Source organism: Albidovulum denitrificans (assembly GCF_002973535.1).
GTDB classification, from domain to species: Bacteria; Pseudomonadota; Alphaproteobacteria; order Rhodobacterales; family Rhodobacteraceae; genus Albidovulum; species Albidovulum denitrificans.
This window is the reverse complement of sequence record NZ_PVEP01000003.1, coordinates 1-55,298: the sequence shown is the minus strand read 5'-3', so window position 1 is coordinate 55,298 and position 55,298 is coordinate 1. Positions and strand designations below refer to the sequence as shown.

Annotated in this window: 57 protein-coding genes and 2 pseudogenes (1 of these 59 running past the window's edge); 34 read left to right on the top strand and 25 right to left on the bottom strand. The window is 65.4% G+C overall.

Going from position 1 to position 55,298, the window contains the following annotated elements:
* From LX70_RS09010 to LX70_RS09000, 3 genes are all read left to right on the top strand, one after another.
* Positions 1–146 carry the 3' portion of a F0F1 ATP synthase subunit B' gene (locus LX70_RS09010; RefSeq protein ID WP_105514292.1) on the top strand. It extends 430 nt beyond the left edge of the window, so 146 of the gene's 576 nt are visible here — the last part of the coding sequence; its start codon lies off the left edge, out of view; the stop codon is at positions 144–146.
* Positions 147–150: 4 nt separating this feature from the next.
* On the top strand, positions 151–714 hold the full coding sequence (locus LX70_RS09005; protein WP_105514291.1) for a F0F1 ATP synthase subunit B: 564 nt from the start codon (positions 151–153) through the stop codon (positions 712–714).
* 201 nt (positions 715–915) lie between these two features.
* Complete coding sequence (locus LX70_RS09000) at positions 916–1,578, top strand: YiaD family glycine zipper/OmpA-like lipoprotein (protein ID WP_105514290.1); 663 nt, start codon at positions 916–918, stop codon at positions 1,576–1,578.
* Between the two features lie 67 nt (positions 1,579–1,645).
* Here the strand turns inward: LX70_RS09000 and LX70_RS08995 are convergent, their stop codons facing one another.
* The 3 genes from LX70_RS08995 to LX70_RS08985 are packed head-to-tail and all read right to left on the bottom strand — an operon-like array spanning position 1,646 to position 3,297.
* Entirely contained in the window at positions 1,646–2,128 is a 483-nt protein-coding gene (locus LX70_RS08995) for a VOC family protein (RefSeq protein WP_105514288.1), read from the bottom strand.
* Between the two features lie 9 nt (positions 2,129–2,137).
* The gene (locus LX70_RS08990) at positions 2,138–2,941 is read right to left on the bottom strand and encodes a VOC family protein (protein ID WP_105514286.1); all 804 of its coding nucleotides are present in this window, start codon (positions 2,939–2,941) and stop codon (positions 2,138–2,140) included.
* Positions 2,938–3,297 (bottom strand): DUF1428 domain-containing protein, encoded by a 360-nt coding sequence (locus LX70_RS08985; protein WP_105514284.1) that lies wholly within the window; start codon positions 3,295–3,297, stop codon positions 2,938–2,940. The genes LX70_RS08990 and LX70_RS08985 overlap by 4 nt, the downstream gene beginning before the upstream one ends.
* Positions 3,298–3,375: 78 nt before the next feature.
* On the opposite strand from LX70_RS08985, the gene LX70_RS08980 reads away from it, so the two are divergent.
* From LX70_RS08980 to LX70_RS08970, 3 genes are all read left to right on the top strand, one after another.
* Positions 3,376–4,044 (top strand): winged helix-turn-helix transcriptional regulator, encoded by a 669-nt coding sequence (locus LX70_RS08980; RefSeq protein ID WP_105514282.1) that lies wholly within the window; start codon positions 3,376–3,378, stop codon positions 4,042–4,044.
* A 63-nt stretch (positions 4,045–4,107) separates the two neighbouring features.
* Positions 4,108–4,878: an FCD domain-containing protein gene (locus LX70_RS08975; protein ID WP_105514280.1), complete on the top strand. Its 771-nt coding sequence runs from the start codon at positions 4,108–4,110 to the stop codon at positions 4,876–4,878.
* 112 nt (positions 4,879–4,990) lie between these two features.
* A complete protein-coding gene (locus tag LX70_RS08970) occupies positions 4,991–5,254 on the top strand; it encodes a hypothetical protein (RefSeq protein WP_105514278.1) in 264 nt (87 codons plus the stop codon).
* A gap of 19 nt (positions 5,255–5,273) precedes the next feature.
* Here LX70_RS08970 and LX70_RS08965 read toward each other — a convergent pair whose 3' ends face one another.
* Together LX70_RS08965 and LX70_RS08960 are read right to left on the bottom strand one after the other, a co-directional pair.
* Positions 5,274–6,113, bottom strand: coding sequence for a methylated-DNA--[protein]-cysteine S-methyltransferase (locus tag LX70_RS08965; RefSeq protein WP_105514700.1), 840 nt, complete (start codon positions 6,111–6,113; stop codon positions 5,274–5,276).
* A 38-nt stretch (positions 6,114–6,151) separates the two neighbouring features.
* Positions 6,152–6,655 carry a Hint domain-containing protein gene (locus LX70_RS08960; protein WP_105514277.1) on the bottom strand — a complete coding sequence of 168 codons (504 nt, stop codon included), beginning with the start codon at positions 6,653–6,655 and terminating at the stop codon, positions 6,152–6,154.
* Positions 6,656–6,785: 130 nt separating this feature from the next.
* On the opposite strand from LX70_RS08960, the gene nth reads away from it, so the two are divergent.
* Both nth and LX70_RS08950 read left to right on the top strand, forming a co-directional pair.
* The gene (nth, locus tag LX70_RS08955; protein WP_105514275.1) at positions 6,786–7,430 is read left to right on the top strand and encodes an endonuclease III; all 645 of its coding nucleotides are present in this window, start codon (positions 6,786–6,788) and stop codon (positions 7,428–7,430) included.
* Complete coding sequence (locus tag LX70_RS08950; protein WP_245885018.1) at positions 7,427–8,413, top strand: adenosine kinase; 987 nt, start codon at positions 7,427–7,429, stop codon at positions 8,411–8,413. The genes nth and LX70_RS08950 overlap by 4 nt, the downstream gene beginning before the upstream one ends.
* Here LX70_RS08950 and LX70_RS08945 read toward each other — a convergent pair whose 3' ends face one another.
* Both LX70_RS08945 and LX70_RS08940 read right to left on the bottom strand, forming a co-directional pair.
* Positions 8,414–9,127: a phosphatase PAP2 family protein gene (locus LX70_RS08945; RefSeq protein ID WP_245885016.1), complete on the bottom strand. Its 714-nt coding sequence runs from the start codon at positions 9,125–9,127 to the stop codon at positions 8,414–8,416.
* A 33-nt stretch (positions 9,128–9,160) separates the two neighbouring features.
* Positions 9,161–9,976 carry a sulfotransferase family protein gene (locus tag LX70_RS08940; RefSeq protein WP_105514272.1) on the bottom strand — a complete coding sequence of 272 codons (816 nt, stop codon included), beginning with the start codon at positions 9,974–9,976 and terminating at the stop codon, positions 9,161–9,163.
* Positions 9,977–10,128: 152 nt separating this feature from the next.
* Here LX70_RS08940 and LX70_RS08935 point away from each other — a divergent pair, with 152 nt between their 5' ends.
* From LX70_RS08935 to LX70_RS08925, 3 genes are all read left to right on the top strand, one after another.
* Positions 10,129–11,706, top strand: coding sequence for a DUF5928 domain-containing protein (locus LX70_RS08935; protein WP_105514270.1), 1,578 nt, complete (start codon positions 10,129–10,131; stop codon positions 11,704–11,706).
* 8 nt (positions 11,707–11,714) lie between these two features.
* Positions 11,715–12,098: a histidine triad nucleotide-binding protein gene (locus LX70_RS08930; protein ID WP_105514269.1), complete on the top strand. Its 384-nt coding sequence runs from the start codon at positions 11,715–11,717 to the stop codon at positions 12,096–12,098.
* Between the two features lie 127 nt (positions 12,099–12,225).
* The gene (locus LX70_RS08925) at positions 12,226–12,411 is read left to right on the top strand and encodes a zinc-finger domain-containing protein (protein WP_105514267.1); all 186 of its coding nucleotides are present in this window, start codon (positions 12,226–12,228) and stop codon (positions 12,409–12,411) included.
* A 27-nt stretch (positions 12,412–12,438) separates the two neighbouring features.
* On the opposite strand, the gene dnaJ is transcribed toward LX70_RS08925, so the two are convergent.
* Together dnaJ and dnaK are read right to left on the bottom strand one after the other, a co-directional pair.
* On the bottom strand, positions 12,439–13,590 hold the full coding sequence (gene dnaJ / locus LX70_RS08920; RefSeq protein ID WP_105514265.1) for a molecular chaperone DnaJ: 1,152 nt from the start codon (positions 13,588–13,590) through the stop codon (positions 12,439–12,441).
* Between the two features lie 71 nt (positions 13,591–13,661).
* Positions 13,662–15,584 (bottom strand): molecular chaperone DnaK, encoded by a 1,923-nt coding sequence (dnaK, locus tag LX70_RS08915; protein WP_105514263.1) that lies wholly within the window; start codon positions 15,582–15,584, stop codon positions 13,662–13,664.
* 234 nt (positions 15,585–15,818) lie between these two features.
* Here dnaK and LX70_RS08910 point away from each other — a divergent pair, with 234 nt between their 5' ends.
* A complete protein-coding gene (locus LX70_RS08910) occupies positions 15,819–16,406 on the top strand; it encodes an alpha-ketoglutarate-dependent dioxygenase AlkB family protein (protein ID WP_105514698.1) in 588 nt (195 codons plus the stop codon).
* 6 nt (positions 16,407–16,412) lie between these two features.
* Here LX70_RS08910 and LX70_RS08905 read toward each other — a convergent pair whose 3' ends face one another.
* The gene (locus LX70_RS08905) at positions 16,413–17,234 is read right to left on the bottom strand and encodes an ABC transporter permease (protein ID WP_105514697.1); all 822 of its coding nucleotides are present in this window, start codon (positions 17,232–17,234) and stop codon (positions 16,413–16,415) included.
* Positions 17,235–17,367: 133 nt separating this feature from the next.
* Between LX70_RS08905 and cysQ the strand changes: the two genes are divergently transcribed.
* The 9 genes from cysQ to LX70_RS08860 all read left to right on the top strand — a co-directional run bounded on the left by cysQ (position 17,368) and on the right by LX70_RS08860 (position 26,629).
* The gene (gene cysQ, locus LX70_RS08900) at positions 17,368–18,165 is read left to right on the top strand and encodes a 3'(2'),5'-bisphosphate nucleotidase CysQ (protein ID WP_105514261.1); all 798 of its coding nucleotides are present in this window, start codon (positions 17,368–17,370) and stop codon (positions 18,163–18,165) included.
* Positions 18,162–18,962 carry a 3-deoxy-manno-octulosonate cytidylyltransferase gene (locus LX70_RS08895; RefSeq protein ID WP_105514260.1) on the top strand — a complete coding sequence of 267 codons (801 nt, stop codon included), beginning with the start codon at positions 18,162–18,164 and terminating at the stop codon, positions 18,960–18,962. The genes cysQ and LX70_RS08895 overlap by 4 nt, the downstream gene beginning before the upstream one ends.
* Before the next feature lie 248 nt (positions 18,963–19,210).
* The gene (gene galU / locus LX70_RS08890) at positions 19,211–20,104 is read left to right on the top strand and encodes a UTP--glucose-1-phosphate uridylyltransferase GalU (RefSeq protein WP_105514258.1); all 894 of its coding nucleotides are present in this window, start codon (positions 19,211–19,213) and stop codon (positions 20,102–20,104) included.
* 7 nt (positions 20,105–20,111) lie between these two features.
* The gene (galE, locus tag LX70_RS08885; protein ID WP_105514256.1) at positions 20,112–21,098 is read left to right on the top strand and encodes a UDP-glucose 4-epimerase GalE; all 987 of its coding nucleotides are present in this window, start codon (positions 20,112–20,114) and stop codon (positions 21,096–21,098) included.
* A 79-nt stretch (positions 21,099–21,177) separates the two neighbouring features.
* Positions 21,178–24,000, top strand: coding sequence for a DNA polymerase I (gene polA / locus LX70_RS08880; RefSeq protein ID WP_105514254.1), 2,823 nt, complete (start codon positions 21,178–21,180; stop codon positions 23,998–24,000).
* Positions 24,001–24,258: 258 nt separating this feature from the next.
* The gene (locus LX70_RS08875; RefSeq protein WP_105514252.1) at positions 24,259–24,657 is read left to right on the top strand and encodes a hypothetical protein; all 399 of its coding nucleotides are present in this window, start codon (positions 24,259–24,261) and stop codon (positions 24,655–24,657) included.
* Between the two features lie 92 nt (positions 24,658–24,749).
* On the top strand, positions 24,750–25,118 hold the full coding sequence (locus LX70_RS08870; protein ID WP_105514250.1) for a PepSY domain-containing protein: 369 nt from the start codon (positions 24,750–24,752) through the stop codon (positions 25,116–25,118).
* A complete protein-coding gene (locus LX70_RS08865; RefSeq protein ID WP_105514248.1) occupies positions 25,093–25,653 on the top strand; it encodes a helix-turn-helix transcriptional regulator in 561 nt (186 codons plus the stop codon). Before LX70_RS08870 ends, LX70_RS08865 begins: the two co-directional genes overlap by 26 nt.
* 64 nt (positions 25,654–25,717) lie before the next feature.
* Complete coding sequence (locus tag LX70_RS08860) at positions 25,718–26,629, top strand: cation diffusion facilitator family transporter (RefSeq protein ID WP_105514246.1); 912 nt, start codon at positions 25,718–25,720, stop codon at positions 26,627–26,629.
* An 8-nt stretch (positions 26,630–26,637) separates the two neighbouring features.
* Here LX70_RS08860 and LX70_RS08855 read toward each other — a convergent pair whose 3' ends face one another.
* Positions 26,638–27,237: a DUF1285 domain-containing protein gene (locus LX70_RS08855; RefSeq protein ID WP_105514244.1), complete on the bottom strand. Its 600-nt coding sequence runs from the start codon at positions 27,235–27,237 to the stop codon at positions 26,638–26,640.
* Between the two features lie 61 nt (positions 27,238–27,298).
* On the opposite strand from LX70_RS08855, the gene LX70_RS08850 reads away from it, so the two are divergent.
* From LX70_RS08850 to LX70_RS08835, 4 genes are read left to right on the top strand one after another with little or no spacing between them, the layout of a single operon-like run.
* The gene (locus LX70_RS08850) at positions 27,299–28,303 is read left to right on the top strand and encodes an AAA family ATPase (RefSeq protein WP_105514242.1); all 1,005 of its coding nucleotides are present in this window, start codon (positions 27,299–27,301) and stop codon (positions 28,301–28,303) included.
* Positions 28,300–29,205, top strand: coding sequence for a DUF58 domain-containing protein (locus LX70_RS08845; protein ID WP_105514240.1), 906 nt, complete (start codon positions 28,300–28,302; stop codon positions 29,203–29,205). The genes LX70_RS08850 and LX70_RS08845 overlap by 4 nt, the downstream gene beginning before the upstream one ends.
* Positions 29,205–31,970: a DUF4159 domain-containing protein gene (locus tag LX70_RS08840; protein ID WP_105514238.1), complete on the top strand. Its 2,766-nt coding sequence runs from the start codon at positions 29,205–29,207 to the stop codon at positions 31,968–31,970. The genes LX70_RS08845 and LX70_RS08840 overlap by 1 nt, the downstream gene beginning before the upstream one ends.
* Positions 31,967–34,054 carry a hypothetical protein gene (locus LX70_RS08835; protein ID WP_105514237.1) on the top strand — a complete coding sequence of 696 codons (2,088 nt, stop codon included), beginning with the start codon at positions 31,967–31,969 and terminating at the stop codon, positions 34,052–34,054. The genes LX70_RS08840 and LX70_RS08835 overlap by 4 nt, the downstream gene beginning before the upstream one ends.
* Before the next feature lie 24 nt (positions 34,055–34,078).
* On the opposite strand, the gene LX70_RS08830 is transcribed toward LX70_RS08835, so the two are convergent.
* Complete coding sequence (locus tag LX70_RS08830; RefSeq protein ID WP_105514235.1) at positions 34,079–34,273, bottom strand: hypothetical protein; 195 nt, start codon at positions 34,271–34,273, stop codon at positions 34,079–34,081.
* 127 nt (positions 34,274–34,400) lie between these two features.
* Positions 34,401–34,772, bottom strand: coding sequence for a hypothetical protein (locus tag LX70_RS08825; protein WP_105514234.1), 372 nt, complete (start codon positions 34,770–34,772; stop codon positions 34,401–34,403).
* Positions 34,773–34,908: 136 nt separating this feature from the next.
* Here LX70_RS08825 and LX70_RS08820 point away from each other — a divergent pair, with 136 nt between their 5' ends.
* The 6 genes from LX70_RS08820 to LX70_RS08795 all read left to right on the top strand — a co-directional run bounded on the left by LX70_RS08820 (position 34,909) and on the right by LX70_RS08795 (position 41,163).
* A complete protein-coding gene (locus LX70_RS08820; RefSeq protein ID WP_105514232.1) occupies positions 34,909–36,342 on the top strand; it encodes an FAD-linked oxidase C-terminal domain-containing protein in 1,434 nt (477 codons plus the stop codon).
* A 63-nt stretch (positions 36,343–36,405) separates the two neighbouring features.
* Positions 36,406–37,542, top strand: coding sequence for an FAD-binding protein (locus LX70_RS08815; protein ID WP_105514230.1), 1,137 nt, complete (start codon positions 36,406–36,408; stop codon positions 37,540–37,542).
* The gene (gene glcF / locus LX70_RS08810; protein WP_105514228.1) at positions 37,542–38,855 is read left to right on the top strand and encodes a glycolate oxidase subunit GlcF; all 1,314 of its coding nucleotides are present in this window, start codon (positions 37,542–37,544) and stop codon (positions 38,853–38,855) included. The genes LX70_RS08815 and glcF overlap by 1 nt, the downstream gene beginning before the upstream one ends.
* Positions 38,856–38,904: 49 nt before the next feature.
* The gene (locus tag LX70_RS08805) at positions 38,905–39,714 is read left to right on the top strand and encodes a trypsin-like serine peptidase (RefSeq protein ID WP_105514226.1); all 810 of its coding nucleotides are present in this window, start codon (positions 38,905–38,907) and stop codon (positions 39,712–39,714) included.
* Complete coding sequence (locus LX70_RS08800) at positions 39,711–40,556, top strand: trypsin-like serine peptidase (RefSeq protein WP_105514224.1); 846 nt, start codon at positions 39,711–39,713, stop codon at positions 40,554–40,556. Before LX70_RS08805 ends, LX70_RS08800 begins: the two co-directional genes overlap by 4 nt.
* Positions 40,557–40,698: 142 nt before the next feature.
* Positions 40,699–41,163 carry an Hsp20 family protein gene (locus LX70_RS08795; RefSeq protein ID WP_105514222.1) on the top strand — a complete coding sequence of 155 codons (465 nt, stop codon included), beginning with the start codon at positions 40,699–40,701 and terminating at the stop codon, positions 41,161–41,163.
* A 289-nt stretch (positions 41,164–41,452) separates the two neighbouring features.
* Here the strand turns inward: LX70_RS08795 and LX70_RS08790 are convergent, their stop codons facing one another.
* From LX70_RS08790 to LX70_RS08755, 8 genes are read right to left on the bottom strand one after another with little or no spacing between them, the layout of a single operon-like run.
* Complete coding sequence (locus LX70_RS08790; RefSeq protein ID WP_105514221.1) at positions 41,453–42,481, bottom strand: histone deacetylase family protein; 1,029 nt, start codon at positions 42,479–42,481, stop codon at positions 41,453–41,455.
* A complete protein-coding gene (locus LX70_RS08785) occupies positions 42,478–42,963 on the bottom strand; it encodes a GNAT family N-acetyltransferase (RefSeq protein WP_105514220.1) in 486 nt (161 codons plus the stop codon). Before LX70_RS08785 ends, LX70_RS08790 begins: the two co-directional genes overlap by 4 nt.
* Complete coding sequence (gene kce, locus LX70_RS08780; protein ID WP_105514219.1) at positions 42,964–43,890, bottom strand: 3,5-dioxohexanoate:acetyl-CoA acetone transferase; 927 nt, start codon at positions 43,888–43,890, stop codon at positions 42,964–42,966.
* 9 nt (positions 43,891–43,899) lie between these two features.
* Positions 43,900–45,249 carry an aminotransferase family protein gene (locus LX70_RS08775; RefSeq protein WP_211301689.1) on the bottom strand — a complete coding sequence of 450 codons (1,350 nt, stop codon included), beginning with the start codon at positions 45,247–45,249 and terminating at the stop codon, positions 43,900–43,902.
* On the bottom strand, positions 45,246–46,331 hold the full coding sequence (locus LX70_RS08770) for an ABC transporter ATP-binding protein (protein ID WP_105514215.1): 1,086 nt from the start codon (positions 46,329–46,331) through the stop codon (positions 45,246–45,248). The genes LX70_RS08775 and LX70_RS08770 overlap by 4 nt, the downstream gene beginning before the upstream one ends.
* A gap of 59 nt (positions 46,332–46,390) precedes the next feature.
* Entirely contained in the window at positions 46,391–47,533 is a 1,143-nt protein-coding gene (locus LX70_RS08765) for an ABC transporter substrate-binding protein (RefSeq protein WP_105514213.1), read from the bottom strand.
* A 37-nt stretch (positions 47,534–47,570) separates the two neighbouring features.
* Positions 47,571–48,374 carry an ABC transporter permease gene (locus tag LX70_RS08760; protein ID WP_105514212.1) on the bottom strand — a complete coding sequence of 268 codons (804 nt, stop codon included), beginning with the start codon at positions 48,372–48,374 and terminating at the stop codon, positions 47,571–47,573.
* On the bottom strand, positions 48,374–49,240 hold the full coding sequence (locus LX70_RS08755) for an ABC transporter permease (protein ID WP_105514210.1): 867 nt from the start codon (positions 49,238–49,240) through the stop codon (positions 48,374–48,376). The genes LX70_RS08760 and LX70_RS08755 overlap by 1 nt, the downstream gene beginning before the upstream one ends.
* Before the next feature lie 105 nt (positions 49,241–49,345).
* On the opposite strand from LX70_RS08755, the gene LX70_RS08750 reads away from it, so the two are divergent.
* Positions 49,346–50,305, top strand: a complete 960-nt coding sequence (locus LX70_RS08750; RefSeq protein WP_105514208.1) for a LysR family transcriptional regulator — start codon at positions 49,346–49,348, stop codon at positions 50,303–50,305.
* Here the strand turns inward: LX70_RS08750 and LX70_RS08745 are convergent.
* Positions 50,296–50,541 (bottom strand): annotated as a pseudogene (locus tag LX70_RS08745) (transposase); the annotation flags it as partial. The gene LX70_RS08750 and the pseudogene LX70_RS08745 sit on opposite strands and share 10 nt — an antisense overlap.
* Before the next feature lie 160 nt (positions 50,542–50,701).
* A pseudogene (locus LX70_RS21125) lies at positions 50,702–50,884 on the bottom strand (3-keto-5-aminohexanoate cleavage protein); the annotation flags it as partial.
* Between the two features lie 331 nt (positions 50,885–51,215).
* Between LX70_RS21125 and LX70_RS08735 the strand changes: the two are divergent.
* Together LX70_RS08735 and LX70_RS08730 are read left to right on the top strand one after the other, a co-directional pair.
* Positions 51,216–51,692, top strand: a complete 477-nt coding sequence (locus LX70_RS08735; RefSeq protein WP_245885014.1) for a hypothetical protein — start codon at positions 51,216–51,218, stop codon at positions 51,690–51,692.
* Between the two features lies 1 nt (position 51,693).
* Positions 51,694–52,539, top strand: a complete 846-nt coding sequence (locus tag LX70_RS08730; protein ID WP_105514206.1) for a relaxase/mobilization nuclease domain-containing protein — start codon at positions 51,694–51,696, stop codon at positions 52,537–52,539.
* A 169-nt stretch (positions 52,540–52,708) separates the two neighbouring features.
* Here LX70_RS08730 and istB read toward each other — a convergent pair whose 3' ends face one another.
* Together istB and istA are read right to left on the bottom strand one after the other, a co-directional pair.
* Positions 52,709–53,602, bottom strand: a complete 894-nt coding sequence (gene istB / locus LX70_RS08725; protein WP_105514204.1) for an IS21-like element helper ATPase IstB — start codon at positions 53,600–53,602, stop codon at positions 52,709–52,711.
* On the bottom strand, positions 53,599–55,116 hold the full coding sequence (gene istA / locus LX70_RS08720) for an IS21 family transposase (RefSeq protein ID WP_105514202.1): 1,518 nt from the start codon (positions 55,114–55,116) through the stop codon (positions 53,599–53,601). Before istA ends, istB begins: the two co-directional genes overlap by 4 nt.
* Between the last annotated feature and the right edge of the window lie 182 nt (positions 55,117–55,298).

Genomic DNA, 55,298 nt, shown 5'->3' with positions numbered 1-55,298 from the left:
AGCGGATCGAAGAGATCCGGGCCGGGGCCGCGAAGAACGTCGAAGAGGTCGCGCGCGATGCCGCGGCGGCGATCGTCGACACGATGGGCGTCAAGGCGGATGCCAAGACCGTTGCAGGCGCCGTCACCGCACGGCTGAAGGGGTGAGGCCATGAACCGTATCCTGACCGCAACCGCAGCCCTCATGCTGGCCACCCCCGCCTTCGCGGCGGGAGGGGAAGCGTTCTTCTCGCTCCGCAGCACGGAATTCGTCGTCACCGTCGCATTCCTTCTGTTCATCGGCGTCCTGATCTATTTCAAGGTGCCGGGCCTGATCGGCGCGCAGCTCGACAAGCGCGCCGCCGGGATCAAGAAGGACCTCGACGATGCCCGCGCGCTGCACGATGAGGCACGCTCGATCCTGTCTTCCTATGAGCGCAAGCAGAAGGAAGTGCAGGAGCAGGCCGCCAAGATCGTGGAGACCGCCAAGCGCGAGGCGATGGCCGCCGCCGATCAGGCGAAGGCCGATCTGAAAGCCTCGATCACGCGGCGTCTGGCCGCGGCCGAGGATCAGATCGCGTCGGCCGAGGCCGCCGCCGTGCGCGAAGTGCGCGACCGCGCGGTGAACATCGCCGTGGCCGCTGCGGGTGAGCTGATCGCCGAGAAGATGTCGAAGGCCGACAAGAACGGCCTGATCGACGCCGCCATCGGCGAGGTGGAGACCAAGCTGCACTGATCGCGGCCGTCCGAACGGACCCCGAAAACCCGGCCCGCGCGGCCGGGTTTTTCTTTTGCGCGCCGGGGCATTGCGGCGGCGAAGAAATATTCGCCGATGCGCGGAAACCCGCCGGAACCGAGCAGCGTTCACGGCGTTATTGCTTAACAGCGCCTAAAATCCGAGATATCGGCGAAAGAAAATCATGCGGAGCAGTTACACATGCGCATCAAAGCCCTTCTCATCGCCGGCTCGGTTTCGGCGATTGCCCTGACGGCCTGTACCCCGGTCGATCAGTATTCGGCCAACCCGAACCAGCGGACCAAGGAAGGCGCGCTGACCGGCGCGGCCATTGGTGCGGGCCTTGGCATCCTGACGGGCAAGGGTGGCAAGGACAAGCTTGACCGGGCGGTCGTCGGCGGCGCCATCGGCGCGGCGGCGGGCGGTCTCATCGGCCACAACCTGGACCGGCAGGCGGCGGAGCTTCAGGCGCAACTGAACGACAGCCGCATCCGGGTCGTGAACGAAGGCAACCAACTGCGCGTCGTGATGCCGAACGGCATCCTCTTCGCCACCGACAGCGCCGCGGTCCAAGGGTCGATCCAGAACGATCTTTACACCGTCGCCGACAACCTCAACCGCTACCCGAACACGCGGGTTGAGGTCGTGGGTCACACCGACAACACCGGCTCTGCCACCTATAATCAGGACCTGTCCGAACGTCGTGCCGCGGCGGTTGCGTCGATCCTGCGCAGCGCCGGTGTCTCGGGCGGGCGGATCGCGTCCTACGGGCGCGGCGAAAGCGCGCCGGTTGCGTCGAACCTGACGGCGGACGGTCAGGCGCAGAACCGCCGCGTGGAAATCCTTATCATTCCGACCGGCTGATCCCTCGCCGCCGGATGACAGGAAGGCCGGACCCCTGGGGGTCCGGCCTTTTTCGTTGGCGGGCGGGTCAGCCGCGCCGCGCGGCCTCGATCGCGGCGATGTCGATCTTCTTCATCGTCATCATCGCCTCCATCGCCCGTTTCGCCGCCGCCCGGTCGGGGTCGTTCATCGCGGCGATCAGGGCGCGGGGAACGATCTGCCAGAAAAGGCCGAACCGGTCGCGGCACCAACTGCACGCATTTTCCGCGCCGCCATTGGCGACAAGCGCGTTCCAGTAGCGGTCGGTTTCCTCCTGCGTGTCGGTCATCACCTGAAACGACACGGCCTGATCGAACTTGAACTGCGGCCCGCCGTTCAGGCCGACGAAGGGCTGGCCAAGCACGGTGAACTCCACCGTGATCTCCTGCCCCGCAGGCGTCGAGGGGTTGTCGGCGGGGGAGGCCAGCGCGCGCCCGACATGGCTGTCGGGGAAGGTGGCGGCGTAGAATTCCGCCGCCTCCCGCGCGTTGCCGTCGAACCAGAGACAGGTGACGATGCGATCCCGTGTCATGGCGCGCCCCTATTTCGGACCGACGACGGCGAAGCTGGCGCCCTGCGGATCGTCGGCGATGGCGATCCAGGCGCCGCCCGGCACCTCGGACGGGCCATGCCTGACCGTCCCGCCCGCCGCCGTGATCCGCCCCATCGCCGCCTCGGTGCCATCGACGCCGAAATAGGGCAGCCAGAAGCCGCTGCCCTGACCCGTCTCTGGGCGCAGCCGCTGCATCCCGCCGATGTCGGTGCCGTCGCGGGAGAAGAGGTCGTAAGAGCCGAGATCGCCCATATCCATGCTGGTCGAGGGGGTCCAGCCGAACTGATCGCCGTAGAACTTCATCGCGGCCCTGGGGTCGGGGCTGTTCAGCTCATGCCAGTTGCCGTGGCCCGCTTTCTTCTGGTTGAAGGCGGTGCCGGTTTGCCCGTCCAGCGGCTCCAGGATGCCAAAGCCGCTGCCCATCGGGTCGCCGAGAATGGCAAAGCGTCCGGTATTGGGGATCGGCGTCACCGGCACATGGACGCGCGCGCCCGCCTTCTTCATCCGCGCCACCGCCTTGTCGGCATCCTCGACGGCGAAATAGACCATCCACATCGGCGGCATCCCCTTCGCCTCATCCGGCATGACCATCATGCCCGCGACCATGTCATCGCCGCGTTTCGCCAGCCGGTAGTCGAAGCCGGGCATCCCGGAATCGGCGACGGACCAGCCAAGGACCTTGCCATAGAACGCCTCGGCGGCGGGAAGGGCGCCGGGGGCGGTCGAAAGCTCATACCAGCAGGGGCTGCCGTGCTGCGCGGCGAGGGTCGAGGTCTTGCGGGGGGCGGTCATGCGCCTTCTCCTTCCATCAGGATCGGTTCGAAGCCGCCATAGATCATGCGCTTGCCGTCGAAGGGCATCTCCACCCCCTCCATGTTCGGGTCCTCCATCATCTTCTTGTAGGCGGCGTCGCGGGTGGCCTTGTCGGGCCAGATCATCCAGGCGAAGACGACCGTCTCATCCGGCGTCGCGGCGACGGCGCGCAGGAAATCGGTCTGCTTTCCGGGCGGAACCTCATCCCCCCAGCCGACGACGAGCGTCTGCGCGCCCATCCCGCGGAAGGTCGGCCACCACTTCGCCTCATGCGCGCGATAGTCCTCGCGCCGGGCGGTGGGGACGGGGATCACAAATCCGTCGATATAGCTCATGGCGAATCCTCCTGTTGCAAGGGGCAGGGTGAGGCGATAAGTTGTAAAAAGCAACTATCAGTTGGAAAAAGCTACTAAATGAGCGAGATCAGGCCGGAGACCCCGCGCAGCGTCTATAATGAAGGGTGCCTTGCCGCCCATGCGCTCGACCTTCTGGGGGAGCGGTGGTCGTTCCTCGTGATCCGCGAACTGATCTTCGGGCCGAAGCGCTTCGGCCTGTTGCGCGCGGGCCTGCCGGGGATCAGCGCCTCGGTCCTGACGCAGCGGCTTCAGGGGCTTGAGGCGGGCGGGATCGTGCGGCGGCGGATGCTGCCCGACCCGGCGGAGGTGCAGGTCTACGAACTGACAGAGGCCGGTCAGGCGGCGCTGCCGCTGCTTGAGGCGATGTGCCAATGGGCGGTGCAGGTGCCGGGCCACGACCCGACGAAATTCATCAGCCCCTCGGCCCTGATGATCTCCATGGGCGCAATGATAGATGGCGCGAAGGCGGCGGGGATGACCGTCCGCGCGGGCTTTGACCTTGGGCGTGAAACCTTCATCGGCGGCATCGAGGCGGGGCGCTGGCAGGCGCGGCGCGGGGCGGCGGAGGGCGACATCGCCTTTACCGGCAGCGCCAATGCGCTGGCGCCGGTGATCTACGGCCCCGCCCCGCTGCGTCACTGGATCGACAGCGGCGCGATTGCCTTCACCGGCGACCCGGCCCTTGGCCAGCGCTTCGTCGATCTCTTCAGCCTCCGGCCGCGCTGACACGGCTTTTCGGTTGTGCCAACCCCGATGCGGTCATAAGACTTGACCAATCCAAGGTGGACCATGCCCTATCAGGAAATCGCGCCCGAGAAGCTGTCCCATGCCGTCGTCCGCCAGATCGAGCGGCTGATCCTGCAAGGCATCCTGCGTCCGGGCGAACGCCTTCCGGCCGAACGCGAACTGTCCGAGCGGCTTGGCGTCTCGCGCCCCTCGCTGCGCGAGGCAGTGTCTGAATTGCAGGCGGCGGGGCTTTTGACCGCGCGCCCCGGTGCCGGGATCTATGTGGCCGAGGTTCTGGGCTCTGCTTTCGCGCCTGCGCTGATCCGGCTTTTCGGAAGCCATGACGAGGCGGTCTTTGACTACCTCGATTTCCGCAGCGACATGGAGGGGCTGGCCGCCGAGCGCGCCGCGCGTCTGGGCAGCGACACCGACCTCGCCGTTATCGCCGCGATCTTTGCCAAGATGGAGGCCGCGCATCAGAAGCGGAACCCCGAGGATGAGGCGGCGCTGGACGCGCAGTTCCACATGGCCATCATCGAGGCCAGCCACAACGTCATCATGCTGCACATGATGCGGTCGATGTACGAGTTGCTGCGCGAAGGCGTGTTCTACAACCGTCAGATCATGTTCCGGCAAAAGAACACCCGCGACCTTCTCCTCGACCAGCACCGGGCGATCAACACCGCCCTTCAGCAGCGCGACCCCGAAGCGGCGCGGGCGGCCGTCGCGGCGCATATGGGCTTTGTCAGGACCGCGCTGAGCGAGGATCGCCGCGCCCGGTCGAATGAGAAACTGGCCCGCCTGCGCCTGGCGCAAGAGGCGGAGCGCGGCTGAACCGCCCATGCTGACGTAGGGGCAGGCAGGCCCCCTGCGGCTTGACATGCGGCAGGATGTCGCAGGAGGCTGGTCGCATGGCGCTTTGCCATGGACCAGGGGGACAATCGGAATGGAACAGATCATTGCGCAGGTGATCGGCGGGGCCTTGGGTGGCGTCGGCGGCGGCAAGGCCGTGAAGGGCGCCGATATGGGCAATATCGGTAACCTCATCGCCGGGGCCGTCGGCGGGCTTGGCGGGGGTCAGCTTCTGGGCGGGATGCTGGGCGATGCCGGCGGGATCGCGGCTATGGCGGGCAACCTTGTCGGCGGCGGTGTCGCGGGACTGATCGTGCAGGTCGTCGTCGGGCTGATCGTCAAGAAGATGCGCGGCTGAGGCGGCCCGCGCTTCGGGGTCAGCCCGCGTCGCTGCGGGCTGCCTCCCACGCGAGAAGGGCGCGCTTGATCGGCAGGCCCCAGTGATAGCCGCCAAGCTCCCCCGTCTTGCGCAGCGCGCGGTGGCAGGGGATCAGCCAGCTGACCGGGTTGCGCCCGACGGCGGTGCCGACGGCGCGGACGGCGCGCGGGTTGCCGATCGCGGTGGCAAGGTCGGTATAGGTCGTCACATGGCCCGACGGGATCGCCAGAAGCGCCTCCCACACCTTGATCTGGAACGGCGCGCCGATGGCGAAGACCGGCGCGGGATCGGCGCTGGCGCCGAAGGCGGACAGGGCCAGCGGGCGCAGCATCATCGGGTCCTCGACGAAATCGGCCTTGGGCCAGCGACCAAGAAGGTCGGCCATCGTCGCCTCGGCCCCGGTCTCGGCCGCGAAACCGATGCCGCAGATGCCGCGATCCGTCGCCATCAGAAGCGCGGGGCCGAAGGGGCTGTCGCTCCACCCCCAATGGATCCTCAACCCCTCGCCCGCGCGGGCGAATTCACCGGGGCTCATCGCCTCCCAGCGGATGAAAAGGTCGTGCAGCCGCCCGCCACCGGACAGCCCCGCGCCATCGGCGGCGTCAAGGACCGTGTGCCGTTCCTCCAGAAGCCGCTTGGCGAGGTCGAGCGTCAGGTATTGCTGATAGCGCTTCGGGCTGACGCCGACCCAGCGGGTGAAGACACGCTGAAAATGCGCGGGGCTCATGTTCAGGGCGCGGGCGAGGTCGTCAAGCGGCATCGCGGTGCCGCCCTCGGCGTCGATCAGGCGAAGCGCGCGGGCGATGACGGCGTAGTGATAGCCCTCGGGTTCGGTCATTTCGGTCATGGCGCGTCTCTCCTTCGTCCTGGGAAAGACTAGGCGAGCCTGCGCACCGCCGCGACCCGGATTTTGCGGTTTTGCGGGAAGACGTCCACCGGCCCGGCCCCGCCGATGCGCCGCCGCGCCGGCAGGCCGGGGGCGGGGGCGCTTTCGGTCCACTGACCGTCCGCCAGAAGGATCTCATGCCGGTCGAACCGCAGCGCGAAGACAAGGCGCCGCGTCAGGGGCGGGGCGCCGGTGGCAAGGTGGTGGGCGGGGATCAGCACCTCCTCACCCTCGGGGCCGCGGTCGAGAAGGCCCTGTCCGGGGCGAAGCCAGAGGCCCGCCACCTGAAGGCAGGGCAGCGGCCCGAGCGGGCAGAGCGCGCGCAGCGGGCGGTAGCCGCTGTCCCGCGTCAGGACAAGGTCCCCCGGCCTGAGCGTCGCGACGGGCAGAAGGCCGCGGCGGGTGGCGATGCGCACCGTTGCGGCAAGGCCGCCGGTCCGGGTCCCCTGACCGCTGCCGTCCCAAAATGCGATGTCACGGATCGGCCGTCCCATGCGCGGTTCCCTGCAAGCCTGCGCGGCCAGACTGCATCAAATGCGCGAAAACACCGTTAACGCCGATGCGCGCCGCATTCGTTCCCCGAAGGGCTTGCCGTCCGGCAGCGCGCCCGCTATCGCCGTTCCCATGGCCAAGCAACTCGACTACCTGACGATGAAGGAGATCTTCCGCCGCTTTCACGAGGCGGAGGCAGAGCCGAAGGGTGAGTTGGAGCATGTGAACGCCTTCACCCTTGTCGTCGCCGTGGCGCTGTCGGCGCAGGCGACCGATGCCGGGGTGAACAAGGCGACCCGGTCGCTGTTCAAGGTGGCCGATACCCCGGAAAAGATGCTCGCCCTCGGCGAAGAGGGGCTGACCGGGCATATCAAGACCATCGGCCTTTTCCGCCAGAAGGCGAAGAACGTCATCAAGCTGAGCCGTATCCTTGTCGAAGAATATGGCGGCGAAGTCCCGTCCTCGCGCGCCGCACTCCAATCGCTGCCGGGCGTCGGGCGCAAGACGGCGAATGTGGTGCTGAACATGTGGTTTCATCAGCCGGCGCAGGCGGTCGATACCCATATCTTCCGCGTCGGCAACCGCAGCGGCATCGCACCGGGCAAAGACGTGGAAACAGTCGAGCGCGCGATCGAGGATAACGTGCCGGCCGAATACCAGCAGCATGCCCATCATTGGCTGATCCTGCACGGCCGCTATATCTGCGTGGCGCGCAAGCCCAAATGCGGGGCCTGCCTGATCCGCGATCTGTGTTCCTATGAGGAGAAGACCCTGTGAAGAGCTATGACGTTGTCGGCATCGGGAATGCCATGGTCGACGTGCTGACCCAATGCGACGACAAGTTCCTCGACTGGATGGGGATCGAAAAGGGCATCATGCAGCTTGTCGACCGCGAGCGGGGCGAGATGCTTTATGCCGCGATGAAGGAACGGACCGAGGCGCCGGGCGGGTCGGTCGGCAACACCATGGCGGGGCTGGGCAACATGGGGCTGCGCACGGCCTTTATCGGCCGGGTCAAGGACGATGCGCTGGGCCGCTTCTACGCCAAGTCGCTTGAGGTGGAGGGGACGGATTTCCCCAACCCGCCGGTGGCTTCGGCGGACCATCCGACCTCACGCTCGATGATCTTCGTGACGCCGGATGGCGAAAGGTCGATGAACACCTATCTTGGCGCGGGCGCCGATTTCGGCCCCGACGATCTGGACGAAGAGGTGGTGAAGAACAGCGCCTACCTGTTCCTTGAGGGCTATCTTTTCGACAAGGATCAGGGCAAGGCCGCCTTCCGCAAGGCCGCCGCCGCGGCCCATGCCGGGGGTGGCAAGGCGGGGATCGCGCTGTCCGACCCGTTCTGTGTCGACCGCCACCGCGCCGACTTCCGTCGGCTGGTGAAGGACGAGATGGACTATGTCATCGGCAACCAGCACGAATGGGAATCGCTCTACCAGACCGATCTTGACGGCGCGCTGGCGCAGGCGCGGGAAGAATGCGGCGTGGTGGTCTGCACCCGGTCGGGCGCCGATGTGGTGATCCTGCGCGGGGACGAGCGGGTGGAGGTGCCGGTGCATCGCGTGGTGCCGGTGGATGCGACGGGCGCGGGCGATCAGTTCGCCGCAGGCTTCCTCTATGGCCTTGCGACCGGCCAGTCGCTGGCCGTGTCGGGCCGCATGGGCTGTGTCGCGGCGGCCGAGGTCATCAGCCATTTCGGCGCGCGGCCCGAAACCGACGTCAAGGCGCTGTTCCGCGATCACGACCTGATCTGATCAGTCCTCATCCTCGATCGCGCCCCGGCGCGACAGGTAACGCGCAAGCGCCGCACAGCCAAGCGCCCAGCCGCCGCCTGCCGCCCAACCGGCCAGAACGTCGGTCGGCCAGTGAACACCAAGATAGACGCGGCTGACGCCGACCGACAGGGTGACGGCGGCGGCAAGGGTGACGACATAGATCTTCAGCCGCCGGTCGGGCAGGGTCCGGGCGACCAGCAAGGCCAGCGTCAGGTAGACGATGGCCGACATCATCGAATGGCCCGAGGGGAAGGACGCCGTGTAGACATGCGATCCGTGCGGGACAAGGTCCGGGCGCGGCCGGTCGAACAGCGCCTTGGCGGCGGAGCTGAGCGTAAGGCCCCCGCCCACCGCCGCCACCAGAAACAGCGCCGTCAGCCGCCGCCGCTGAAGCCAGAGAAGGCCGAAGACGGCCACCGTCAGGAAGGCCAGGACGGCGGTCCCGCCAAGTGCGGTCATGTCGCGCGCCAGTTCCTCCACCCAGGGCGGTCCCAGCGGGTCGGCCGGGTTGCCGGGCGCGCGCAGCGACAGCAGCACCGCTTCGTCGAAGGCATGGGTTTCGCCCTCGGCCACCTCATCCGCGATCAGGGCAAAGGCCCAGCCCCCCGCCGCCGCCAGCGCCAGAAGCGCGGCCAGCCCAAGCTCCATGTGACCGGACAGCCATCGCAGAAAGCGGGCGGGCGGGGCGGTCATGGCGCGTCTCTCCTCGGCCATAGGCGGGGTGGGTTACCCAAGCTTGGCGTGGATTTCATCCAGATCGACTTCGCCCAGCGGCATCTTGTTCGACGGATCGTCGAAGTCATAGCGGAAGAGCTGGAAGTCCTTGTGATAGATTTCCCAGATCAGGTGCCGGGACAGGTCGTCGAAATAATCCTCGACCGGATGGGCGCGCTTCGGCCCATGCCCTTCGCTTTCATTGAAGCGCGGGATCGTGGCAAGGTCCACCTTGTGCGGCGTCTCGATATGATCCAGCACGACCTGCATGCCGTCGTTGAATGTCTCGGTAAAGAAGATCTGGTCGTAGCGCCCGCCATTCGCGATGAAGGTCGAGATATGGCCCGACATCGCCGACCAGTGGATGTCCGGCTCCATCGGCTTTTTCCAGCGGATCGTGTCGCGCGCGAACAGAAGGAAGCGCCGGAATGAGGCGATCTGATCGAAGTCGAACCCGTCCTCGGGGCTGCCGACTTCGATCCCGTATTTCTGGATCAGCGTCGGCACCAGGTTGCCGCGATAGCGCTGGCCGTTGCGCTGAATCCCGGCGATCTTGTCGAAGAAGGACGACAGGATGCGGGTATAGGGGTTGCGCACGCAGGTATAGGTATAGGCCTGCCGTTCCTTCACGGCCTTTTCAATGATCGGCTGGCTGTCCTCACGCGCCCATTTGTGCAGGCCTTCGGCCGCGTCATGGATATCGCCGTCGAAGAAACGCCCGTGATCGGAATAGAACATGATCTGACCGATGGTCGAACAGGCGCATTTCGGCACCACGCGGTAGACCATGCTGCCGCTCTCGGTCATCCAGGTTCCGGGAAATCCCATCTATGTCCATTCCTAAAATACCGGAGGGCCGGTCCGGTCGTGACATTAGGCAACAATTACGGCCTAAAGAGCAAAAAGACTCTGTCTTTTCAACGGCCGATATAGCTATCTGGCCCAACAATAGCCACAAAGGCGCGTGGTCGGTATCCCGTATGGCAAAAATCGCTTTCATCCTGCTCTGTCACAAGGACCCCGAAGGGGTTATCGCCCAGGCGCGGCGGTTGACGGCGGTGGGCGATTTCATGGCGATTCACTTCGATGCCCGCGCCAACCCGGCGGACTACGCGAGGATCCGCACCGCCCTGAAGGACAATCCGGGCGTGGTCTTCGTCAAGCGCCGCGTCAAATGCGGCTGGGGCGAATGGAGCCTTGTCGCCGCCACGCTCCGCGCGGTCGAGGCCGCCGAGGCCGCCTTTCCCAGCGCCAGCCATTTCTACATGCTGTCGGGCGACTGCATGCCGATCAAGTCGGCCGAATACGTCCACGAATTCCTTGACCGCGACGATGTGGATTATATCGAAAGCTTCGATTTCTTCCGCTCTGACTGGATCAAGACCGGGATGCGCGAAGATCGCCTGATCTATCGTCACTATTTCAACGAACGCCTGCGCAAGGGCCTGTTCTACGGGGCCTATAACCTGCAAAAACGGCTTGGCCTGAAGCGCGACATCCCCGCCGACCTGCGCATCATGATCGGCAGCCAGTGGTGGTGCCTGCGCCGCCGGACGGTCGAATGGGTGCTTGAGCTGATCGCGCGCCGCCGCGACATCGTGCGCTTCTTCCGCACGACCTGGATCCCCGATGAGACCTTCTTTCAGACCCTCGTCCGCCATGTTGTGCCAGAGGGGGAAATCCGGTCCCGCACGCTGACCTTCCTGATGTTTTCCGATTACGGGATGCCGGTGACCTTCTATAACGATCACCACGACATGCTTTTGGGGCAGGACGCGCTTTTCGCCCGCAAGATCAGCACCGAGGCGGCGGAACTGAAGGCGCGGCTGGGCGATCTTTACGCCGAGACGGGCGTCGATTTCCGTATCTCCAACGAAGGCCGTAACCTGTACCGCTTCCTCACCGGACGGGGCCGGATCGGCCGCCGCTTCGCCCGTCGCTTCTGGGAAACGGAATCGACCTTGGGCCGGGAACGCGAACTCCTCGTCCTGATCTGCAAGAAATGGCATGTTGCGAAACGTCTGGCCGCGCGACTGTCGGAAGAGACGGGCATCCCGGCCATCGAATACCTCTTCGACGAAGCCGCCACGCCGCTGCCGGACCTCGGCGGCATCCAGACGACGCTGGCCAAGCGCAACCGCCATCGCCGCGCGCTGCTCAGGATGCTGTTCGACCAGATGCAAAGCGACCGCCTGATCATCTGCGTCGATCCGGCGGGGATCGCGACGCTGCGCGATTTTGCCGCCGACCGGGCCACCATCCGCATGCTGGAAATCGAATGCGCCTTCAGCGACGACTATCTGGTGGGCCATGCGCGGCGCACCGGCCTTGCGGGCGACCATACCGGGGCCGAGACGCTGGCCCGGCTCCTGCCGACGATCCGCTATGACATTCGCCATGAAAGCGACATCCTGCGCGATGCCGCTTTCGCGCATTTCTCGATCCTGCGGGAAAGTGCCGGGGCTGCCGAAAATGCCGTGCCTCTGGCCGCGTTTGCCGCTATCCCTGACGACAAGGCACGCGCCCTTGCCTCTATCGACCATCTCTTTTCGGACTGAGTAACGACATGGCCTACAGCTACGACGACACCAACGTCTTCGCCCGCATCCTGCGCGGCGAGATCCCGAACAAGACCGTGAAGGAGACCGAGCATACGCTTGCCTTTCACGACATCGGGCCGCAGGCGCCGGTGCATGTGCTGGTGATCCCCAAGGGCAGATACGTCAACTTCGACCATTTTGCCGCCGAGGCGCCGGATGCCGAGATCCTCGATTTCATGCGCACTGCGGCCGAGGTCTGCCGGATGCAGGGCGTCGCGCCGGGGCAGGAGGGGGAGGGCTACCGCGCCATCGCCAATTCTGGCACCCATGGCGTGCAGGAGGTGCCGCATTACCACCTGCATATCCTTGGCGGCCGGGTTCTGGGGCGGATGTTGCCGCGCGCGGATTAAGCTTTTGATGTCGCGTGTTCGAGAAGCACAAAACTGGTTCCCACTTTTGTGCAACATGCTCAAGCGCGCTTGTCCCCGCTGACCCAATGCGTATCATGCGCCCGCAGTTACAGAACGGAGTAGCCCGATGACGATCCCCGCGCCCGAGACCGAGGTTGTGACGACCTGGAAAGTCGCCTGCGACGGGGGTGACGGCGCGCTGGGCCATCCGCGCGTCTGGCTGACGATCCCGCATGACACGGGCTTTGTCGAATGCGGCTATTGCGACAAGAAGTATGAGATCGACCGGGCCCATGCCCACGACGATCACTGAGGGTCGGGACAGGCGTCTGCGCGACGCCTATCCCTTCATCCCGTCCCAGAAGCTGCGCACCTTTGAAAAGAAGGACGATTCCTCCGGGTTGTTGTCCTTGCTCAGCTCCTGAAACTCACGCAGCAGGTCCTTCTGGCGCGAGGTCAGGTTCACCGGCGTTTCCACCGCGATCTCGATCAGCATGTCGCCCGACCCGCCGCCGCGAAGGGCGGGCATGCCCTTGCCGCGCAGGCGCAACTGCTTGCCGGTCTGGGTTCCGGCCGGGACCTTCACTCGGCTGCGGCCGCCGTCGATCGTCGGGACCTCTACCTCACCGCCCATCGCGGCCGCCGTCATGGCGACCGGAACGCGGCAGTAAAGGTGGACACCGTCGCGCTGGAAGAGCGGATGTTCCTTGACCTCGATGAAGATATAAAGGTCGCCCGCAGGCCCGCCGCGCATCCCGGCCTCCCCTTCGCCCGCCAGACGAATGCGGGTGCCGGTTTCCACCCCGGCGGGGATGTTGACGGAGAGAGAGCGGTCTTTCTCAACCCGGCCCGCGCCGTGGCAGACCTTGCAGGGGTTCTTGATGATCTGGCCAAGGCCGCCGCAGGTCGGGCAGGTCCGCTCGACCGTGAAGAAGCCCTGCTGCGCGCGAACCTTGCCCATGCCCGAACAGGTGGGGCAGGCCTGCGGTTCGGCGCCGCCCTCGGCCCCGGTGCCGTTGCAGGTGCCGCAGGCGACCGAGGTGGGGACATTGATCGTCTTCTGCGCGCCCTTGAACGCCTCTTCCAGCGTGACACGCAGGTTGTAGCGCAGGTCTGACCCGCGGCTGGCGCGCTGACGCCCGCCGGGGCCGCCGCCGCGCCCGCCCATGAAATCGCCAAAGAGGTCCTCGAACACGTCCGAGAAGGCCGAAGCGAAATCGCCATTGCCATAGGCGCCGCCGCCGCGCGGACCGCCGCCCATGCTGCCGTCGAAAGCGCCATGGCCAAAGCGGTCATAGGCAGCCTTCTTGGTGTCGTCCTTCAGGACGTCATAAGCCTCGTTCACTTCCTTGAACTGGGCTTCGCAATCGGGCTTGTCCTTGTTGCGGTCGGGGTGAAGTTCCTTCGCCTTGCCGCGATAGGCCTTCTTGATCTCGTCGGCCGAAGCGCCGCGCGACACGCCCAGAACCTCGTAATAGTCGCGTTTCGCCATTCCAGTTCCTTCCGGTGAACGCGCAGGCCGGTCCGATATGCATCAGACCGGCCCCGTCGGTTCAGGTCGCGTCAGCCGCGCTTGCGGTCGTCGCCGAGGTCTTCGAAGTCGGCATCCACGATGTCGTCATCGACGCCGCGCGGGCCTTCGTCCGCCTCATCGTCGCTGGCCTGACCGGCTTTCGCCTGTTCGGCCTTGTAGATCGCTTCGCCAAGCTTCATCGACGCATCCGTCAGGTTCTGGATGCCGCCCTTGATCTTGCCCGCATCCTCGGATTTGAGCGTCTCTTCCAGCGCGCCGATGGCCAGTTCGATCGCCTCGACGGTCGAGCCATCGACCTTGTCGCCATGATCCTCCAGCGCCTTCCGGGTCGAGTGGATCAGGCTTTCGGCCTGGTTGCGGGCCTCGACCATGTCCTTGCGCTTCTTGTCGCCTTCGGCGTTCGCCTCGGCGTCGCGCACCATCTTGTCGATTTCCTCGTCCGACAGACCGCCCGAGGCCTGGATGGTGATCCGCTGTTCCTTGCCGGTGCCCTTGTCCTTGGCACCGACATGGACGATGCCGTTGGCGTCGATGTCGAAGGTGACCTCGATCTGCGGCAGGCCGCGCGGTGCGGGCGGGATTTCCTCAAGGTTGAACTGGCCAAGCAGCTTGTTGTCGGCCGCCATCTCACGCTCGCCCTGGAAGACGCGGATCGTCACGGCGTTCTGGTTGTCTTCGGCCGTGGAGAAGATCTGCGACTTCTTGGTCGGGATCGTGGTGTTGCGGTCGATGAGGCGGGTGAAGACACCGCCCAGCGTCTCGATCCCCAGCGAGAGCGGCGTGACGTCGAGAAGGACCACGTCCTTCACGTCGCCTTGCAGCACGCCCGCCTGGATCGCGGCGCCAAGGGCCACGACCTCATCGGGGTTCACGCCCTTGTGGGGTTCCTTGCCGAAGAAGTTTTTCACCTCTTCCATGACCTTCGGCATCCGCGTCATGCCGCCGACCAGAACGACCTCGTCAATGTCGCCTTTCGACAGGCCCGCATCCTTCAGCGCGGATTCGCAGGGTTTCATCGACTTCTTGATGAGGTCGGCAACCAGGCTTTCCAGCTTGGCGCGGGTCAGCTTCATGACAAGGTGCAGCGGCGTGCCGGTGTTCTTGTCCATCGAGATGAACGGCTGGTTGATCTCGGTCTGCTGGCTGGAGGACAGTTCGATCTTCGCCTTTTCGGCCGCTTCCTTCAGGCGCTGAAGCGCCATCTTGTCGCCGGACAGATCGACGCCATGCTCTTTCTTGAACTCGTCGGCGAGGTAGCCGACGATCCGCATGTCGAAATCCTCACCGCCAAGGAAGGTGTCGCCGTTGGTGGATTTCACCTCGAACAGGCCTTCGTCGATCTCAAGGATGGTGATGTCGAAGGTGCCGCCGCCAAGGTCGTAGACGGCGATGGTCTTGGTTTCCTTCTTGTCGAGGCCATAGGCCAGCGCGGCGGCCGTCGGTTCGTTGATGATGCGCAGCACCTCAAGCCCGGCGATCTTGCCCGCGTCCTTGGTGGCCTGACGCTGGGCGTCGTTGAAATAGGCCGGAACCGTGATGACGGCCTGCGTCACCGTCTCCCCCAGATAGGACTCGGCGGTTTCCTTCATCTTCTGAAGGATGACGGCGGAGATCTGCGCGGGGCTGAATTTCTCACCCTTCACCTCGACCCAGGCGTCGCCATTGCCACCGTCGACGATGGAATAGGGGACAAGCTTCTTGTCCTTCTCGACCTCGGCATCGCCGATGCGACGGCCGATCAGCCGTTTGACGGCAAAGACGGTGTTGGTCGGGTTGGTGACGGCCTGACGCTTGGCCGGCTGGCCCACGAGCCGCTCGCTGTCGGTGAAGCCGACGATGGACGGCGTCGTGCGCGCGCCTTCGGAGTTCTCGATCACGCGGGGCTGCGACCCATCCATGATGGCAACGCAGGAGTTGGTGGTCCCGAGGTCGATACCGATGACTTTGGACATATGTATTCCCTTTCTTTCGGCGATATTCTGGCACCGGATCCGATTGCGGCCTCCGACGCCGATCCCAAGAATTCGGCCGGGTCTGCCCGACCAGCTTCGAGCGGTATATAAGGAGGGAGGTTTTGTGCTGCAAGCATCGCCGGGTCAGGAAAAGTGGTGAAAATCTTCGAAAACGGGCGCCCGTCGCCGGATGATCCCACGGGCCGCCCCGCGGGCCGCCCGGCGGCGGTCGATCTGCACGGGGCGGCGCTTTATCCCGGTTATCTCGGGCCTGACGAACAGGTCGCCCTGGTGGGCGATCTGCGCGTCGTCGTGGCGGCGGCGCCGCTTTTCGCGCCGGTCACGCCATGGGGCAAGCCGATGTCGGTCCGCATGACCTCGGCCGGGCGCTATGGCTGGGTCACCGACCGGCGCGGCTATCGCTATGCCGACCGCCATCCTGCGGGCGGCGACTGGCCGCCGATCCCCGCCAGCGTTCTGGCGATCTGGCGCGATCTGGTCGGCCCCGAACGGCTGCCCGATTGCTGTCTGGTCAACTTCTATGGCGAAGGCGCGCGCATGGGCCTGCATCAGGACCGGGATGAGGCCGATTTTTCCCGGCCGGTGCTGTCGGTCAGCCTGGGCGACGATGCCCGCTTTCGCATCGGTGGGACGGAGCGGGGCGGCAAGACGGTGTCGGCCTGGCTGCACTCGGGCGATGTGTTGATCCTCGGCGGGGCCGCGCGGCTGGCCTATCACGGCATCGACCGGATCGTGCCGGGCAGTTCGACCCTGCTGCCGAAGGGCGGGCGGATCAACCTGACGCTGCGGGTGGTGGACTGAACCGGGCTACTTGCCCGCGAACCAGCTGAGGGAAACGTGGCGGCGGCCGTAGAATTCCCCCATCAGCCCAAGCATCAGCAATGCCAGCGAGACATAGACCGGATAGGCGATCGAGGAATTGTGGGGGTAGTAGTCGATGAAGGCATAGCCACGCCCCTGGTCGATGATGTGAAACAAGGGGTTCCAGTCAAAGAACTTCAGCATCGTGTAGCCAAGCGCGTTGCCCACGAACATCTTGCCGGAAAAGATCAGGTTGACGCGGGAATAGATCGTCGTCGCGATGCCGACGACGCCGGGCGCCCAGGGCTTTGCCGCCAGAACCACCAGGCCGACACAGGCGCCGCTGAACCAGGCGAGGATGATCATGGCCATGACGCCGATCGGATCGTAGATCTCGATCGGGGTGACGGCGAGGTGATAGATGCCAAGGATCGCGACCAGCGACAGGATCTGCGTGTAAAGTGCCGCCAGCGCGGCCGAGGTGATGGCGATGGCTGTGGTCATCGGCGCGTGAAGCATCATGGCCGATGTCGGCCCCTCTGCCCCGGCGACGGCGCCCATCGTCTTCACATTCGTCATGAAGGTGAAGATCCCGGTCATCAGGTAGACGAAATAATCGCCCCGGATCGCCGCCCCGCGCATCCCCATGATCTGAAACAGCGCGTAGAAGACCGCGATCATCACCAGCATCTGGAAGATGTTCATCAGAAGGCCGATGACGGCGTTCGAATGCCCCCGGCGGACCGCGCGGACGGTGTTGTGATAGATCAGGTCGACGGTCCGAAGGGCCGCCTGAAAGCCGTTTTGCCGCGTTTCAACCCTGAACATGCCCTTTTGCCGCCTTCCGGCCATATGAGACAGGCCTGCCCCTGCGTCGCATGGAGTCCTTGCCGTTATCTTAACGGCGCATCATAAGGGGCCGCGAAGGTCCGTACAACGGGCGCAAGACGAGGAGAGTGAAGTGGATCTCGAACGCCTGACACCCGTGATCCGTCGCCTGGCGCTTGAGGCGGGGGACCGCATCATGGAAATCTACGACAGCGCCGATTTCGAGGTGCGGGCCAAATCCGATGACAGCCCCGTGACCGCCGCCGATGAAGCCGCCGATGCGCTGATCTCCGAAGGGCTGGCCGAGGCCTTCCCGCAGGTCGCGCTGGTGACCGAGGAGCAGGCGGCAAGCCACGGGCAGGAGGTTTCCACCTTCCTGATCGTCGATCCCCTGGACGGGACCAAGGAATTCGTCCAGCGGCGCGGCGATTTCACCGTCAACATCGCCTATGTCGAAAACGGCGTTCCGCTGCGTGGCGTCGTCTATGCCCCGGCGAAGGGGCGGCTTTTCTACACCCTGCCCGACGGACGTTCCGTCGAGGAGGCCGGTCCCTTCGACAAGGATGCGCCGGGCGCGACGAAGGCGATCACGGTTTCGGTCCCCGACAACCGGGGGCTTATGGTCGTGGCGTCGAAATCGCACCGTGATCAGGCGACGGACGACTATATCGGCCGCTACGCCGTGCGCGACATGACCTCGGCCGGGTCGAGCCTGAAGTTCTGCCTTGTCGCCACCGGCGAGGCCGACCTTTACCCGCGCCTTGGCCGGACGATGGAATGGGATACCGCCGCCGGGGACGCCGTGCTGCGCGGCGCGGGCGGCGAGATGGTGCGCTTCGACGACCACACGCCCTTTACCTATGGCAAGACCGGGTTCGAGAACCCGTTCTTCATCGCCTATGCGCCGGGTGTGCTGCTGGTGAAGGAATGAGCGTTCTTCTGGTCATTCCGGCGCGCTACGCTTCCACCCGCTATCCCGGCAAGCCCTTGTCCGAACTGCGCGGCGCCGACGGCATGTCGCGCACCTTGATCGAACGCAGCTGGATCGCGGCGCAGGCGGTGCGCGGGATCGACCGGGTCGTGGTGGCGACGGATGATGTGCGGATCAAGACGGCCGCCGAAGGCTTCGGGGCCGAGGTCGTGATGACCTCTGACACCTGCCGCAACGGGACCGAACGCTGCGCCGAGGCGCATGAGCGGCTGGGCGGCGGCTATGACATGATCGTCAACCTGCAAGGCGATGCGCCGCTGACGCCCTCCTGGTTCGTCGAGGAACTGGTCGAGGGGCTGGATGCCCATCCCGAAGCCCGCGTCGCGACCCCGGTCTTGCGCTGCGACGGCGCCGCGCTGAACGGGTTCCTTGAGGATCGCCGCGCGGGCCGCGTCGGCGGCACCACCGCCGTCTTCGACCATGACCGGCTGGCGCTTTACTTCTCAAAGGAGGTGATCCCCTTCACCTCGCATACCTATGCAGACGATGACGAGACGCCGGTCTTTCACCATGTCGGCGTCTACGCCTACCGCCCCGACGCGCTGTCGGCTTATCCCGAATGGGAGCCGGGGCATCTCGAAACCCTCGAAGGGCTGGAGCAGTTGCGCTTTCTCGAACGCCGCAGCCCGGTCCTGTGCGTCGAGGTCGAATCGCGCGGACGACAATTCTGGGAACTGAACAACCCCGAAGACGTTCCCCGAATCGAGGCCATGATGGCCCGGATGGGAATGGTGTAGGCGGAAAGGAGCGGGTCCGGCAGGATCGGGCGGCAGAGAGTCGCGCAAAGGCTGCGGAATACCCGACTACAATCTGGTATAAATGGGGCGTATCGTTGCCAAATGGATTCTTTTTCGGGCAATTTCCGCGCCGGGCGTGGTGGGAAATGTCATAAGGTTGTCCCATTGGGCGCGCAGAAATTAAATGATACCGCCGAACCGGCTGCCCTCATGGCAGCGGCGTGCGGAATGAGCGAGACGGTGTAGAGATGAAGCGGAAAGTCACGAAGGCCATTTTCCCTGTGGCAGGTCTTGGGACGCGGTTCCTCCCGGCGACCAAGTCGATCCCGAAAGAGATTATGACACTCGTCGATCGCCCGCTGATCCAGTACGCCATCGACGAGGCGCGCGCCGCCGGGATCAAGGAATTCATCTTCGTGACCTCGCGCGGGAAGTCCGCGCTTGAGGATTATTTCGATCACGCCCCCGTGGTCGAGGCGGAACTGAAGCGGAAGGGCAAGAAGGACCTTTTGAAGCTTCTGAAGGAAACCAACATGGATTCCGGCGCCATCGCCTATGTGCGCCAGCAAAAGCCGCAGGGCCTTGGCCACGCCGTCTGGTGCGCGCGCCGTCTTCTGGGGGATGAACCCTTTGCGGTTCTCTTGCCCGATGACGTGATCGCCGCCGAAAAGCCCTGCCTGCAACAGATGGTCGAGGCGCATGCCGAAACCGGCGGCAACATGGTGGCGGCGATGGAGGTTTCGCCGGAAAAGGCGTCCTCCTATGGCGTGCTGGATATTCGCGACGACATGGGCTCGCTCGTCTCCGTGCAGGGGATGGTGGAAAAGCCCAAGGCGGCCGAGGCGCCGTCGAACCTTGCGGTGATCGGCCGTTACATCCTGACCCCGCAGGTGATGGAAAACCTCAACCAGCGCAAGAAGGGCGCGGGCGGAGAGATCCAGCTGACCGACGCGATCGCCGAGGAGATCCGCAAGTCCAACAACGTCTATGGCTATCGCTTCCGCGGCCAGCGTTTCGACTGCGGATCGAAGGCCGGGTTCCTGCAGGCGACGGTGGCCTTCGGCCTTGCGCGCGAGGAACTGCATGACGAATTCAACCAGTTCCTGATGGGTATGACGGCGATGCGCAAGGCGGCCGAGTAACGCCGCAATGCCACGACATATCCTGGTTACGGGCGGCGCCGGTTATATCGGCGCCCATGCCTGCAAGGCGCTGAGCAAGGCCGGTTATGTGCCGGTCACCTTCGACAATTTCGCAACCGGCTGGCGCGATGCCGTCCGCTTCGGGCCGTTGGAAGAGGGCGATCTTCTCGACCGCGCGCGGCTGGATGAGGTCTTTGCCCGCTACGCGCCCGAGGCGGTGATGCATTTCGCGGCGCTGAGCCTTGTGGGCGACGCGATGCGCGACCCCGGCACCTACTGGCGCAAGAACGTCAATGGCGCGCTGAACCTGATCGAGGCGTCCCTTGCCGCCGGGTGCCGCGATTTCGTCTTCTCCTCAACCTGCGCGACCTATGGCGATCAGGACGGCGTTCTGCTGAACGAACACACCCCGCAAGAGCCGCTGAACGCCTACGGCAAATCGAAGCTCGCCATCGAGCAGATGCTGGGCGACTTCGGCGCCAGCGACGGGCTGAACAGCGTCATCTTCCGCTATTTCAACGTCGCCGGGGCCGACCCGGAGGGCGAGGTGGGCGAGTTTCATCAACCTGAAACCCACCTGATCCCGCTGATGCTGGACGCCATCGCGGGCAAGCGCGACGCGCTGACCGTCTTCGGGACGGATTACCCGACCCCCGACGGCACCTGCATCCGCGATTACGTCCATGTCAGCGATCTGGTCGATGCCCATGTTCTTGGCCTGAAATGGCTTGGCGATGGCAAGGGAAGCGAGGTCTTCTGCCTTGGCACCGGATCGGGCTTTTCCGTGCGCGACGTCATCGCCCAGTCGGGCCGGGTGACGAACCGCGACGTGCCGGTGGTCTATGGCCCGCGCCGCGCGGGCGATGCGGTCAGCCTGGTCTGCGGCAGCGAACATGCGATCCGGGCGCTGGGCTGGCGGCCAAAGCGGTCCGACATGGCGACGATGATCTCCGATGCCTGGCGCTGGCATCAGGGACCGGGGTTCACGGCCTGATCCCCGCCGGGCAGGGTGGTACGCCCCGCCGGAACGTGACAATACTCCCCCAGCATCCGGCGCGAAGGGGGAGGGCATCATGGGGTTCGGCAAGGGCAACCACCTGCATCTGGTCGATGGCTCGGCCTATATCTTCCGCGCCTATCACGCGCTGCCACCGCTGACGCGAAAATCCGACGGGCTGCCTATCGGCGCTGTCGCGGGGTTCTGCAACATGTTGTGGAGCCAGCTTTCCGCCAACCGCACCAAGGACGGCCCGACCCATATCGCGGTGGTGTTCGACTATTCCTCAAAGACCTTCCGCGACGCGATCTACGATCAGTACAAGGCCAACCGCCCCGAACCGCCCGAGGAACTGCGCCCCCAGTTCCCCCTGACGCGCGAGGCGACGCGGGCCTTCAACGTCGCCTGCCTTGAGATGGAGAATTACGAGGCCGACGACATCATCGCGACCCTTGCCCGTCAGGCGACCGAGGCGGGCGGCGATGTCACGATCATCTCTTCCGACAAGGACCTGATGCAGTTGGTCGGCAACGGCGTCGATATGTATGACGCGATGAAGTCCAAGCGCATCGGTGTCGAGGAGGTGGAGGAGAAATTCGGCGTCGGGCCGGAGAGGGTGGTGGACGTGCAGGCCCTTGCCGGGGACAGCGTCGATAACGTGCCGGGCGCGCCGGGGATCGGCATCAAGACGGCCGCCCTTCTCATCAACGAATACGGCGATCTGGAAACGCTTCTGGCGCGCGCCGAGGAGATCAAGCAACCCAAGCGCCGCGCCGCGCTGGTGGAGAATGCCGAGCTGATCCGCATTTCCAAGCGCCTCGTCACGCTGGACGATCATGTGCCGCTGACCTGGTCGCTGGATGAGTTCGAGGTGAAGGAGCCGGAGCCTGAGACGGTTCTGGGCTTCCTTGGCCAGATGGAGTTCCGAACGCTCAGCAAACGGGTGGCCGACAGCCTGAAGGTCGAGGCGCCCGCCATCCCCGACGCGCCGGTTTCCGCCGCTGCTGCAGAGGCGGCCGCCGAGGTTCCGCAGGCGCCCTTCGATCACGCCGCCTATGAGCATGTCCGCGATGCAGAGGCGCTGAACCGCTGGATCGCGCTGATCCGTGAACGCGGCCATGTCGCCGTCGATACCGAAACCACCAGCCTGGATGAGATGCGGGCGGAGCTTGTCGGGATTTCGCTCTCGGTCGAACCGGGGCAGGCCTGCTACATCCCCGTCGGTCACCGGCAGGGCGGCGGCGATCTCTTTGGTTCCAGCGAACTGGTCGGGGGGCAGATGGCGCTGGACGATGTCCTTTCCGCGCTGAAACCCGTGCTTGAGGATGATGCAATCCTCAAGATCGGCCAGAACATGAAATACGACTGGAAGATATTTGCCCGCCACGGGATCAATGTCGCGCCCATCGACGACACGATGCTGATGTCCTACGCGATGCATTCGGGCCTGCACAATCACGGCATGGATTTGCTGAGCGAACGCTACCTCGACCACCGCCCGATCGAGATCAAGACGCTTCTTGGCACTGGTAAAAGCCAGATCACCTTCGATCAGGTCGCCGTGGACGATGCGGTGAAATACGCCGCCGAGGATGCCGACATCACGCTGCGCCTGTGGCAGAGGTTCAAGCCCAACCTGCACCGGGCGCAGGTGACGACGGTTTACGAGACATTGGAACGCCCGCTGGTGCCGGTTCTGGCGCGGATGGAGATGGCGGGCATCCTTGTCGACGGGCAGGTGCTTAGCCGCATGTCGAACGCCTTCGCGCAGAAGATGGCGGGGCTTGAGGCGGAGATACAGGACCTCGCGGGGGAGCCTTTCAACGTCGGCAGCCCCAAGCAGTTGGGGGAGATCCTCTTTGACCGGATGGGGGTCGAGGGCGGCAAGAAGGGCAAGACAGGCGCCTACGCGACCGGCGCCGATGTGCTGGAAGACATTACCACGCTTGAGGATGTGGCCCCACAGGCGGCGCGCCTTGCGTCTTCGGTGCTGGACTGGCGGCAGCTCTCGAAGCTGAAATCGACCTATACCGACGCGCTTCAGACCCATGTGAACCCCGAGACCGGGCGGGTGCATACGTCCTATTCCATCGCGGGGGCGAATACCGGACGGCTGGCCTCGACCGACCCGAACCTACAAAACATCCCCGTGCGCACCGAAGAGGGCCGCCGCATCCGCGAGGCTTTCGTTGCCGGGCCTGGCATGCGGCTGGTCAGCCTCGATTACAGCCAGATCGAATTACGCATTCTTGCCCACGTCGCGGATATCCCAGAACTGAAGCAGGCCTTCCGCGACGGGATCGACATTCACGCCCTCACCGCGTCCGAAATGTTCAGCGTCCCGCTGGAGGAGATGACACCAGAGGTGCGCCGCCGCGCCAAGGCGATCAATTTCGGCGTCATCTACGGGATTTCCGGCTTTGGCCTCGCCCGCAACCTGCGCATCCCGCGGGCCGAGGCGCAGGGCTTCATCGACCGCTATTTTGAACGTTTTCCGGGCATCAAGACCTACATGGACGCAACCGTTGCCTTCGCAAAGGACCATGGCTTCGTGCAGACACTGTTCGGGCGCAAGATCCACACGCCCGAGATCAACGCCAAGGGTCCACATGCCGGTTTCGCCCGCCGCGCCGCGATCAACGCGCCGATCCAGGGCGCGGCGGCGGACATCATCCGCAGGGCGATGATCCGCATGCCCGCCGCGATCGACGGGCTGCCCGCGACGATGCTGCTTCAGGTGCATGACGAACTGCTCTTTGAGGTGGACGAAGGCGCCGTCGATTCCCTGATCGCCGCCGCGCGCGAGGTGATGGAAGGCGCGGCCCGCCCCGCCGCCCATCTGGACGTGCCGCTGGTCGTCGATGCCGGGCAGGGCGCGAACTGGGCCGAGGCGCATTGAAGGGCCGCAAGCGGGATACCCCCCTAAGCGGATGCTGACGGCGTCGGGGCGCCGGTTGTACGCGGTAATCTGCCGGGTTCCAACTATCTGGAATTGCTGGACCTTCCCCTAAACCATTGTTTAGCGCGGCGGAAGGCTGCGCGAATTTTCCGCCTAAGCGCCTGTTATATGGCCAGCAAGCCTTCGATTGGCTTTCTCTCGGCGCGTGGCACCGTTCTTCGGTGGCGCGGAATGAAAATCTGACCGAGAGGCAAAGTCATGAAATATTCGATCATCGTCGCCGCAGCGCTCGCGCTGGCATCGGGCATCGCCCAGGCGGAAACGCAGATGACGGGCGACAGCGGCACCACGGCGGGCGAGGTGGAAGGCACGAGCCTGTCGCCGGAAACCGGCGCCGAACAGGCCGTGGCCGAGGGCGCTTCGGCCGTGGACGAAACCGAAGGCTCCGAAGCCGTCGAGGGTGAAGGGGACGACTCGGGCGAACAGGCGATCATCGAGGACGGCGAAGGCGACCATGCCGGCGAAGGCGCGTCCGAGGGCGAGCATTCCGAAGGTGGCGGTGAATCGCATGGCGAACACTCGGACGGCGATCATTCGGGTGGTGATCATTCGGGTGGTGACCACTCCGGCGGCGACCATTCGGGTGACGACGACTGATCGTCCTCTGGCATAACAGGCATGTCCCGGCGGTCCTCCCCGCCGCCGGGAATGCCGCGCTTGCGTTCCCGAGGGGGCGCAAGCCCTTTGCCGTGGCAGCGCTGCTGACGATCCTTGCGGCCGGGGCGGCCCCGGCGCAGGACCGCGATCTTCTCGCGCGCCTCGTCTCGGCCCTGCGCGCGAACGGCTATGACCAGATCCGCACCGAACGCACCCTCCTGAACCGCATCCGCGTTATCGCCGGGCGTGCCGGTGAACGGCGAGAGATCGTCATCGACCCGCGCACCGGCGAAGTCTTGCGCGATTACAGCCGGGAACGGAATGGTGAGGTGTCGGCGCCCGGCTCCGATGCCATAATCGGCACGGGAGAGAGGGAAGGTGACGCCGGACCCGATGGACCCCGCCACCATGAGCGTGAAGCGCCCGAGGACAGCGATGCAGACGACCCCAACACCCCCTGACCGGCGCAGGGCGCTGCGACACGGCGTGCTGATCGGCGCTGCGCTGGCCTTGCAGGGCGTCTGCGGGTTCTTCTTCGTGGCCCATATCCTGCTGGCGTTTCTGGAAATTCCGGTCGCGCCGATCCCTTGGGCCTTGCGCGAATACCTCGAAATCGGCGCAGCGCTGGGCCTCTCCTGCGGGGTGGCGCTGGGGACCGTTATCCTGATCCGCGCGCTGAAGGCCCGGCGCCGGGCCGAGGAACGCCTGAACCGCGCGCGCGGCGATTTCCGCGAGCATCTGGAGGCGCGATTCGGGACCTGGGGCCTGACCCCGGCCGAGGCCGATGTGGCGATTTTCGCGATCAAGGGCCTCAGGACGCAGGAAATCGCCGATATGCGCCGCACCTCGGAAGGGACGGTCAAGGCGCAGACCAACGCGATCTACCGCAAGGCGGGCGTGAACGGGCGCACGCAACTCCTCAGCCTCTTTATCGAGGACCTGATGGAGGGTGATCTGCCCCAACCCGCCGTCGCCCCGCTGCGACAAGCGGCCTGAGCGCGGTTTCCATTCCGCCCGCGCTGGATTAGCCTGCCGGGTGCAAGCCTGGGCAGGGGATGTCATGCCGCACGATCACCACCACCACCATCACCATGCCCCTGCCGGGGAACGCGGGCTGGTTCTGGCCGTCGTGGTCAACGTCCTTCTGACCGTGGCGCAGATCGTCGGCGGCGTCTTTTCAGGCTCGGTCGCGCTGATCGCGGATGCGGTCCATAACCTGTCGGACGCGGCGGCCCTTGTCATCGCCTTCGCCGCCCGGCGGATCGCGCGGCGCCCGGCGGATGCGCAGATGTCCTTCGGCTATGCGCGGGCCGAGGTGGTCGCGGCGCTGATCAACTATACCGTCCTGATCGTGATCTCGCTCTGGCTTGGGTCGGAAGCGGTGATGCGGCTTCTCGATCCGCCGCCGGTCGCGGGCGGGATCGTGATGGCGCTGGCACTTCTGGCGCTGGTGATCGACCTTGCGACAGCGCTTCTGACCTGGAGGCTGGCGAAGGACAGCACGAATATCCGCGCGGCCTTTCTGCACAACCTTGCCGATGCCGGGTCCTCGGTCGCGGTTCTGGCCGGGGGCGCGCTGATCTGGGCCTTTGGCTGGCAATGGGCCGATCCGGTCATCACGCTGCTGATTTCGGTGTGGATCGCGGCCCATGCGCTGGTGGAGATAAGGCCGGTGATCCGTATCCTGATGCTGGCCGCCCCGCCAGAGGTCGAACAGGACGCGCTGCGCCGCGCCATCGAGGGCGAAGAGGGGATCGAGGGCGTTCACCACCTGCACCTGTGGCAGATGGACGAACACCGTGTCTCCGTCGAGGCGCATCTGGTCGTGGCGGAGGATGCCGATTCCGCCCGGATCGTGCGGCGGGTGAAGGCGCGGGTCGAACGCGACTTTGGCATCCGCCACGTCACGCTTGAGACAGAGACGCAAGGTTCAGGTTGCGCCGGGCCGGTCTGCCCGCCGGATGCGGCCTGACGCGCCCGTCAGACGAGTTCGGCCGAGGGAATGACCGGAAAGAACTGCCCCCCCGACCAAAGCCCGAACCAGTCGCGCCCTTCATGTTCGCGCTGCTGGCCGATCTCCACCAGCCGGTAAAAGGTCTTGCGGTCGATCAGCGCCTCAAGGTTGCGGCGGATCAGGACGTAGGGGGAGGGCTCGCCCGTCGCGGGGTCACGCTCCACCCGGATCGGGTGATCGGGACCGGCGGTCACGACATCCTCGACATTGGTGGTGAAGGTGATGGCCTGATGGGCATCCTCGCCCGACACCTCGGCATCGACGGCGACAAAGGGGGCATCGACCACGCGAATGCCGACTTTTTCGACCGGCGTGACCAGAAAATAATCCTCACCATCCTTGCGCAGGATCGAACTGAAGAGCTTGACCAGCGCATGTCGGCCGATGGGCGTGCCAAGGTAGAACCACGTCCCGTCGCGGCGGATTTCCATGTCGAGATCACCGCAAAAGGGCGGATTCCACAGATGAACAGGGGGTGGCCCCTTCTTGCCGGCCGCTTTGGCCGCCGAGGCGAGATTTTCCGCCGATGGCTTCACGATCAATTGTTCCTTCTCGGGTTTTGCCATTGGTGCCGGGCCGGTTTTCTGCCTTTATGCTTCCACTATGACCCAAGCGGGAGAAATTGTCATGACCGAGGCCGCCGAACTTGTCGCCGAAATCGAGGCGTTGGGCGAAAAGATCGCCCAGGCGCGGGCGGCCGTCGCGCAGCGGTTCATCGGGCAGGAGAAGGTCGTGGACCTGTCGCTGACGGCGCTTCTGTGCGGCGGGCATGGGTTGCTGGTCGGCCTGCCGGGGATGGGCAAGACGCTGCTGGTCGATACGCTTGGCACCGTCATGGGGCTTTCCACGGGCCGGGTGCAGTTCACGCCCGACCTGATGCCCGCCGACATCCTTGGCTCCGAAGTGCTTGAAACCTCGGCCGATGGCAGCCGCGCCTTCCGCTTCATCGAAGGCCCGGTCTTTTGTCAGCTTCTGATGGCCGATGAGATCAACCGCGCCAGTCCCCGCACCCAGTCGGCGCTGTTGCAGGCGATGCAGGAACGGCAGGTGACCGTGGCGGGCCAGCACCGCGCGCTGCCCGCGCCCTTTCATGTGCTGGCGACGCAAAACCCGATCGAGCAGGAAGGGACCTATCCCCTGCCCGAGGCGCAGCTTGACCGTTTCCTCGTCCAGATCGACGTCGACTATCCCGACCGCGCGACCGAACGCGATGTGCTTCTGGCCACGACCGGGGTTGATGAGGCGACGGCGCCGCAGGTTTTCACCGCCGACGATCTGCGCGCCGCGCAGGTCACGGTGCGGCGGATGCCGGTGGGCGAGAAGGTGGTGGAACTGATCCTCGACCTCGTCCGAGCCTGCCGTCCGGGTGAGGGGGAGGCAGGCGCGGCCGTCAACCAGAGCGTCAGCTGGGGGCCGGGGCCGCGCGCGGCGCAGGCGCTGATGCTGGCGGTTCGGGCGCGGGCGCTTCTGGACGGGCGGCTGGCGCCCTCGTCCGACGATGTTGTGGCACTTGCGCGCCCGATCCTGTCGCACCGGATGGCGCTAAGCTTCGCGGCGCGCGCGCGGGGCGAAAGCCTGGCCGGGATCATCGACGGCGTCGCCCGCGACGTGACGCGCGCCGAGGCGGCATGACCGCAGGCGCCGCCCCTTCCGAGGTCTCCGCCCGCCCCGCCGGGCTGAGGCGACAGGCCGAGGCGCTGGCCTCTGCCCTGCCGCCCCTGATGGCCGAGGCACGGCATCTGGCGGCGACGGTGCAGCTTGGCGAACACGGACGGCGGCGGTCGGGCATGGGGGATGAGTTCTGGCAATACCGCCCGGCCCATGGCGGGGATGAGGCGCGCGCGATCGACTGGCGCCGGTCGGGCCGCGCCGATCAGCAATTTGTGCGCGAAAAGGAATGGCAGGCGGCGCAGTCGGTTCACCTCTGGGTCGACGATGCGCGGTCCATGGAGTTCACCGGCGATGCCGGGCGCCAGTCCAAGGCCGACCGTGCGCGGCTTCTGGCGCTGGCCATCGCGGTGCTGCTGATCCATGCCGGGGAAAGGGTGGGCCTTGCCGACCCCGTCGCCCCGCCGCGTTCGGGCGAGGTGCAGCTTCTCAGGCTGGCGCAGATCCTGACCCGCGCCGCGGGCGAGGCGGATTTCGGCGCGCCCGAGGCGCGTGCGATCCTGCCCGGTGCGCGGGCGGTGTTCCTGTCGGATTTCATGGGCGATCCGGCGCGGGTGGAGACGGCGCTGGGCCATGCCGCCGACCGTGGCGTGAAGGGCGTGCTGCTTCAGGTTCTCGACCCGGTGGAGGAGGAGTTTCCCTTCGATGGGCGGACGATCTTCGAAAGCATGGGCGGGAGCCTGCGGCATGAGACGCGCAAGGCGGGCGACCTGCGCGCGCGCTATCTTGACCGGCTGGCCGAACGCCGCGCCCGGCTTGCCGATCTGGCGGCAGAGGCAGGCTGGCTCTTCAGCACGCATCACACCGGCACCCCGGCGCAAGGGGCGCTTTTGTGGCTTTACGGCGCGCTCGGGACGCCGCGCTGATGCTGGTTCTGGGTCCCATCGGCTTCACGCTGCCATGGCTTCTCTGGGGCCTCGTCGTGCTGCCGGTGCTGTGGCTTTTGCTGCGCGCCGTGCCACCGGCGCCGATCCGGCGGCGCTTTCCCGGTGTCGCGCTGCTGCTGGGTCTGGCGGATGAGGACGTTCAGGCCGACCGCACCCCCTGGTGGCTGTTGCTGATCCGCATGCTGGCGGTCGCCGCGCTGATCCTCGGCTTTGCCGGGCCGGTCCTGAACCCGGAACAGAAACCGGCCGGGCAGGGGCCGCTTCTGATCCTGACCGACGGAAGCTGGGCCGATGCGCGCGACTGGCCGACGCGGACCGGCCGCATCGCCGAGGCGCTGACCGAGGCGGGCCGCGCCGGGCGCACCGTCGCGCTGGTCTCGCTGACCGACCTGCCGCCGGATGGGCCTGTCTTCGTGGCCGCCGATGCGCTGACCGTGCGGCTGCCCTCCCTGCACCCGAAACCGTGGGAGCCGGATCAGGCGGCCATGGTGGGCCTGGCCGATACCCTGCCTGATGAAGGCTTCGACACGCTCTGGCTGTCGGATGGCCTTGCGCGCGATGGCCGGGCCGATCTGGCCGAGGCGCTTGCTGCCCACGGTCAGGTGACCGCCGTCGAAAGCCCGCGCGACGTGCGGGCGCTGGCCGGCGCGGGGATCGTCGATGGCACGCTGACCGCCACCGTCCTGCGCGCCCGGCCCGAGATTGCGGGGGAGGCAAGCGTCGTCGCCCATGGCCTTGACCCGACGGGGATCGAACGTGTGCTGGCCCGCGCGACGGCGTCCTTCGCGGCCGATGCCGACCGGGCCGAGGCGCGGTTCGACCTGCCGCCGGAACTGCGCAACCGCGTCACGCGGCTTGAGATCGCGGGCGAAAGTACCGCAGGCGCCGTCGCCCTGACCGACGACGCCCTGAAACGCCGCAAGGTCGCCATCGTCAGCGCCGGCACCGGGCAGGAGGGGTTGGAGCTTCTGTCCCCCGACCACTACCTGCGCGAGGCATTGGCGCCCACCGCCGACCTGATCGAAGGTACGGTGACCGACGTGCTGATGGCCGCGCCGGATGTGATCATCATGGCCGATGCGGGGCGGGTGCCGGAAACCGACGCGCTGCTCGACTGGATCGACGAAGGCGGGCTGCTGGTGCGTTTCGCGGGGCCGCACCTTGCCTCATCCGATGTGGGCCGCGACAGCCTTGACCCGCTTTTGCCCGTCCGGCTCAGGATCGGTGGCCGCGCCGTTGGCGGCACGATGAGCTGGGGGGAGCCGAAGGCGCTTGCGCCCTTCTCCGAGGCGTCCCCCTTCTACGGCCTGAAGCTGCCCCCCGATGTGACGGTGACGGCGCAGATCCTTGCCCAGCCCGGCCCGGACCTTGCGCAGGCGACCATCGCGACCCTGGCCGACGACACGCCGCTGGTGACGCGGCGGCGGGTGGGCGACGGCCAGATCGTGCTGTTCCACGTCTCCGCCAATGCGGAATGGTCAAGCCTGCCGCTGTCGGGCCTTTTCGTGCAGATGCTGGAACGCCTTGCCGTGACCAGCCGGGCGGAACGTCCGGCGGCGGCCGATCTGGAAGGCACGACATGGCAGGCGGAGAAGGTGCTGGACGGGTTCGGCACCCTTGGCACCGCCGACGACCGCCCCGGTGTGGCGGGGGAAAAGCTCGCCGATCCGGTGATCGGGCCGGACCTGCTGCCGGGCCTTTACGCCTCGGGCGACCGGCGGCTGGCCTTGAACGCGGTGGCACCCGACCGGGCGCTTCAGCGGGCGAACTGGCCCGCGCCGGTCCGGGTTGAGGGCCTTGTGGTGGCGCGGGAACTGCCGCTCAAGGGCTGGTTCCTGACCGTCGCGCTGATCCTGCTGATGGCCGACATCCTCGCCGCACTCGCCCTTGGCGGGCGGCTTAGGGGCAGTCGCGCGGGCGTGGTGCCCGCCGTGGTGCTTGGTGTTGCGCTGGCGCTGGCGCCGCAGGGCGCGCGGGCGGAACAGGACGACGCCGCGCTGGTCCGCGAGGCCGGGAATGTCGTCCTGGCCCATGTGATGACCCGCGATGCCGAGACGGACCGGATCGCCGAGGCGGGGCTTTGGGGCCTGTCGGAGGTTCTCTTTGCCCGGACCTCGGTTGAGCCGGTTGAGCCGGTGGGCGTCAACCTTGAAACCGATGAACTGTCGGTCTTTACGTTCCTTTACTGGCCCGTCACCCCGAACCAACCGGCCCCCTCACCGCAGGCCTATGCGAAGCTGAACCGCTATCTGCATTCCGGCGGCATGATCCTTTTCGACACCCGCGACGCCGATCTGGCCGGTTTCGGTGCCTCCACGCCCGAGGGCAAGCGCTTGCAGGCGCTGGCGGCCCCGCTGGACATCCCGCCGCTGGAGCCGATCCCGAAGGACCACGTCCTGACCCGCGCCTTCTATCTGCTTCAGGACTTCCCCGGCCGCTATGCCGGTCCGCCGATCTGGGTCGAGGCCGCGCCCGCCGATGCAGAGCAGGTCGAAGGGATGCCCTTCCGCAACCTCAATGACAATGTCACCCCGGTGGTGATCGGTGGCAATGACTGGGCCGCTGCCTGGGCGGTGGACGATCAGGGGCGGCAGATGTTCCCTGTCGGGCGTGGCCTTGGCGGCGAAAGACAGCGTGAGATCGCCTATCGCTTCGGCGTCAATCTGGTGATGCATGTGCTGACCGGGAACTACAAATCCGATCAGGTCCATGTGCCTGCGCTGCTGGAAAGGCTGGGGCAATGATCGGCCAGATCGTCTTCGACCCGCTTCTGCCCTGGACGCTTCTCTGGGCCGTGGCGGCGCTGGCCGCGGCGCTGGTGGGCTTCGCCGCCTGGCGCGGGCTGAAGGGCTGGTGGCTTCGGGCGCTGGCGGCGGTTTGCGTGATCGCGGCGCTGGCCCAGCCGTCGCTGCAATCTGAAGACCGGCGGCCGCTGTCCGACATCGTCCTGCTGGTGGTCGATCAAAGCGCCAGCCAGAAGATCGCCGACCGCGCCGCGCAGACCGACATGGCCGTCCGGCGGGTGGAGGCGGAGGTGGCCGCGCTGCCCAATACGGAGTTGCGCAAGATCATCGTGGGCGACGGGGCCGAGGATGCCGGGACGCTTGCCATGACCGCGCTGGCGCAGGCCCTGGCCGAGGAACCGCGCGCGCGCGTTGCGGGGGCGATCCTTGTCAGCGACGGGCAGGTGCATGACCTCGATGTCGGAACGGACATGCCCGCGCCGCTGAACGTGTTGCTGACCGGCCACGCGGCGGACTGGGACCGGCGGCTGATGATCAAGACCGCCCCCGCCTTCGGCATCATCGGAGAGCCGCTTTCCCTCACGCTGCGGATCGAGGAGCAGGGCGCGATGCCTGCCGCCCTGTCGGGCCGGTCCGTCGCGCTGAGCATCGCCATCGACGGCGCCCCCGCGCAGGTCTTCACCGTGCCGGTGGGGCAGGATCTGGAACTGCCGCTGACGCTGGATCACGGCGGGCAGAACGTTGTGCAACTGTCGCTGGAAACCGCGCCGGGGGAGCTGACGGACCGCAACAATGAAGCCGTGGTGCAGATCAACGGCGTGCGCGACCGGCTGCGGGTGCTTCTGGTCTCGGGGGAGCCTTATGCAGGCGAACGGACATGGCGCAACCTCCTGAAATCCGACAGTTCCGTCGATCTGGTCCATTTCACCATCCTGCGCCCGCCCGACAAGCAGGACGGGGTGCCGGTTAGCGAGCTGTCGCTGATCGCCTTCCCGACGCGGGAGCTGTTCGTCGAGAAGATCACGGAATTTGATCTGATCATCTTTGACCGCTACCGGCTGCGGGGCATCCTGCCGTCATCCTATCTCGACAATATCCGCGACTATGTCTTGGGCGGTGGTGCGGTGCTTGTCGCCGCCGGGCCGGATTTCGCCTCGGCCGAAAGCCTTTACCATTCCGGGCTGGGCGACATCCTTCCCGCGCGCCCGACGGCGCGGGTGCTGGACGGCGGCTTTACCCCGCGCGTGTCGGACCTTGGCCAGCGACATCCGGTGACCGAGGGGCTTGAGGCGGGCTTTGCGCCCGAAGGCGGGCAACAGGGCAAGGAAGGCGCGCCGAGCTGGGGCCGCTGGCTGCGCGCGGTCGATCTGGCCGATCCGGCGGGGCAGGTGGTGATGGACGGTCCCGCCGGGCGTCCGCTGCTGATCCTGAAGCGCGAGGGCGAGGGGCGCGTGGCGCTTCTGGCCTCGGATCAGGCCTGGCTTTGGGGGCGGGGCTTCGAGGGCGGCGGGCCGCAACTGGAGTTGCTCCGCCGTCTCGCCCACTGGCTGATGAAAGAGCCGGAGCTTGAGGAAGAGGCGCTGACCGCCACGGCCGAGGGGCAGGCGATGACCATCACCCGCCGCACGCTGGGCGAGGCGGCGCATGAGGTCACCGTGACCGCCCCCGATGGCAGTGACACCACGCTGGCGATGAAAGAACAGGGGCCGGGCCGCTATGTGGCAACCTATGACGCGCCCGATATCGGGCTCTATCGCCTGAAGGACGGCGATCAGGACCAGGTGATCGCCCTTGGCCCCGCCGCCCCGAAGGAGTTCGAGGAGACGATCGCCACCGAAGACCGGTTGGCCCCGCTGGTCACGCCGACCCGTGGCGGCTTTCTGCACCTTGAAAACGGGGTGCCTGCGCTGCGGCAGGTGCGCGAGGGGCGCCCCGCGGCCGGGCGCGGCTGGATCGGGATCACGCCGCGCAACGCCTACCAGACGCTTGACCTCAGGATCGCGCCTTTGCTGCCGGCCTGGGCCTTTCTGCTGATCGCCGCACTTTTCAGCCTCGCGGCCTGGCTGCGGGAAGGGCGCCGGTAACGAAGACCGGCACCCCGTCGCGGATCAAATCGGGACGTTATCCCAGAAGGCGTCCAGCTCCTTCTCGACCCGGCTTTCGACCCTTTGGGTCCGGCGCATGGGGGTCTGGGTCGGCTTTTGCCCGAAATGGGTGGCGGAGATCTTCGCCGACGCGTTCACATCGTACCTGGCAGGCAACACGGCATCGGGCGCAGACATGCGCTTTTCGAACTTGGTCATTGCATCCTCCCGGTGTCGTCCCCGCGCGCGACTCGCGCGGTGGTGGCGTCTACGACCTTAGCACGGATTGACGACAGGTTCGTGTCACGAAGTCACGATTCGTCCCCTCGCGGCGAAGAACCGCCCGCTATTTTTGCGGAAGCGCCAGAATTGTGGGCATCGGCACCCAGCCATCCATCGTGCAGCGCGGCTGGATCAGGATTTCCGCCATGCCGTCGGGGATCGTGACGCCCGACAGGCTGCGGGTGAAAGGCTGTTCATCGACATGCGGGTGGCTCAACTCCCGCGCCGCGATTTCGGTCCCTTCCGCCGTCAGAAGGCGCCAACCGCTGGCGTAATGGTCCCAGCCGGTATCGGGATGGGACAGGGTGACCGAGATGGTCCAGGTCCCGTCGGGGTCATGGGTCGCGGTCGCGGTCTCGACCCGCGGGGCATCGGCGCTGGCCATGCGTGTCATGGCAAGGATGGCAAGACCGGCGATGCAGGCGGCATGGGGCATGGGCGGAAGACTGCCACAGGGGCCGTTCTTGCGGAATCACTTTGATGTGTTGGCCTGCCGGGGCGCCGGTCGTGCGTATCTTGCCACAAGGCCAAATTGGTAATATTACTTTACCGAAAGCATCGGGAGGATCGCGATGGAGATGCCGGCCGCCGATACCCGCGTCATGGCGCGGACGTCCGAAATCGTGGCCGCCCTGCGCGCGGTCCTGCCCGCCGATGCCGTGATCGACGATCCGGCAGAAACCCGCGCCTATGAATGCGACGCGCTGACCGCCTATCGCTGCCCGCCGCTGGCGGCGATCCTGCCGCGTTCGACGGCCGAGGTCGCGGCGGCGCTGAAGGTCTGCCACGACCTCGGCGTTCCCGTCGTGCCGCGCGGCTCCGGCACCTCCTTGGCCGGTGGGGCGCTGCCGACGGCGGACAGCGTGATCCTTGGTGTGGCGCGGATGAACCGGGTGATCGAGGTCGATTACGATGACCGCTTCATCCGGGTCGAGGCGGGGCGGACCAACCTGTCCGTCACCGGCGCGGTCGAGGCGGACGGCTTCTTTTACGCCCCCGACCCGTCCAGCCAGCTTGCCTGCGCCATCGCGGGCAATGTCGCGATGAATTCGGGCGGCGCACATTGCCTGAAATACGGGGTCACGACGAACAACCTGCTGGGGGTCACTCTGGTGACCATGGCAGGCGAGGTGATCGAGATCGGCGGGGCGCATATGGATGCGGGCGGGCTTGACCTTCTTGGCTTGATCTGCGGATCGGAAGGGCAGCTCGGCGTGGTGACGGAGGCGACGCTGCGCATCCTGCCAAAGCCCGAAGGCGCCCGCCCGGTGCTGATCGGTTTCACCTCGAACGAGGTCGCGGGGGCCTGTGTCGCCGACATCATCAAGGCGGGCGTCCTGCCGGTCGCGATCGAGTTCATGGACCGCCCCTGCATCCGCGCGACCGAGGATTTCGCCCATGCCGGTTACCCCGATTGCGAGGCGCTTCTGATCGTCGAGGTCGAAGGCGCCGAGGCCGAGATCGACGAGCAGCTTGGCCTGATCCGCCAGATCGCCATGCGCCACGACCCGGTGGAGTTCCGCGAGGCGGCATCGGAGGAGGAGGCGAGAAAGATCTGGCTTGGTCGCAAATCCGCCTTCGGCGCGATGGGGCAGATCAACGATTACATGTGCCTTGATGGCACAATCCCGGTATCGAGCCTGCCCCATGTGCTGCGCCGCATCGGCGAGATGAGCCGGGAGTTTGGGCTGGACGTCGGCAATGTCTTTCACGCGGGTGACGGCAACATGCACCCGCTGATCCTCTACAACGCCAACACCCCCGGCGATCTGGAGCGTTGCGAGGCCTTCGGGGCCGAGATCCTGAAGCTTTGCGTCGAGGTGGGCGGCTGTCTGACCGGCGAGCATGGCGTGGGCATCGAAAAGCGCGACCTGATGGGGGTGCAATATGCGCCCGCCGATCTTGAGGCGCAGATGCGGGTGAAGGACGTGTTCGATCCGGCCTGGCTTCTGAACCCGGCGAAGGTCTTTCCGCTGGCGGCCAGTGCCGGGCGGCGCGGCGTTTGAGAGGGCGGCCGGGGGCCAGCCCCCGGACCCCCGGAGTACTTGGACCACAATGAAAGCAGGGTCGTGAAGGTAACGGAAGAGAGGGAACTGGCCGAGGCGATCCGGGAAGCGACCGGCCCGCTGCGTATTCGCGGCGGCGGGACGCGCACTGTGGGGCGCGTGGTCGAGGGTGTGGACCTGGATGTTTCGGGTTTGAACGGGATCGGGCTTTATGAGCCGGGCGCCCTGACGCTTGTGGCCGGGGCTGGGACGCCCTTGGCAGAGGTGGAAGTGGCGCTGGCGGCGGAAGGGCAGCGCCTGGCCTTCGAGCCTGCGGACTGGCGCGGGCTTCTGGGAACGGGAGGGGCGCCAACGTTGGGCGGGATGGTGGCCGCCAATGTCTCCGGCCCGCGCCGGGTGCAGGCGGGGGCCTGCCGCGATGCGCTTCTGGGGGTGCGGTTCGTGGATGGCAGCGGGACGGTGGTGAAGAATGGTGGCCGGGTGATGAAGAACGTCACCGGCTATGACCTCGTGAAGCTGATGGCGGGGTCCTGGGGGACCCTGGGGGTGCTGAGCGAGGTCAGCCTGAAGGTCCTGCCCGCGCCCGAGGCGGCGGCGGTGCTGGTGCTGGCGGGTCTTGACCCGGCGGCGGCGGTGGGTGCGATGACGGCGGCGCTGCGGTCGCCCTACGACGTGACGGGGGCGGCGCATGGCCCCTGGGGGACGCTGCTGCGGATCGAGGGGTTCGCGGGGTCGGTGGACTATCGCGCGGGCAGGCTGGCAGGGGTGCTGGCCCCGTTCGGGGAGGTCCGGGTGGAGCGGGACGGTGCGGCGGTTGCGGCGCTTTGGCGGGCGGTGCGGGATGTCGCGCCGTTTCATGGCGGGGACGGGGCCGTCTGGCGCGTTTCGCTGCGGCCCTCCGACGCCCCGGGGTTTCTTGCCGCGCTGGGGCGGAACGGGATCGGGGCCGACGCGGTCATGGACTGGGGCGGCGGGCTGGTCTGGACCCGCGTGCCGGATACGGGCGATGCGGGTGAGGCCGTCATCCGGGCCGAGACCCGCGCCCGTGGCGGCCACGCGACCCTGATGCGGGCCTCGGCCGGCACGCGGGCGCGCGTCGCGCCGTTCCCGCCGGAGCCTGCGGCGGTCGCGGCCCTGTCGGCGGGCCTGCGTGCGCGTTTCGATCCGAGGGGCATTCTCAATCCGGGGCTGATGGGCTGATGCAGACGAATTTCACCGAAGCGCAGCTCCGCGACCCCGGCATCGCCCGCGCCAACGAGATCCTGCGCGCTTGCGTCCATTGCGGCTTTTGCACAGCGACCTGCCCGACCTATCAGGTGCTGGGCGACGAACTCGACAGCCCACGGGGGCGGATCTACCTTATCAAGGACATGCTGGAGAATGACCGGCCTGCGGATGAGAAGACCGTCAAGCATATCGACCGCTGCCTGTCCTGCCTTGCCTGCATGACGACCTGCCCGTCGGGTGTGCATTACATGCACCTTGTAGACCATGCCCGCGCGCATATCGAAAAGACCTATCGCCGTCTCTGGCGCGACCGGGCCTTGCGCTGGGTTCTGGCGCGGGTGATCCCCTATCCCACCCGGTTCCGGCTGGCACTTCTGGGGGCGAAGATGGCGCGGCCTTTCGCACGGCTCCTGCCGGATGCGCGGCTGCGCGCCATGGTGGCGATGGCGCCGAAACAGGTGCCGCCCGTCAGCCGCAACGACGATCCGCAGGTTTTCCCGGCCACCGGCGAACGGCGGATGCGCGTCGCGCTGATGACCGGCTGCGCGCAAAAGGCGCTGAACACCGACATCAACGACGCGACGATCCGGCTCTTGCGGCGGCTGGGGTGTGAGGTCGTGGTGGCGCAGGGCGCGGGCTGTTGCGGGGCGCTGACCCATCACATGGGGCGGGAGGGGGAAAGCCATGCCTCTGCCGCGGCCAATATCCGCGCCTGGATGGCCGAGGCGCGGGCAGGGGGCCTTGATGCGATCGTCATCAACACCAGCGGATGCGGGACGACGGTGAAGGATTACGGCCATATGTTCCGCACCACCGACCTTGCCGATGACGCAGGCCAGATCGCGGGGCTGGCCTGTGACGTGACCGAACTGCTCACCCGTCTGAAGCCCGAGGCGCGCGCACCCGAACCGCTGCGCGTCGCCTATCACGCGGCCTGTTCGCTGCAACACGGGCAGAAGGTGACGGCGGCGCCCAAGGCGCTTCTGAAAGCGGCGGGGTTCGAGGTGGTGGAACCGGCGGACCCGCATCTGTGCTGCGGATCGGCTGGCACCTACAACCTGCTTCAGCCGGAGATCTCGGGCGAGTTGAAACGGCGCAAGGTCGCGACGCTTGAGGCGCGCCAGCCGCAGGTGATTGCGGCGGGGAATATCGGCTGCATGATGCAGATCGGGTCGGGGACCGCGATCCCGGTGGTCCATACCGTCGAACTGATCGACTGGGCGACCGGCGGGCCGAAGCCACGGGCGCTTGAGGGGCTGGCGGCCGCCGGGCGGGAAAGGCCTTAATCTCGCCCCAAGCCTGCGATAGGAGGTGGGGCAGGTTTCGGGACGGGTCATGCGGACGCTCATTCTATTCGGTCTTGCGGTTCTCTGGCCGCTGATGTCGGCGGCGGAAGAAGCGCCGCTGCGCTCGCTCGCGACGGCGGATGCCACGCGGGGCTGGGAAGCTGTGGGCCGGATCGACGTCGGCAATCGCGGCTTCTGCACCGGGACGCTGATCGCGCCCGACATCGTGCTGACGGCCGCGCATTGCATCTTTGACCAGGAAACCCGCGCGCAGATCCCGGCCGAAGAATTCGAATTCCTCGCCGGTTGGCGCAACGGGCGGGCGGCGGCCTATCGCGGCGTGCGCCGGGCCGTCGCCCATCCGAACTATGTGTTCGAGGGCCGCGACCGGATCGACCGGGTCCCCTACGACATCGCCTTCCTTGAGCTTGACCACCCGATCCGCCTGCCCTCCATCCGCCCGTTCGAGACCGGGCCGGACACGGTCACGGGGGATTCGGTCGGCATCGTTTCCTATGCGCTCGACCGGGCGGAGGCGCCGTCGATCCAGGACCTCTGCCATGTGCTTGGCAATGAACCGGGCATGACGATCCTGTCCTGCGACGTCGATTTCGGGTCCTCCGGCGCGCCGGTCTTCGAGATGATCGGGGGGGAGCCGAAGATCGTCTCCGTCGTGTCGGCCAAGGCCGAAATGGGCGGCAAGAAGGTCGCGCTCGGCTCGGAAATGGAACGCCCGCTTGAGGAGTTGCGGGCGGCCTTTCAGGCGGGCCAATCCGGTTTCGTCAAGGTGTCGCCCGGCGGCGGGACCAAGGTCTTCGGATCGACCGCCAAGAGCGCGGCGAAGTTCCTCAAGCCATGAGGCGCGGGGCGATATGGGTCGGGGCGCTTGCCGTCCTTGCAGTGATGCCGCAGGCGGCCCTTGCCGATGCGCCGCTGAAACGGCTGACGCTTCGGCAGGATGTTCTTGGCTGGGAAGCGGTCGGTCGCGTCGAGATGGCGGAGAAGGGGTTCTGTACCGGCGTTCTGATCGCGCCCGATCTGGTCTTGACCGCCGCGCATTGCCTGTTTGGTGGAAGCGACCATTACGTCCAGCCCTCGAAAGTGACCTTCCGTGCTGGCCTGAGCGACGGGCAGGCGCTGGCGCAATCGGGCGTGACGCGCATGGTGGTGCATCCGCGCTATGATCCCGACGCGCCCGACAGGATGGAGACGATCCGTTACGACGCGGGCCTGATGCAGCTTGCCGCGCCGGTTTCGCTTTCGGTCGCGGCGCCGTTCCAGGTTGATGCGCTGAATGCCAACGCGCGCGACCTTTCGGTCGTCTCCTACGGGCGCGGCCGGTCCGAGGCGCTGTCCTGGGACGACAAGTGCAACGTGCTTGGCCGGGCGCAGGGCCTCATCGCCTTCGACTGCGACGTGACCTTCGGGTCATCCGGCGCGCCGGTCTTTCACCGCATGGGCAACCGCGCTTCCATCGTGTCGCTGGTCTCTGCCGGGATAAGCGGGCAGGGCAAGGAATTTGCCGTCGGGATGGAACTGCCCGGCGTCGTCGCCGATCTGAAGGCGGCGCTGCGCCGGGGCGAGGGCGCGGCGGTAAGCCAGGAGGCGCCCGCCGATCAGGCACAGGCGCGCGCTGGTATCCGCCCGGCACCGCAATTCGGCGCGCGCGGCGCGGGCGGGGCGAAGTTCGTCAAGCCCTGAGGGACCGCCGCACCCCCTTGAAAGCGATGCTGAGGGTTCACATCTCAATCGAACCGGGGCGCCATGACGGGTCCCGGAACGTCAACGGCCCTGCCCCAGTCGGGGAGGGCGACCCTGAACATCGCTCACTGGAGGATGATCCATGCGAACCTATGACTTTTCCCCGCTGTACCGCGCCACCGTCGGCTTTGACCGTATCGCCGACCTGATGGACCGGGTGCTGTCCTCGGACGTGCCGCAGCCCACCTATCCGCCCTACAACATCGAGAAGATCGACGAGAATGCCTATCGCATCTCGGTCGCCGTCGCCGGGTTTTCGGCCGATGAACTGAATGTCGAGGTCAAGGATGGCGGGTTGATCGTGGCGGCCCGCAAGGCCGATGAGGCCGAGGCGAAAACCTATCTGCACCGCGGCATTGCGACCCGCGCGTTCGAGCGCCGCTTTGCACTGGCCGATCATGTGAAGGTGACGGGGGCCACGACTGCCGACGGGATGCTGCATATCGACCTTGTCCGCGAGGTTCCCGAAGCCCTGAAACCGCGCCGGATCGAGATCGCCAAGGGCGAGACGGTCGAGGCGAAGGCGGTCGAGACGGTCGAAGCCTGATCTCCGTTTCCGGCTGACCCAAGGGCGCGCCCGTGAGGCGCGCCCTTTTCTTGCGCGATCGTCTGTTTGACTAACCAAGCCAACGCACACAGCGTGACAGGCTGAACCCCAGTTGCAGGGGCGGTCTCCGAAGGGCGGATGGCCCCTGCAAACCCCTTTGTCACATAAAGAAAGAAGGCCCCGCGAGGGACCCGTTTTCGGGTTTGCGATGTGCAAGTGGCGGTGCTGGCAGACGCATGCGAACCAGTCTCCACAAGGGCAGGATCTTGCCCCTGACCCCAACCGCAGGTCACCGACAGCCGTGCCGATACCCCGTTAGAAAACTTGTCAGGTTGTCGCCCAGATCCGGCTGAAGATAGCCCCCCTCCTGCATGATGACGGCCGGAATGCCTGCCGCCGCGATCCGTTCGGCGATGCGCGCGAAACCGGGTGTCGTTACCTTGAAGCCCTGGAATGGGTCATTCTCATGCGCATCAAGGCCCAGCGCCACGACCAGCAGATCGGTGCCAAAGGCCCGGACCCTGTCGAGCGCGCTATCGAGGGCGGTCAGATAGCCCGCGTCATCGGTCCCCCGAGGCAAGGGAAGGTTGAGGTTGTAGCCCAGCCCTTCCCCCGCGCCGCGTTCATGGGCATGCCCCCAGAAGAACGGGTAGAACCGGACGGGATCGGCATGTATCGAAACCGTCAGCACGTCGCGGCGATGGTAGAAGATGCCCTGCGTCCCGTTGCCGTGATGGACATCGACATCCAAGATCGCCGGACGTCGGCCAAGCTTCAATGCGGCTTCCGCGACGATGCCGGAGTTGTTCAGAAAACAGAACCCTCCGGCAAGGTCGCTGAAGGCATGATGCCCCGGCGGGCGGCAGAGCGCATAGGCGGCACTGTCGCCTGCCAGAACGGCGTCAAGCGCCGAAAGGGCCGTTTGGGCCGACCAGTATGACGCCTCCCACGTCCCGGCTGAAATGGGACAGGAGGTATCCGCCTGGTGAAAGCCCGCTTGGCCTACGGCAGAGCGCGGGTAGGACGCGGTGCGGCGGTCGGGGTGGATGTTCGGGATCACCTCATCCGACGCGTTCTCGATCCGCCTCCAGCGGCTGTGGATCGTTTCAAGAAAGACGAGGTATTCGGCAGTATGAAGGGCCGCGATCGGCCCCGTTCCGTGATCGGTGACCGGATCAAAGCCACATCCTGCCGCCTCGGCCCCGGCGCGCAGCACGTCGATGCGGGCAGGCTGTTCGGGGTTGGGCAGGCGCGTGCCGTTGGCCATGAACATCTTCGGGTCATGCACGCGCTGGCGGTCGTCATAAAAGGCCTTCATGTCGTCTCTCCAATTCTCGCCAGCGCCTCGCCCTCCAGCAACATGCCGATTTCATCCCTACGCGGGCTGAACCCGCTGCGTTCGTAGAAGGCGACCGCGCGCGGGTTGTCGGTATAGACCGAAAGCCGGATGAAACCGGCGCCCCATTGCGCGCCCGCATCATCCCGAACCGCGGCCAGAAGTCTGTTCCCAAGCCCGCCGCCCCGCACCTCTTGCGCGACCCAGAGATCGGATACATAGGCGCCCGGCATGGCCCGCGTCGTGGAATAAAGGGGAGAGTACAGCGCGACCCCGACGGCGGTATCGGCCGCCAGGGCTATCTGCGCCCGGAAGGCGGGTGTTGCCCCGAACCCCGCCTTGGCAAGACAGGCCTCGGTCGCCCTGTGGGTGTCGCCAAGATGGTCAGACAGCGCCCGAAGCGCACGGTCAAGAAGGGCCGTATCCGCAGGCCCGGCAAGCCGGATCGTCACAGACTGCCGCATTCAGAAGCCTACCTTGTCCCGGCCCTTCAGCCCCAGCATGGCGCGCGCCTCGTCAGGCGACGCAACGGTCCGCCCGACGGCTTCCACGATGTCCCTGACCTTTTCGACCTGCTCGGCATTGGATTTCGCAAGCTGGCCCCTGGCGATATAGAGGTTGTCCTCCAGCCCGACGCGGACATGCCCCCCCATCGACGCTGCTTTTTCCGCCATCTGCATCTGCATCCGGCCCGCCGCGAGAACCGAGAAGACGTAGCCATCGCCAAACAGCTTGTCGGCGGTCGCCTTCAGATGGTCCAGATGGTCGGGATCGGCAGCAATGCCGCCAAGCACGCCCATCACGAACTGGATGAAAATCGGCGATTTGACGAGGCCACGGTCAGCGAAGTGTTTCAGCATGTAGAGGTGACCGACATCGTAGCATTCGAATTCGAACCGGGCGCCGCGTTCGGCACCCATCCGGCTCAGGATTCCTTCGATGTCGCGGGGGGTATTCTTAAAGACGAGGTCATCGGAATTGCGCAGGAACGGCTCCTCCCAGTCGTGCAGCCATTCGGTTCGCTTGCCGAGCATCGGGTAAAGTGCAAAGTTCATCGACCCCATGTTGAGCGAACACATTTCCGGCCGCAGCGCGAGCGGCGCCGCAAGACGGTCATCCAGGCTCATCACTGCGCTGCCCCCGGTCGTCAGGTTCACCACGGCATCGGTTTCGGCGCCGATCGCGGGCAGGAAGGCGCGGTAGTGATCGACCGAGGCCGAAGGCTGACCCGTCAGCGGATCGCGGGCATGCAGGTGGAGGATCGCGGCGCCCGCCCCGGCTGCGCCGATCGCCTGCCCTGCGATCTCTTCGGCCGTGACCGGCAGATAGGGCGACATTGACGGCGTGTGGATTGATCCGGTGACGGCGCAGGTAATGATGATCTTCGACAATGTCTCTCCTCAGGCGCTTCGCGGCAGGGCGGGCGATACCTTTGCTTCGAAGCGGTCCAGCGCGCGCGTCAGCATCTCGAGGATCTCCTCAACCTGTTCATCGGTGGTGATCATCGGCGGGCAGACAAGGATGTGATCCCCTTCAAGCCCGTTTCGCGTTCGGCGCGAATAGACGATCAGGCCCTCGGCATAGGCCATCTCGACAAAGTGGTGATAGGCGTTCAGCGCCTTGGGCAGCGGTGCCATCGTGCGCCGGTCGGACACGAATTCGAACGCCAGCAAAAGCCCCTTGCCCCGCACGTCGCCGATAAAGCTGTAGCGCTGCATCAGATCGCCCAGCCGGGACTTGAGCCGCTGGCCGACCCTGGCCGCGTTGTCCATCATGGCGCCCGCCTCGATCTCTTCCAGAACCGCAAGACCGGCCGCGCAGGCAAGCGGGTTGCCGGCATAGGTATGCCCGTGCATGAAGCCGCCCCCCTTCAGCACCGGATCGACCAGGCGGTCATGGGCGATCATCGCGCCCAAAGGCGCATAGCCTGCGCCGAACCCTTTCGAGATGGCGATGATGTCGGGCGCCACGCCCCAGTGATCAGCGCCGAGGAACAGGCCGGTGCGCCCCCCGCCCGACATCACCTCATCATGGATCAGGAGAACGCCGTGGCGGTCGCAGATCTCGCGCACGGCCTGCATGTATCCGGCAGGCGGGACCAGCGCCCCGGTCGAGGCGCCGCCGACGGGTTCATGGATGAAGGCCAGAACGCTTTCCGGCCCTTCTTCAAGGATCTTCGCCTCAAGCATCGCGGCGTAATGTGCGCCGGTCGCCGGGTCGTCGATGTCCAGCCCGTCGAGATAGGCCCGCGGCGCCGGGACCTTTGGCATCGCCTGCATCATCGGTTCGAAGGGCCGGGTCAGGGGATCATACCCGGTCAGTGCCAGCGCACCGAGGGTGGACCCGTGATAGGAGGGCGCGCGCGAGATGACCTTCCACCGGCTCCTCTGTCCGACCGTCACGGCATATTGCCGCGCCAGCTTGATCGCGCTTTCCACGGCCTCCGATCCGCCGGACACGAAGAACACCTTCTCCATACCCTCGGGGGTGAGCGAGGCCACCTTCGCGGCCAGATGCTCGCCCGGCTCGGTTTCGAAATGAAGACGATAGCCAAAGGTGGACTTCTCCATCTGCCGGCGCATCGCCTCAAGGACGTTCGGGTTGGAATGACCGATATTCGACACCATCGCACCGGACGATCCGTCGATATACCTGCGGCCATCCACGTCCCACATGTAGATGCCACGCGCTTCGGCCAGAACCGGCCTGCTGGTATCGCTTTGATAGAAAAGATGGCTCTTGCTCATCATTGGCCCTCATGGGGAAGTGCGGCACAATCCTTGACCCGGAACCGCACGGAAACCTCTTCACCGGCGGCGAAGAGATGGTCGTCGATCATGTTGATCGCCTGCAATTGATGGCGACCGGCACGCAGGAAATAGCGCGCCGACTGCCCCTGGTAATCCACCGTCTCAACCGTTGCATCCAGCGCGAAACCATCCGTGGCGGCGGCCGCGCGCGGTGCGACCGTCAGCTTTTCCGCGCGGATGACCAGTTTGACCGGACCGGCGCCCGTAACGTGCGGGGCGCGGGCGCGCGGGACCCTCAGTTTCGGAAAGTCCGGCACGTCCAACGACAATTCTCCGCCCTCGATGCCTGTGCAGGTCCCCTCGATGATGTTGGACGCGCCAAGGAAGCGGGCGACGAATTCGGTTGCGGGCGTGTTGTAGACCTCTTCCGGGGCGCCCAATTGTTCGACACGACCATCGGACATCACGATGATGAGGTCGGACATTGCCAGCGCCTCGGTCTGGTCATGGGTCACGAAAACCGTGGTGACGCCGATCCTCTGCTGAATGTTTTTCAGTTCCACCCGCATATCTTCACGCAGGTTCGCGTCCAGTGCCGAGAGCGGTTCATCAAGCAGAAGAACGTCGGGTTCGATCACGATGGCCCTGGCCAGCGCCACCCGCTGCTGCTGCCCGCCCGACAATTCCTTGGGATAGCGCGAGCCAAGGTTGGGAAGCTGCACCAATTCCAGCGCCTCCGCGACGCGCCGCCGCGCCTCGTCCTTCGGGACATTGCGGTACTTGAGGCCGAAGGCGACGTTGTCGGCCACCGTCTTGTGCGGAAAAAGAGCGTAGTTCTGAAAGACAATGCCGAGGTTGCGGCGGTGGATCGGCAGGTTGTTCATCCTGTTGCCGCCGATCGCGATATCGCCCTCGGTCGGATCGAGAAGCCCCGCGATCATCCTCAACGTCGTCGTCTTGCCGCAACCGGACGGTCCCAGCAACGTGACAAAGCTGCCTTGCGGGATCTCCAGCGACATCCTGTGGACGGCGGTGAAATTGCCAAATCGCTTGACGATGTCGGTCAGGGTGACGGCGCTCACGGTGTAAGGTCCAATCCATCTGTTGCCGGCCCCGCGAGGCGGGACCGGCAGGGTTGCTGTCAGTACCCGCGCTGGACGCGGCTGAAGGTTTCGGACCAGTCGGCCTCGTGCCCGTTCCAGTATTCCGGGTTCGCGAAGGTCAGGCCCGCCAGCGTGCCCGTCGGATCGAATGCCGGCAAGGTCGGGATCTTCTTGCCGAGGTCCACCTTCGTCGGGTCAAGCGCGGGGGGATAGTTCTGCCCTTCCGCGACCGCGATCGAGGTTTCCTTGTCCAGCATGAAGTTCAACAGTTCCTCGCACGCCTCCATCGGGCTGCCCTTGATGACGAACAGGCATTCCTGCCAGCCAAAGCCCTTCGGCGGGTCGTAATAGCCGATGTCATGGCCCTGTTCCTGAAGCGCATAGACGCGACCCGACCAGGCTTCGGTCACGTAGATCTCTTCCTCGGCCAGAAGGCTCATCAGTTCCGCGCCCGAGGCCCAGTATTTCAGCGCAAGGTCGCGATGTTTGCGCACGGCGTCCCACACCGCTTCGATGTCCTGAATGTCGTTCGGGTCCTGCCCGGTCTGCAACGCGCCGTACCAGACCCGTGTGCGCCAGTCGCTCCACCCGCCGATCTTGCCCTTGTAGGCATCGTCGATCAGCAGCATGGCACCCTTTTCCTTCGCCTCGTCGTCCGAGATGTACTTGCGGTTATAGGCAAGCCCGGTGGAGCCATAGTCATAGGGGGCCGCGCTCAGGCTGTCGGGCGTCACGGCGTGGAAGGCGTTGATAAGCGCCGGCATGACGTTCGCCATGTTCGGGATGTTGTCGAGGTTCAGCTCGCTCGTCAGATCGAAGTTGTGATAACGGGCATAGTCGAAGACCCCGGACAGGTGGGCGATGTTGTATTCGCCGGGCTGCGAGGCGCGAACCTGCGCCAGATATTCGTCGCCGCCGGGGAAGGTGCCATCGACCACGGTGATGCCGGTCTTTGCGGTGAAGGGGTCGAATGCATGCTTGCGGAATGCCTCCGACACGACACCACCCCAACCGTCGAAGCGCACCTGCTTAACGTCCTGCGCCATCGCATATTTCGCGAAGGGGGTCTGCAATCCGTAGGCGGCGCCCGCCGCTCCGATCAGCCCAAAGAACTTGCGGCGAGAGATGTCGCCATTGCGGTAGCGGTCGCGCAGTCGTTCGTAGCGTGTCGTATTGTCCATGTCGTATCTCCTTGTTGTGTTCGCAGGGCGCTTTCGGTCACGCGCCCCGTCGTCTTGCGAGTAGCCGGGCGATCCCGGCGCCGATCACGGGAAGTCCCACGGTCATCACGATCATCACCGTGCCGAGGGCGTTGATCTCGGGCGAGATGGAGTTGCGCAGCATCGAGAAGATCTGCGTCGGGACCGTCTCAACCCCGCCCGGCTTCCAGAAGAGCGTGCCGGTGATGTCGTCGAAACTGATCGTGAAGGCGAAAAGCGCACCGGCTGCAACGGCGGGCATCAACAGTGGCAGCGTCACGGCGAAGAAGGTCTGCCGCGGCGTGGCCCCAAGGCTTTGCGCTGCCTCCTCCACATCCTTGCGGATCGAGACGAGCCGCGCCTGCACGACGAGGATCACGAAGGGCAGCGTGAAGATCACATGCCCCATCAGGAGAAGCCCGAAGCTTTTGTTGATGTTGAGAAAGTTCAGGAAAAGCAGCAAGGCCACGGCCAGAACCACCTCTGGCACGAGGATCGGGGCGATCAGCAGCGTCGTGATCATGTCGCGGCCCGGAACGTTGTAACGGACCAGCGCCAGCGCCGCGAGAACACCAAGCGTGGTTGAAACCAGCGCCGTCATCAGCCCCAGCGCGATCGAGGTACGAAAGGCCCGGACGATCGCGTCATTCTCCCACAATGCCTGGAACCAGCGGAACGAGAACCCGGTCATCGGAAAGGCGCCGAACTGACTGGCGTTGAAAGACAGCAGAACCACCACCGCGACCGGCAGGAACATGAAGAGATAGACCAGCACCGTATAGGCGCGGATGACCGACCAGCCCCAACCTCTGCCTTCCCCCATCAGCCCAACCCCTTCGCAAGCTGCGACATGCCAAGATAGCGGTTGTAGATCAGGACCAGCGCGCCAAGGACGGCCAGCAGAAGCAGCGACAGAGCCGACCCAAGCGGCCAGTTCAGCTGCCGGATGATCGCCTCGAAAACGAGGTTCGCAAACATGGCATCGCGCGGCCCGCCCAGGATCACCGGGGTGATGTAGGTGCCGGCGCCAAGGACAAAGCACAAAAGCCCCCCGGCGGCGAGGCCGGGCAGCGACAGCGGCAGCGTCACCTGAAGGAAGCTTTGCCACCGGGTCGCCCCCAGCGAATTCGCCGCATCTTCAAGATTGGTGTCGATCCCTTCGAGGCTGACATAGATGTTCAGCACCATGAAGGGCAGCAGGAAATGCACCAGCCCGAGGATCACGGTCGTTTCGTTGTAGAGCATCTGGATCGGCTCCGAGATGACGCCCAGCATCAGCAGAAGCGAATTCAGGGCGCCGGAGGTGCCGAGGATGTTGATCCAGCTCATCGTGCGGATGATGTAGCTGATCCAGAACGGCAGCATCAGCAGGACCAGCAGGATCAGCTTGTTGCCCCTTGACCGTGCGATGAAATAGGCGGCCGGATAGCCAAGAAGCGCGCAGGCGGCGGTCGTGATGGCGGCAATCCTGAGCGTGCTGAACAGGATGTCGCGATAGAAGCGATCGCTCAGCACCTTTTTCCAGTTGTCGAGATAAAAGCCCGCGGTGTCGGCCCCCGTCGCGCTGCGAAGCCAGAACGAATAGACGACGATGAACAGAAGCGGAACGATCAAGAGAAGAACCACCGCCGTCAAAGCAGGCGACAGCAAGATCCAAGGCTGACGTCTTTCGCGTGCCTCGATGCTCATCGCTTGATTGGTCCCCCATGCGAAGCCTTGCAACAGGGTGCATGGCGGAGGGGGCATAAATCAAATAGATAATGAAAATTCCAATTATTGATCTAAGCTATAGCTATGACCGGCGTACCTTCGGCAGAACGACTTGCCCGCGATCTTGACTGGAACCTGCTGCGCACCTTCCTGGTGCTTGCGCAGTCGCGCTCGGTGACCGACGCCGCCAACCGGCTCGGCCTCAAGCAGCCATCGGTGTCGAGCGCGCTGAAACGGCTGGAGGACCGGCTGGGCAAAAAGTTGTTCGACCGCGGTCCGGGGCGGTTCGAGCTGACCGCGGCGGGGCGCCTGCTTCAGGCCGAGGCGACGGATATCCACGGCGCGATCCTTCGCCTCGGCACGGTGATGCGCGACATCGGGGACGAAGTGCGCGGTCATGTCTCCATCGCCATGGCAAGCCATGTCGTGTCCCCGCTGCTCGATTCCGCGCTAAGCGAATTTCACCGGGCGCATCCGGCGGCGACGCTGTCGATCGACATCATGGCCAGTCGCGAGGCGATCGACGCCGTCAACGCGCGCCGCGCCTCATTTGCCGTCTGCCTTGTCAACGAGCATAGCCCAGGCCTGCAGTACCGGCGCCTGTTTCGCGAATTCTTCGGCCTCTTCTGCGGCCCCACCCATCCTTTCTTCGGACGCGAGGGCCTGACGCTGAACGAGTTGAGCGGGCAGGCCTCGGTCAGCTTCGTCACCGACAGGATGACCGACGCCCTGCGCGCCGTGACCTTGATGCGCAACTCTGCCGGGCTGGACGACCGGATCGTCGGCACCTCGGCCAATCTGGAAGAGGTCCGCCGCCTGATCGTCGCGGGGCTCGGCATCGGTCCGCTGCCCATCCATGTCGTGACAGAGGACGTCGCCGCCGGACGGCTCTGGAGACTCCCGCCCTATGAGAACCCGCCTGCAATTGACGTTCACGTCGCATGGAATCCGAGGACACGCTCCAACAGGGCCGAACAGGCGATGCTGCAACGTCTTCTGGAAACGATAGAACAGACGCCGCTGGAGGAGCGGATCTATATCTGAGAATCGGATTCGAAATTACCTATGAGATGTTCTGCCCTTGCGAGGAGCCTCGTGACGCGCCGGATGTGGGCGATGAGGATCCATGCCTCTGCACTCGCGACGGTTTTTTCCCAGTCCTTGGCCATGCGGCGACACCGTCCGAGCCACGCGAGGGTGCGTTCGACCACCCAGCGCCGCGGGATGACTTCGAAGCCCTGCACGGTATCGGAGCGTTTGACGATCTGCAACGTCCAGCGCCAAGCCACCGATGTCGTGGGGTTGGACCCCGAGCGCGAGCGCAAGAGGGACACCAGTTCGCGCACCCGTTCCGCGTTGAAAAGGGCGCAAGTCAGGGCGGTTGTTCTCAAATCCGATCCTCATCTTGGCCCCCAGGTCGTGCGCCGCAAGAAGGCACGCGGTTTCAAGTCCGCCAAAAGCACAGACGGCCCAGTCGATGTCCGGGAAATGGTTGGATAGCAATGCGGCCGGGGCGATCAGATTTGAGGGTTCCGCCCTCTGGCCGGTCGTGTAGCGGCCGAGCACCAACAGCGCCATTAGGTCAGATGTCGGGATGACTCCGCCAGCCGTCAATCGAGTCATATGTGCGACGTCGTCCTCATCATAGAGAATGTGTTGCACGCCGATGCCGGCTGATTTGCGCATGTATGACCGCGACCGGATGCGGGCGCTGATCACAGGCGAGCCAGGCGATGACTTGCTGGAGGAATGACGGGGCCTTTACCGGCGCTGTGTGTGGGAACAAATGTGGGAACTAGGTGGAAAAATGGAAACTTTACCGTTTTAAATCAATTAATTAGTTGATGTTTGTGGCGGACCTGACGGGAGAGAGTTCGAACTCCCTGTTCGACGTTTTGGAAGACTGGGAAGCTCAGCTCAAGCCGCATGAAGCGATACTGCCGGAGCTGGAACCATGAACCAGCTCCCGCGCCAGAACATCCAGAACGCCCAGCCTGTCTTCGCCGAGTCAGCCCGCAAACCTGTTCGCCGGAAGGTGAAGACACCGCCGCCGTTCTCCCTGCGCCTGAGCGATGAGGAACGGGCAAAACTGGACGCTGCTGCGGCAGATATGCCGCTCGGCAGCTACATCAAGGCCAGATTGTTTGACGGCGACCTGTCGCCCCGCCGAACGCGCGGAAGAGCGCCTGTCAAAGACCATGCAGCACTGGCGCAAGTGCTCGGCATGCTTGGCAATATGCGTCTGGCCGGCAATCTCAACCAACTGGCGAAAGCGGCCAATATCGGCACGTTGCCCCTAACACCGGAGGTGGAAGAAGACCTGCAACGCGCCTGCGCTGCCGTCATCGCCATGAGAGCCGAACTGATGCGGGCACTCGGACGTGATGGAAGTTTGCACGAATCCGCCGGAACCGATTCCGGGGAGACGTGACATGCTCGTAACCGGAAAAGAACGGGGGGACGCGCTACAACTGGCACACTACCTGCTTGCCATGCGCGATAACGATCACGTCGAACTGCATGAGGTGCGCGGGTTTGTCAGTGACGATCTGATCGAGGCTTTCCGGGAAGCTGACGCGATAGCAACCGGAACACGTTGCACAAACCATTTGTTTTCGATCAGCTTCAACCCGCCGGAAACCGAACGGGTCAGTGTCAAAGACTTTGAGGCTGCCATTGAGAAGGCCGAAACCAGACTCGGTCTGGACGGGTATGCCCGCGCGATTGTTTTTCATGAGAAGAACGGTCGCCGCCATGCTCATGTCGTGTGGTCGCGGATTGATCCGTCACAGATGAAGGCCATCAACCTGCCCTTCTACAAAACCCGCCTGAACGAAGTCTCCAAAGAACTGTTCCTGGAACATGGCTGGCGGCTGCCGGATGGATACCGGGACAAGACCAGGCGCAACCCCCTGAACTTCACTCTGGCAGAGTGGCAGCAGGCGGGGCGCTGCAAGCAAGACCTCAAAGCGATGAAGATGACCTTCCGCGAATGCTGGTCGGTTTCCGACAATCGCGCCTCGTTTGCCCGCGCTCTGGAAGAACAGGGCTATGTTCTAGCTTGTGGGGAGCGTGGTCATGTGGCCGTGGATTTTCACGGCGAAGTCTATCCGATCTCCCGCCAGACGGGACAGAAAGCAAAAGCCGTCCGGGAAAAACTAGGCGATGCAAAAGACCTCCCCTCGGTGGATCAGGCGAAAGAACTCATCGCCAGCCGCATGACGGACAAGCTGCGCGGCTTCATCCAGGATGCCGAACAACAGGCCGACGAACAGTAACCGCCCGATTGAAGCCGCCTGCCTAGCGGCGGGTTTCCGAGCTAAGACACGTGCATAACGGCGTCGTTTGCGACGTGTCTTATAGGGGAGCGGCCATGCTGGGCGAAGTTCTGGGTGTCGTATAGCGCGACAAACTGGGTGAGACGCGGGCGACAATCTGGATGAGATTCTATGTCGCGGCATCTGCGACGATAGCATGCTGATTGTCGCAGGCAAGTTTCTCTTTCGTTTCTGATCGTCGCGCGGCGTCAATCAGCGGCGTGTTGTTGATGGTGGCGAAGGAGGCGGGCCTTCCGCGCTGTCGTTTGGCCTCGAGCGCTGCCCGGCGCCGGTAGCTTTCGACGTTCATCTCGAAGATGGTTACGTGGTGAACCAGCCTGTCGATGGCGGCCAGCGTCATGGCGGGATCCGGGAAGACCTTGTTCCATTCCCCGAAGGGCTGGTTGGCGGTGATCATGATAGATCGGCGCTCGTACCGGGCCGAGATGAGCTCGAAGAGCACGCTGGTTTCGGCCTGGTCCTTGGTGACATAGGCCAGATCATCAAGGATGATCAGGTCGAACTTGTCGAGCTTCGTGATGGCGGCCTCGAGCTGCAATTCGCGGCGGGCGACCTGCAGCTTCTGTACGAGATCGGTCGTTCTGGTGAACATGACCCGCCAGCCGTTCTCGATCAGCGCCAGGCCGATGGCCGCCGCAAGATGGCTCTTGCCGCCGCCAGGTGGGCCGAACATCAGGACATTGGCCCCCGTGGCCAGCCAGCTGTCGCCTGCCGTCATGGCCATGACCTGGGCTTTCGAGATCATCGGGACGGCCTCGAAGTCGAAGCTGTCGATGGTCTTTCCGGGCGGCAGATGGGCTTCGGCCAGATGTCTTGCCGTTCTGCGATGGACACGTTCGGCCAGTTCGTGTTCAGCGATGGCAGAGAGGAAGCGCGCGGCGGGCCAGCCCTCCTTGTCCGCCTGCCGCGCAAACTCGGGCCAGAGGGTCTTGATGGTGGGCAACCTCAGCTCGTTCAGCATGATGCCGAGGCGGGCTTCATCGACGCTATGATCGTTCTTCATGCGCGTGCTCCTGCGATGGCCGGTGTTCTGACAAGCGCCTCGTAACTTCCCAGCGAGACCGGTCGCACCGAGACGGTCGGCAATTCGGCCGGGTCCGGGGCGAACTTTCTTCGCAAGGCGGCAAGGTCCGGGAGGGCGCCGGCCTTGAGCACCCGGGCCAGTTCACCGGCCAATTCGCTTTCGCAGCCGCGATCATGGGCGAGCGCAAGCAGTTCGACCGTGACCTTGCAGGCCTGCCGGTCAGACAGGTGCTCGCAGAGCGCCTCAAAGGCCCGCCGATATTCCTGCCGGGGAAAGAGCTTGTCGCGATAGACCAATCCCAGGAGCGCCATGGGCTTTCTGCGCAGCGAGTGGATGACATGGTGGTAATTCACCACCTGGTCGTGCTTGCCATTGGCCTGGGCCCGGCCTCTGGGCAGCGTCAGCAGATGTGTACCGCCAATGAAGACCTCAAGGCGATCATCGAACAGACGCACACGCAGCCTGTGGCCGATCAGGCGAGAGGGCACGGTGTAGAAGGCCTTGCGCAAGGTGAAGCCGCCGGTGCTGGACACGGTAACGATCACCTCCTCGAAGTCCGTGCTGCGGCGGGTCGGAAGCCCCTGCAAATGGGGCCGCTCAGCCGCGATACGTTTGCCATGAGCCGCGTTCCGGCGGCCGACAAGCTCATCGATGAAGGCCCGGTAGGTGGCGAGGTCATCGAAGTCGGAACTGCCGCGCATCAGCAGTGCATCCCGGATCGCGCTCTTGAGATGGCCGTGGGCGCTTTCGATCGAACCGTTCTCATGCGCCACACCCTTGTTGTTGCGGGTCGGCTTCATCCGGTAATGGGCGCACAGCGCCTCGTAGCGTGTCGTAAGGTCAGCCCACGCATCGCTGTCGAGATTGCGGAAAGCCGCCGACAGGCTGTCGCTGCGATGATAATGCGGCGCAGCCCCCACCGACCAGAGTGCATTCTGAAGCCCTTCCGCCAGGGCGACGAAGCTCTCGCCTCCGAGGATGACATGGGCATGTTCAAAGCCCGACCACGGCAGGCGGAAATGGTAGAGCAGATGAACAAGGGGCTGGCCTGCAATCGTTACGCCGAGCGGACCCGTATCGGTGAAATCCGACAGGCCGAGCCGGCCGGGCTCGTGAACCTGCCGGAAGATCACCTCCTGATCTTCGCCATGTTCGGCCCGCCAGGCCCGAATCCGGCGCTCCAGCGTCCGGCGAATACCCGGGGACAATTCCGGGTGGCGGCGCAACATCTCCTCGTAAACAGCCACCGGACGGATACCCGGCGCGGATTGCAGCAAGGGAACAACCTCGACGTCGAAGATTTGCTGCAACGGGTCGGGCCGCCGCCGTCCCCGAGGCTGCGCTTTCTGCGACGGCAATTGCGGATCCTGCACGATACGATAGCCCGTCGCACGGCTCATCCCCGCCTTGGCCGCGGCGGTTCCGATGGGGTGGTTTTGTCTCAACTTCATGAAAAGTCTCATCTGATGATCGGTTACATGGCGCTCCGGCACAAAGGTGGGTCTCCCTTCCTGGAAACCGCCAGTGTAGCAGGCCGGCCGCGATCACAGACCCCGTAACCGGGCGAAGCGGCGGGTGTGTGCCTCCGGTCGGGCTACGCCCTCCCTCCGACACACACCCGCCGCAGCGTCTCATCCTGATTGACGCGGAATCTCACCCTGATTGTCGCGCCGCA

Bases quoted from the DNA above. Each gene is read 5' to 3' on its own strand.
- glcF (WP_105514228.1), top strand. From the start codon at position 37,542: ATGCAGACGAATTTCACCGAAGCGCAGCTCCGCGACCCCGGCATCGCC.
- LX70_RS08990 (WP_105514286.1), bottom strand. From the start codon at position 2,941: ATGACCGCCCCCCGCAAGACCTCGACCCTCGCCGCGCAGCACGGCAGC.
- LX70_RS08935 (WP_105514270.1), top strand. From the start codon at position 10,129: ATGGCAAAAATCGCTTTCATCCTGCTCTGTCACAAGGACCCCGAAGGG.
- dnaK (WP_105514263.1), bottom strand. From the start codon at position 15,584: ATGTCCAAAGTCATCGGTATCGACCTCGGGACCACCAACTCCTGCGTT.
- LX70_RS08995 (WP_105514288.1), bottom strand. From the start codon at position 2,128: ATGACACGGGATCGCATCGTCACCTGTCTCTGGTTCGACGGCAACGCG.
- LX70_RS08765 (WP_105514213.1), bottom strand. From the start codon at position 47,533: ATGGACAATACGACACGCTACGAACGACTGCGCGACCGCTACCGCAAT.
- LX70_RS08925 (WP_105514267.1), top strand. From the start codon at position 12,226: ATGACGATCCCCGCGCCCGAGACCGAGGTTGTGACGACCTGGAAAGTC.
- LX70_RS08905 (WP_105514697.1), bottom strand. From the start codon at position 17,234: ATGTTCAGGGTTGAAACGCGGCAAAACGGCTTTCAGGCGGCCCTTCGG.
- polA (WP_105514254.1), top strand. From the start codon at position 21,178: ATGGGGTTCGGCAAGGGCAACCACCTGCATCTGGTCGATGGCTCGGCC.
- LX70_RS08980 (WP_105514282.1), top strand. From the start codon at position 3,376: ATGAGCGAGATCAGGCCGGAGACCCCGCGCAGCGTCTATAATGAAGGG.
- LX70_RS08975 (WP_105514280.1), top strand. From the start codon at position 4,108: ATGCCCTATCAGGAAATCGCGCCCGAGAAGCTGTCCCATGCCGTCGTC.
- LX70_RS08845 (WP_105514240.1), top strand. From the start codon at position 28,300: ATGACCGCAGGCGCCGCCCCTTCCGAGGTCTCCGCCCGCCCCGCCGGG.
- LX70_RS09000 (WP_105514290.1), top strand. From the start codon at position 916: ATGCGCATCAAAGCCCTTCTCATCGCCGGCTCGGTTTCGGCGATTGCC.
- LX70_RS08945 (WP_245885016.1), bottom strand. From the start codon at position 9,127: ATGACCGCCCCGCCCGCCCGCTTTCTGCGATGGCTGTCCGGTCACATG.
- LX70_RS08795 (WP_105514222.1), top strand. From the start codon at position 40,699: ATGCGAACCTATGACTTTTCCCCGCTGTACCGCGCCACCGTCGGCTTT.
- LX70_RS08760 (WP_105514212.1), bottom strand. From the start codon at position 48,374: ATGGGGGAAGGCAGAGGTTGGGGCTGGTCGGTCATCCGCGCCTATACG.
- LX70_RS08850 (WP_105514242.1), top strand. From the start codon at position 27,299: ATGACCGAGGCCGCCGAACTTGTCGCCGAAATCGAGGCGTTGGGCGAA.
- istB (WP_105514204.1), bottom strand. From the start codon at position 53,602: ATGAAGAACGATCATAGCGTCGATGAAGCCCGCCTCGGCATCATGCTG.
- LX70_RS08835 (WP_105514237.1), top strand. From the start codon at position 31,967: ATGATCGGCCAGATCGTCTTCGACCCGCTTCTGCCCTGGACGCTTCTC.
- LX70_RS08965 (WP_105514700.1), bottom strand. From the start codon at position 6,113: ATGACCGAACCCGAGGGCTATCACTACGCCGTCATCGCCCGCGCGCTT.
- LX70_RS08895 (WP_105514260.1), top strand. From the start codon at position 18,162: ATGAGCGTTCTTCTGGTCATTCCGGCGCGCTACGCTTCCACCCGCTAT.
- LX70_RS08735 (WP_245885014.1), top strand. From the start codon at position 51,216: ATGAACCAGCTCCCGCGCCAGAACATCCAGAACGCCCAGCCTGTCTTC.
- LX70_RS08875 (WP_105514252.1), top strand. From the start codon at position 24,259: ATGAAATATTCGATCATCGTCGCCGCAGCGCTCGCGCTGGCATCGGGC.
- dnaJ (WP_105514265.1), bottom strand. From the start codon at position 13,590: ATGGCGAAACGCGACTATTACGAGGTTCTGGGCGTGTCGCGCGGCGCT.
- LX70_RS08730 (WP_105514206.1), top strand. From the start codon at position 51,694: ATGCTCGTAACCGGAAAAGAACGGGGGGACGCGCTACAACTGGCACAC.
- LX70_RS08865 (WP_105514248.1), top strand. From the start codon at position 25,093: ATGCAGACGACCCCAACACCCCCTGACCGGCGCAGGGCGCTGCGACAC.
- LX70_RS08960 (WP_105514277.1), bottom strand. From the start codon at position 6,655: ATGGGACGGCCGATCCGTGACATCGCATTTTGGGACGGCAGCGGTCAG.
- LX70_RS08940 (WP_105514272.1), bottom strand. From the start codon at position 9,976: ATGGGATTTCCCGGAACCTGGATGACCGAGAGCGGCAGCATGGTCTAC.
- LX70_RS08800 (WP_105514224.1), top strand. From the start codon at position 39,711: ATGAGGCGCGGGGCGATATGGGTCGGGGCGCTTGCCGTCCTTGCAGTG.
- galU (WP_105514258.1), top strand. From the start codon at position 19,211: ATGAAGCGGAAAGTCACGAAGGCCATTTTCCCTGTGGCAGGTCTTGGG.
- LX70_RS08775 (WP_211301689.1), bottom strand. From the start codon at position 45,249: ATGATGAGCAAGAGCCATCTTTTCTATCAAAGCGATACCAGCAGGCCG.
- LX70_RS08855 (WP_105514244.1), bottom strand. From the start codon at position 27,237: ATGGCAAAACCCGAGAAGGAACAATTGATCGTGAAGCCATCGGCGGAA.
- LX70_RS08830 (WP_105514235.1), bottom strand. From the start codon at position 34,273: ATGACCAAGTTCGAAAAGCGCATGTCTGCGCCCGATGCCGTGTTGCCT.
- LX70_RS08985 (WP_105514284.1), bottom strand. From the start codon at position 3,297: ATGAGCTATATCGACGGATTTGTGATCCCCGTCCCCACCGCCCGGCGC.
- nth (WP_105514275.1), top strand. From the start codon at position 6,786: ATGGCCAAGCAACTCGACTACCTGACGATGAAGGAGATCTTCCGCCGC.
- LX70_RS08785 (WP_105514220.1), bottom strand. From the start codon at position 42,963: ATGCGGCAGTCTGTGACGATCCGGCTTGCCGGGCCTGCGGATACGGCC.
- LX70_RS08930 (WP_105514269.1), top strand. From the start codon at position 11,715: ATGGCCTACAGCTACGACGACACCAACGTCTTCGCCCGCATCCTGCGC.
- galE (WP_105514256.1), top strand. From the start codon at position 20,112: ATGCCACGACATATCCTGGTTACGGGCGGCGCCGGTTATATCGGCGCC.
- LX70_RS08755 (WP_105514210.1), bottom strand. From the start codon at position 49,240: ATGAGCATCGAGGCACGCGAAAGACGTCAGCCTTGGATCTTGCTGTCG.
- LX70_RS08805 (WP_105514226.1), top strand. From the start codon at position 38,905: ATGCGGACGCTCATTCTATTCGGTCTTGCGGTTCTCTGGCCGCTGATG.
- LX70_RS08860 (WP_105514246.1), top strand. From the start codon at position 25,718: ATGCCGCACGATCACCACCACCACCATCACCATGCCCCTGCCGGGGAA.
- LX70_RS09005 (WP_105514291.1), top strand. From the start codon at position 151: ATGAACCGTATCCTGACCGCAACCGCAGCCCTCATGCTGGCCACCCCC.
- LX70_RS08750 (WP_105514208.1), top strand. From the start codon at position 49,346: ATGACCGGCGTACCTTCGGCAGAACGACTTGCCCGCGATCTTGACTGG.
- LX70_RS08825 (WP_105514234.1), bottom strand. From the start codon at position 34,772: ATGCCCCATGCCGCCTGCATCGCCGGTCTTGCCATCCTTGCCATGACA.
- LX70_RS08970 (WP_105514278.1), top strand. From the start codon at position 4,991: ATGGAACAGATCATTGCGCAGGTGATCGGCGGGGCCTTGGGTGGCGTC.
- LX70_RS08820 (WP_105514232.1), top strand. From the start codon at position 34,909: ATGGAGATGCCGGCCGCCGATACCCGCGTCATGGCGCGGACGTCCGAA.
- LX70_RS08840 (WP_105514238.1), top strand. From the start codon at position 29,205: ATGCTGGTTCTGGGTCCCATCGGCTTCACGCTGCCATGGCTTCTCTGG.
- LX70_RS08790 (WP_105514221.1), bottom strand. From the start codon at position 42,481: ATGAAGGCCTTTTATGACGACCGCCAGCGCGTGCATGACCCGAAGATG.